The 46,530-nt window shown below is 46.5% G+C and carries 43 protein-coding genes and 2 pseudogenes; 16 read left to right on the forward strand and 29 right to left on the reverse strand.

Annotated features, from left to right (window positions below):
• Nucleotides 1-95: 95 nt before the first annotated feature.
• A complete protein-coding gene (locus QOS03_RS05550) occupies nt 96-527 on the reverse strand; it encodes a VOC family protein (protein ID WP_283575642.1) in 432 nt (143 codons plus the stop codon).
• 261 nt (nt 528-788) lie between these two features.
• Here QOS03_RS05550 and QOS03_RS05555 point away from each other — a divergent pair, with 261 nt between their 5' ends.
• The 3 genes from QOS03_RS05555 to gndA all read left to right on the forward strand — a co-directional run bounded on the left by QOS03_RS05555 (nt 789) and on the right by gndA (nt 5,541).
• Nucleotides 789-1,955 carry a CynX/NimT family MFS transporter gene (locus tag QOS03_RS05555; RefSeq protein WP_283575643.1) on the forward strand — a complete coding sequence of 389 codons (1,167 nt, stop codon included), beginning with the start codon at nt 789-791 and terminating at the stop codon, nt 1,953-1,955.
• A gap of 443 nt (nt 1,956-2,398) precedes the next feature.
• Nucleotides 2,399-3,877, forward strand: a complete 1,479-nt coding sequence (zwf, locus tag QOS03_RS05560; protein ID WP_283575644.1) for a glucose-6-phosphate dehydrogenase — start codon at nt 2,399-2,401, stop codon at nt 3,875-3,877.
• 224 nt (nt 3,878-4,101) lie between these two features.
• Complete coding sequence (gene gndA / locus QOS03_RS05565) at nt 4,102-5,541, forward strand: NADP-dependent phosphogluconate dehydrogenase (protein ID WP_283575645.1); 1,440 nt, start codon at nt 4,102-4,104, stop codon at nt 5,539-5,541.
• A 101-nt stretch (nt 5,542-5,642) separates the two neighbouring features.
• Here the strand turns inward: gndA and QOS03_RS05570 are convergent, their stop codons facing one another.
• Nucleotides 5,643-6,179 (reverse strand): GNAT family N-acetyltransferase, encoded by a 537-nt coding sequence (locus QOS03_RS05570; protein WP_283575646.1) that lies wholly within the window; start codon nt 6,177-6,179, stop codon nt 5,643-5,645.
• Nucleotides 6,180-6,416: 237 nt separating this feature from the next.
• Nucleotides 6,417-6,911 (reverse strand): universal stress protein, encoded by a 495-nt coding sequence (locus QOS03_RS05575; RefSeq protein WP_272215842.1) that lies wholly within the window; start codon nt 6,909-6,911, stop codon nt 6,417-6,419.
• Between the two features lie 189 nt (nt 6,912-7,100).
• On the opposite strand from QOS03_RS05575, the gene QOS03_RS05580 reads away from it, so the two are divergent.
• Nucleotides 7,101-7,562 (forward strand): Lrp/AsnC family transcriptional regulator, encoded by a 462-nt coding sequence (locus QOS03_RS05580; RefSeq protein ID WP_283575647.1) that lies wholly within the window; start codon nt 7,101-7,103, stop codon nt 7,560-7,562.
• A gap of 56 nt (nt 7,563-7,618) precedes the next feature.
• Here the strand turns inward: QOS03_RS05580 and pepF are convergent, their stop codons facing one another.
• Both pepF and QOS03_RS05590 read right to left on the reverse strand, forming a co-directional pair.
• Nucleotides 7,619-9,415 (reverse strand): oligoendopeptidase F, encoded by a 1,797-nt coding sequence (gene pepF, locus QOS03_RS05585; RefSeq protein ID WP_283575648.1) that lies wholly within the window; start codon nt 9,413-9,415, stop codon nt 7,619-7,621.
• Between the two features lie 76 nt (nt 9,416-9,491).
• Nucleotides 9,492-10,769 carry a dicarboxylate/amino acid:cation symporter gene (locus QOS03_RS05590; protein WP_283575649.1) on the reverse strand — a complete coding sequence of 426 codons (1,278 nt, stop codon included), beginning with the start codon at nt 10,767-10,769 and terminating at the stop codon, nt 9,492-9,494.
• A gap of 605 nt (nt 10,770-11,374) precedes the next feature.
• Between QOS03_RS05590 and QOS03_RS05595 the strand changes: the two genes are divergently transcribed.
• Complete coding sequence (locus QOS03_RS05595) at nt 11,375-13,333, forward strand: glycoside-pentoside-hexuronide (GPH):cation symporter (RefSeq protein ID WP_283575650.1); 1,959 nt, start codon at nt 11,375-11,377, stop codon at nt 13,331-13,333.
• A 99-nt stretch (nt 13,334-13,432) separates the two neighbouring features.
• The gene (locus tag QOS03_RS05600; protein ID WP_283575651.1) at nt 13,433-15,646 is read left to right on the forward strand and encodes an alpha-galactosidase; all 2,214 of its coding nucleotides are present in this window, start codon (nt 13,433-13,435) and stop codon (nt 15,644-15,646) included.
• Between the two features lie 60 nt (nt 15,647-15,706).
• On the opposite strand, the gene msrB is transcribed toward QOS03_RS05600, so the two are convergent.
• The 5 genes and pseudogenes from msrB to QOS03_RS05630 all read right to left on the reverse strand — a co-directional run bounded on the left by msrB (nt 15,707) and on the right by QOS03_RS05630 (nt 20,749).
• On the reverse strand, nt 15,707-16,132 hold the full coding sequence (gene msrB, locus QOS03_RS05605) for a peptide-methionine (R)-S-oxide reductase MsrB (RefSeq protein ID WP_283575652.1): 426 nt from the start codon (nt 16,130-16,132) through the stop codon (nt 15,707-15,709).
• A 157-nt stretch (nt 16,133-16,289) separates the two neighbouring features.
• A complete protein-coding gene (locus QOS03_RS05610) occupies nt 16,290-16,892 on the reverse strand; it encodes a nitroreductase family protein (RefSeq protein WP_283575653.1) in 603 nt (200 codons plus the stop codon).
• A 179-nt stretch (nt 16,893-17,071) separates the two neighbouring features.
• Nucleotides 17,072-18,057: pseudogene (locus QOS03_RS05620) on the reverse strand (LacI family DNA-binding transcriptional regulator).
• 31 nt (nt 18,058-18,088) lie between these two features.
• Nucleotides 18,089-19,543, reverse strand: coding sequence for a UDP-glucose--hexose-1-phosphate uridylyltransferase (locus tag QOS03_RS05625; protein WP_283575656.1), 1,455 nt, complete (start codon nt 19,541-19,543; stop codon nt 18,089-18,091).
• A 36-nt stretch (nt 19,544-19,579) separates the two neighbouring features.
• Nucleotides 19,580-20,749: a galactokinase gene (locus QOS03_RS05630; RefSeq protein WP_283575657.1), complete on the reverse strand. Its 1,170-nt coding sequence runs from the start codon at nt 20,747-20,749 to the stop codon at nt 19,580-19,582.
• A gap of 207 nt (nt 20,750-20,956) precedes the next feature.
• Between QOS03_RS05630 and QOS03_RS05635 the strand changes: the two genes are divergently transcribed.
• Genes QOS03_RS05635 through QOS03_RS05645 form a run of 3 tightly spaced genes read left to right on the forward strand, consistent with a single transcriptional unit; the run spans nt 20,957 to nt 23,006 of the window.
• Nucleotides 20,957-21,925, forward strand: a complete 969-nt coding sequence (locus tag QOS03_RS05635; protein ID WP_283575658.1) for an SGNH/GDSL hydrolase family protein — start codon at nt 20,957-20,959, stop codon at nt 21,923-21,925.
• Nucleotides 21,926-21,930: 5 nt separating this feature from the next.
• Nucleotides 21,931-22,722: a tyrosine-protein phosphatase gene (locus QOS03_RS05640; protein ID WP_283575659.1), complete on the forward strand. Its 792-nt coding sequence runs from the start codon at nt 21,931-21,933 to the stop codon at nt 22,720-22,722.
• 59 nt (nt 22,723-22,781) lie between these two features.
• Entirely contained in the window at nt 22,782-23,006 is a 225-nt protein-coding gene (locus QOS03_RS05645) for a hypothetical protein (RefSeq protein WP_006500827.1), read from the forward strand.
• 144 nt (nt 23,007-23,150) lie between these two features.
• Here the strand turns inward: QOS03_RS05645 and QOS03_RS05650 are convergent, their stop codons facing one another.
• A complete protein-coding gene (locus tag QOS03_RS05650) occupies nt 23,151-23,477 on the reverse strand; it encodes a hypothetical protein (protein ID WP_272208814.1) in 327 nt (108 codons plus the stop codon).
• A 17-nt stretch (nt 23,478-23,494) separates the two neighbouring features.
• Nucleotides 23,495-24,574 carry a hypothetical protein gene (locus QOS03_RS05655; RefSeq protein WP_283575660.1) on the reverse strand — a complete coding sequence of 360 codons (1,080 nt, stop codon included), beginning with the start codon at nt 24,572-24,574 and terminating at the stop codon, nt 23,495-23,497.
• A gap of 105 nt (nt 24,575-24,679) precedes the next feature.
• On the opposite strand from QOS03_RS05655, the gene greA reads away from it, so the two are divergent.
• Nucleotides 24,680-25,189, forward strand: coding sequence for a transcription elongation factor GreA (gene greA, locus QOS03_RS05660; RefSeq protein WP_283575661.1), 510 nt, complete (start codon nt 24,680-24,682; stop codon nt 25,187-25,189).
• A gap of 331 nt (nt 25,190-25,520) precedes the next feature.
• On the opposite strand, the gene QOS03_RS05665 is transcribed toward greA, so the two are convergent.
• The 6 genes from QOS03_RS05665 to QOS03_RS05690 all read right to left on the reverse strand — a co-directional run bounded on the left by QOS03_RS05665 (nt 25,521) and on the right by QOS03_RS05690 (nt 31,380).
• Nucleotides 25,521-26,030, reverse strand: a complete 510-nt coding sequence (locus QOS03_RS05665) for an O-acetyl-ADP-ribose deacetylase (protein ID WP_283575662.1) — start codon at nt 26,028-26,030, stop codon at nt 25,521-25,523.
• A 9-nt stretch (nt 26,031-26,039) separates the two neighbouring features.
• Nucleotides 26,040-27,941 carry a M13 family metallopeptidase gene (locus tag QOS03_RS05670; protein ID WP_283575663.1) on the reverse strand — a complete coding sequence of 634 codons (1,902 nt, stop codon included), beginning with the start codon at nt 27,939-27,941 and terminating at the stop codon, nt 26,040-26,042.
• Between the two features lie 80 nt (nt 27,942-28,021).
• Nucleotides 28,022-28,318, reverse strand: coding sequence for a hypothetical protein (locus QOS03_RS05675; RefSeq protein WP_283575664.1), 297 nt, complete (start codon nt 28,316-28,318; stop codon nt 28,022-28,024).
• Between the two features lies 1 nt (nt 28,319).
• Complete coding sequence (locus tag QOS03_RS05680) at nt 28,320-29,582, reverse strand: vWA domain-containing protein (protein WP_283575665.1); 1,263 nt, start codon at nt 29,580-29,582, stop codon at nt 28,320-28,322.
• Nucleotides 29,583-30,743 (reverse strand): ATP-binding protein, encoded by a 1,161-nt coding sequence (locus QOS03_RS05685; RefSeq protein ID WP_283575666.1) that lies wholly within the window; start codon nt 30,741-30,743, stop codon nt 29,583-29,585.
• Nucleotide 30,744: 1 nt separating this feature from the next.
• On the reverse strand, nt 30,745-31,380 hold the full coding sequence (locus QOS03_RS05690; protein WP_283575667.1) for a DNA-3-methyladenine glycosylase: 636 nt from the start codon (nt 31,378-31,380) through the stop codon (nt 30,745-30,747).
• A 64-nt stretch (nt 31,381-31,444) separates the two neighbouring features.
• Here QOS03_RS05690 and QOS03_RS05695 point away from each other — a divergent pair, with 64 nt between their 5' ends.
• Nucleotides 31,445-31,813, forward strand: coding sequence for a DUF488 domain-containing protein (locus tag QOS03_RS05695; protein WP_283575668.1), 369 nt, complete (start codon nt 31,445-31,447; stop codon nt 31,811-31,813).
• Between the two features lie 68 nt (nt 31,814-31,881).
• On the opposite strand, the gene QOS03_RS05700 is transcribed toward QOS03_RS05695, so the two are convergent.
• Complete coding sequence (locus QOS03_RS05700) at nt 31,882-32,208, reverse strand: DUF7671 family protein (protein ID WP_283575669.1); 327 nt, start codon at nt 32,206-32,208, stop codon at nt 31,882-31,884.
• Between the two features lie 10 nt (nt 32,209-32,218).
• Nucleotides 32,219-32,623, reverse strand: a complete 405-nt coding sequence (locus QOS03_RS05705; protein ID WP_283575670.1) for a DUF6508 domain-containing protein — start codon at nt 32,621-32,623, stop codon at nt 32,219-32,221.
• A 98-nt stretch (nt 32,624-32,721) separates the two neighbouring features.
• On the opposite strand from QOS03_RS05705, the gene QOS03_RS05710 reads away from it, so the two are divergent.
• Nucleotides 32,722-33,387, forward strand: a complete 666-nt coding sequence (locus tag QOS03_RS05710) for an NAD(P)H-hydrate epimerase (protein ID WP_283575671.1) — start codon at nt 32,722-32,724, stop codon at nt 33,385-33,387.
• A 47-nt stretch (nt 33,388-33,434) separates the two neighbouring features.
• On the opposite strand, the gene efp is transcribed toward QOS03_RS05710, so the two are convergent.
• Together efp and QOS03_RS05720 are read right to left on the reverse strand one after the other, a co-directional pair.
• Nucleotides 33,435-33,992 (reverse strand): elongation factor P, encoded by a 558-nt coding sequence (gene efp, locus QOS03_RS05715; RefSeq protein WP_169461592.1) that lies wholly within the window; start codon nt 33,990-33,992, stop codon nt 33,435-33,437.
• Nucleotides 33,993-34,191: 199 nt separating this feature from the next.
• On the reverse strand, nt 34,192-34,815 hold the full coding sequence (locus QOS03_RS05720; protein ID WP_283575672.1) for an LVIS_2131 family protein: 624 nt from the start codon (nt 34,813-34,815) through the stop codon (nt 34,192-34,194).
• 264 nt (nt 34,816-35,079) lie between these two features.
• Between QOS03_RS05720 and QOS03_RS05725 the strand changes: the two genes are divergently transcribed.
• Together QOS03_RS05725 and QOS03_RS05730 are read left to right on the forward strand one after the other, a co-directional pair.
• Complete coding sequence (locus tag QOS03_RS05725) at nt 35,080-35,613, forward strand: HdeD family acid-resistance protein (RefSeq protein WP_283575673.1); 534 nt, start codon at nt 35,080-35,082, stop codon at nt 35,611-35,613.
• A 96-nt stretch (nt 35,614-35,709) separates the two neighbouring features.
• A complete protein-coding gene (locus QOS03_RS05730) occupies nt 35,710-35,901 on the forward strand; it encodes an LBP_cg2779 family protein (RefSeq protein WP_283575674.1) in 192 nt (63 codons plus the stop codon).
• A 91-nt stretch (nt 35,902-35,992) separates the two neighbouring features.
• Here the strand turns inward: QOS03_RS05730 and QOS03_RS05735 are convergent, their stop codons facing one another.
• The 3 genes from QOS03_RS05735 to QOS03_RS05745 all read right to left on the reverse strand — a co-directional run bounded on the left by QOS03_RS05735 (nt 35,993) and on the right by QOS03_RS05745 (nt 39,796).
• On the reverse strand, nt 35,993-36,940 hold the full coding sequence (locus tag QOS03_RS05735; protein WP_272215873.1) for a LacI family DNA-binding transcriptional regulator: 948 nt from the start codon (nt 36,938-36,940) through the stop codon (nt 35,993-35,995).
• A gap of 145 nt (nt 36,941-37,085) precedes the next feature.
• Complete coding sequence (gene gtfA, locus QOS03_RS05740) at nt 37,086-38,543, reverse strand: sucrose phosphorylase (RefSeq protein ID WP_272215874.1); 1,458 nt, start codon at nt 38,541-38,543, stop codon at nt 37,086-37,088.
• Between the two features lie 23 nt (nt 38,544-38,566).
• Nucleotides 38,567-39,796 (reverse strand): MFS transporter, encoded by a 1,230-nt coding sequence (locus tag QOS03_RS05745; protein WP_283575675.1) that lies wholly within the window; start codon nt 39,794-39,796, stop codon nt 38,567-38,569.
• Nucleotides 39,797-40,215: 419 nt separating this feature from the next.
• Between QOS03_RS05745 and QOS03_RS05750 the strand changes: the two genes are divergently transcribed.
• Complete coding sequence (locus QOS03_RS05750; protein WP_283575676.1) at nt 40,216-42,219, forward strand: LysM peptidoglycan-binding domain-containing protein; 2,004 nt, start codon at nt 40,216-40,218, stop codon at nt 42,217-42,219.
• Between the two features lie 189 nt (nt 42,220-42,408).
• A complete protein-coding gene (locus QOS03_RS05755; protein WP_169461672.1) occupies nt 42,409-42,705 on the forward strand; it encodes an ArsR/SmtB family transcription factor in 297 nt (98 codons plus the stop codon).
• 36 nt (nt 42,706-42,741) lie between these two features.
• On the opposite strand, the gene QOS03_RS05760 is transcribed toward QOS03_RS05755, so the two are convergent.
• From QOS03_RS05760 to QOS03_RS05775, 4 genes and pseudogenes are all read right to left on the reverse strand, one after another.
• Nucleotides 42,742-43,203, reverse strand: coding sequence for an arginine repressor (locus QOS03_RS05760; protein ID WP_006500851.1), 462 nt, complete (start codon nt 43,201-43,203; stop codon nt 42,742-42,744).
• Nucleotides 43,204-43,322: 119 nt separating this feature from the next.
• On the reverse strand, nt 43,323-45,305 hold the full coding sequence (locus QOS03_RS05765) for an ABC transporter ATP-binding protein/permease (RefSeq protein ID WP_283575677.1): 1,983 nt from the start codon (nt 45,303-45,305) through the stop codon (nt 43,323-43,325).
• A gap of 158 nt (nt 45,306-45,463) precedes the next feature.
• Nucleotides 45,464-46,133: pseudogene (locus QOS03_RS05770) on the reverse strand (ABC transporter ATP-binding protein).
• Between the two features lie 11 nt (nt 46,134-46,144).
• Nucleotides 46,145-46,441: an FtsX-like permease family protein gene (locus QOS03_RS05775; RefSeq protein ID WP_326520888.1), complete on the reverse strand. Its 297-nt coding sequence runs from the start codon at nt 46,439-46,441 to the stop codon at nt 46,145-46,147.
• Nucleotides 46,442-46,530 lie beyond the last annotated feature (89 nt).

The following is a 46,530-nucleotide window of genomic DNA, read 5'->3' on the forward strand; positions in this document are numbered from 1 at the left end:
ATTTTTGATTAAATCAAAAATCATAGTTCGCATTTTCTTAGTTAGAAGCTAGAAAATAATAGTTAATTCCCAGCCTCTTATTTATTTCAGAAAATCTATTCTTGCGGAATACCCGCGCTGATCAGCCAGGTAATCCCATACTGGTCAACAATCTGACCTAAATTGCCGCCTAGTTCATGAAGGCCAAAAGGTAAGGTCACGCGCTGAGCGTCACTTGCAGCCAGGCGCTCAAACAATGCCTTGGCACCAGCCTCATCACCACCAAAATCCAAAAGCAGCGAAATTAAAGAAGAGGTCTGGGGATTGCCCATCGTTGCATCGGCACAGACGATTTTCTGTCCGACAATTGAAAACTCGCCATGTGCCGTTGTAGCATCCAAATCATCCAGTGCCAGTCCCAAACTCTCGGCTTGTGCTGCTGAAAGCGGCTGACGGTAAATGATTTCGGCGCCAAACTGTTCCACGTAATAGTGCATGGCTTCACGCGCATTTTCAAAAGTCAAATACGGATAGATTTTTGCCGTCATAGTTTTCCTCCGATAAAGTGTTCTTTTAAATTATAGGGAGCCATAGGTCATTCGTCAAATCACGACTTCGATTCAAAAAAGAGCTAGATAAGCGTGAATGGTCGTTTATTGCGACGAATACTGCATTTTGACGTTCATCTTAATTTTGTTGCATGTAAATCGTTAAACTTTGTGCAAATTCATGTTACAATGACGTGGTCTTAGGAAAGCGGAAATAAATAACTAATTTAAATTGATTCACCATACGAAAGGAATGATATTTTGAACAATACGCGCAAACATAGCGCCTTTTTGATTTTAGGCATTTTCCTGCTAGGCGCCTGCATGCGGACGCCGATAACCTCGATTCCCTCAATCGTTGGCAGTATTGCTGCTTCGTTTCACGTTGCCACTACCAGCCTGGGCATTCTGACTACGATTCCCTTGATCTGCTTTGGTCTGATTGCAGTCGTAGTGCCAATGATCGGTCAACGTTTGGGCAATGAGTTAACGATCGCAATCGCTTTGCTGATTCTTTTTGCTGGTTCCTGGCTGCGCATTCTCAGCTATTCTTCGCTAATGATTGGTACCCTGCTCGTTGGGGTTGGCATTACCTTTTTAAACGTGCTTTTACCAGCCATCATTACTGAGAACCTGCCTGATCGAATCGGGTCAATGACCAGTCTTTACAACGTTTCTTTGGCCCTGTTCTCGGCCATCGGCGCCTACGCCATCACGCCAATTGCTCAAAGCAGCAGCTGGCAGTTCTCGGTAATACTCCTCAGCATGATGGTTTTGGCAACATTGGTATTATGGCTGCCAAATCTGCGCTTCAACCGGCGCGGAACCAGCGAATCTGCAAGCGCTGGCATTAACATGTGGAAAAACAAGACAGCCTGGCTGATCTTGGTCTACTTTGGTCTGTCCTCATTTGTCTTCTACACGACAGTCGCTTGGCTGCCATCAATTGCCATCAGCGCCGGATTGAGCAATAATCAATCCAGCCTGATTGCCGGACTGTTCCAGCTGTTCTCCATGCCAGGAGCCTTTCTGGCACCGTTATGGGCAACCAAGCTGAGTAACCGGACACCGCTGATTCTCGGTGCCGGTATCTTCACGATTTTGGGCTATCTTGGCTTGATGCTGCCATTCCATAGCTTTGGCTGGTTTGTCTTTGTCAGCCTGTTCTTGGCAATTGGAACCTCATCAACGTTTGCCTTGATCATGACCTTGTTCAGCTTAAAGACCAAAACTCCGGTTGATACGGGTAAACTGTCCGGCATGGCTCAATCATTAGGCTATCTGCTGGCCGCAGTTGGTCCGATGGTCGTTGGTAATCTAAAGGCTGCCAGCGGCTCATGGTTTACTGGAGAATTGACTACCATGCTGGTTGCTGCTGTCTTCACTATTTTTGGTGTTTTAAGCGAGCGCAAGCCATACGTTGACTAATTGAAATAAAATTTTCCGCCGGAGCTTAACTCAACCGCTTAACCACGTATAGATAATAATGCCTCAGCGCAATAGCTGATTGGCAGTTCAAACGCTGAAAATCAGTCGTAAGCTGATTTTCGGCGTTTTTTGAGAAAAGGCAAGGAAACACGTTCTTTTAAGGACATGACGAATTGCCTTTCTTTTTTTACTAAAAATTCCAACTTGTGCAAACGATTGCTTTAACGTCAGATCAATGCTGAACTTGAAAATAAAATTTTATTTCGGCCTATACCATTACTTGATAAGCGTTTGACAAAACCCCAGAACGCGCTTTTTGTTGGCGTGGTCCATTTTAAGCTTTGACAAAAAGTGAGGACGCTTTCTAGTGCAGTTTTGAACATAAAAGTATATAATTTAAGCGTTAGAGTGATTTTCTGATATTTTCAGAAGGAGTGAACATTTTGGCTAAGGAAAATAAAGCTTTAATTACGCTGTTCGGGGCAGCCGGCGACCTTGCACAACGCAAGCTGTACCCATCATTATTCAACCTTTACAAGAAAGGCTACCTGGCAGAACATTTTGCTCTGCTTGGTACTTCTCGGCGTCCGCTGAGCGATGAGGACTTCCAACAAATGGTGCTGAAGTCCGTTAACGGTATGGAAAACAAAGAAGGCCAGGCTCAGGCATTTGCTAAGCACTTCTTCTTCCAATCCCATGACGTTACCAAGCCTGAACACTACACTGTGCTTAAGCAACGCCTGGAAGAACTGGACAAGCAATTTGGCGCTGAAGGCAACCGCCTGTTCTACATGTCCATGGCGCCTCAATTCTTTGGCACGATCGCCTTGAACCTGAAGAACCAAGACCTGCTGACCAAGGATGGCTTCAATCGTCTGGTTATCGAAAAGCCATTTGGTCGTGACTACGAATCAGCTAAGAAGCTGAACGACGAACTGTCACAAACGTTCAACGAAAACCAGATCTTCCGGATTGACCACTACCTGGGTAAGGAAATGGTTCAAAACATCCAAGCACTGCGTTTTGGCAACACGATCATCGAATCATTGTGGAACAACCGCTACATCGACAACATTCAAGTTACGCTGAGCGAAAAGCTGGGTGTTGAAGAACGTGCCGGCTACTACGACCAATCCGGTGCTCTGCGTGACATGGTGCAAAACCACATCATGCAAATCGTTGCTCAACTGGCAATGGAACAACCAGTTGCCTTTACCGACTCCGACGTCCGGGTTGAAAAGATCAAGGCACTGCGCTCACTGCGGGTCTACACGCCATCAGAAGCAGCTGCCAACTTTGTTCGTGGCCAATACGGTGCCGGTGACGACACGAATGCCTACCGTAATGAAGATGGTGTTGATCCAAACTCCATTACGGAAACTTTTGTCGCTGCCAAATTAATGTTTGACAACTACCGTTGGTCTGGCGTTCCTTTCTACGTACGGACTGGTAAGAAGCTGGCTGACAAGTTCACCCGCATCGATGTTGTCTTCAAGAAGCCACTGATCGACATCTTTGCCAACCCACGGATGAAGAGCGAACAATCTCTGAACTCCAACGTTTTGACGATCTTTGTTGAACCAAACTCCGGCTTCTCACTGCGCTTGAACGCTAAGCGCGCCGGCCAAGGCTTTACCACTGAACCAGTTGACTTGAAGTACCTGCAAAGCGACGAAGCCAAGAACGAATCACCAGAACCATACGAACGTCTCTTCCACGATGCACTGGAAGGCAACCACACCAACTTTGCATCATGGGCTGAAATTGCCTACGCATGGAAGTTCGTTGACGTTATCCGTAAGCTGTGGGACATTGAAGAACCTCAATTCCCTAACTACACGCCTGGTTCAATGGGCCCAGCTGCTTCTGATGAGCTGCTGGCACGCGATGGCCGTCAATGGGTTTACCATCTGAATCACTAAAATCAAAGATCGATTTAATCGGTTTTGTGAAAAATTTTTACTTAAAGCTCAAACAATTGTTTTTCAGTTGATTGAGCTTTTTACTTAATTTTTCATATTTTATCGATTAGTTTAATGTAAAGATTGTGCAAGGTTTAGCAAATATTTCTTCAACTTTTAGCGCTTTCTGGTATAATAGTTTCTGTAAATGATGTAATTAAGTTTTTAAGGAGTGTGACAACACAATGTCAGATCAAAAAGCGCAAATTGGTGTTGTTGGTTTGGCCGTTATGGGCAAGAACCTGGCACTGAACATTGAAAGCCGCGGCTTTACTGTTGGTGTATACAACCGTAGCCGTTCACGTACCGATGAAATGATGCGTGACCACAGCGACAAGAAGCTGATTCCTAGCTACACGGTTGAAGAATTCGTCAACTCTCTGGAAAAGCCTCGTCGTATCCTGATGATGGTTAAGGCCGGCAAGCCAACTGACGCTGTTATTGAAGAACTCCTGCCATTGCTTGACAAGGGTGACGTGCTGATCGACGGTGGTAACACCAACTTCCACGACACGATGGCACGGAACGCTAAGCTGGATGAATCCGGCATCAACTTCATCGGCATGGGTGTTTCCGGTGGTGAACTGGGTGCCCTGCAAGGTCCTTCCCTGATGCCTGGTGGCCAAAAGGAAGCTTATGACCTGGTTGAACCTATCCTGACGCAAATCGCTGCCAAGGCTGAAGACGGCAAGCCATGTGTTTCCTACATCGGTCCTAACGGTGCCGGCCACTACGTAAAGATGGTTCACAATGGTATCGAATACGGTGACGAAGAACTGATCGACGAAAGCTACAACATTATGCGTAATGTTCTGGGCCTTTCCGTTGACGAAATGGCTGACATCTTCGCTGAATGGAACAAGGGCGAACTGGACAGCTACCTGGTTGAAATCACCGCTGACATCCTGACTCGCAAGGATGACCTGGGTGAAGACAAGTCCAAGCCTATCGTTGACATGATCCTTGACCGTGGTGCCAACAAGGGTACTGGTAAGTGGAGTTCTGAAACTGCCCTTGACGGTGGTGCTCCACAATCCGTTATCACGGAAGCCGTTTACGCACGTTACATCTCCATGCTGAAGGACGAACGTGTGGCTGCAAGCAAGGTTCTGCCAGAAGATGTTGAAAAGCCAACGCTTACTGACGACCAAAAGAAGGAACTGGTTGAAAAGGTTCGTGAAGCCCTCTACTTCGGTAAGGTTATGAGCTACGCACAAGGTTTCGAACAAATGCGGATCGACTCCGAACGCTACGACTGGAACCTGAAGTTTGGTGAACTGGCTCAAATCTGGCGTGAAGGATGCATTATCCGTGCACAATTCCTGCAAAAGATTACGGATGCCTTTGAAAAGGATCCTGAGCTGAAGAACCTGCTGCTGGACGACTACTTCAAAGACATTGCCAAGAAGTACCAAAAGGCTACGCGTGAAGTCGTATCCATGGCCATCAACGCTGGTATTCCTGTACCATCCCTGGCTGCTGCCATCAACTACTACGACTCCTACCGTGCTGAAGTTCTGCCTGCCAACCTGCTGCAAGCACAACGTGACTACTTCGGTGCTCACACGTACGAACGTGTTGACCGCCCAGGCAACTTCCACTACGGCTGGTACGTCGAACAATAAAAATCAATTAGACTTGATTTCAAAGCGTCGATCCCTAGTGTTCGGCGCTTTTTTATTCTGAACTCAAAAAGCGTCCCGCAACTGGCAGGACGCTTTATTTATTATTCAGTTAACAGTGCTTGGGAAGTTGATCGTTGTAGGTGGCGATACCAGTGATCACCAATCATAATTTGACCTGCATCGTCAAATCCCAAGCGACGGTATAGCCGTTCTGCCTTTGGATTGGCGACGTCGACATTTAAACCGATCGTTTCATATTCCAAAGCAGCGGCATGTTTAATAATCGCATCAATCAAAGCCGTTGCGATCCCCATACCACGATAATTGGCATCAACTGCCAGTGAATCCAGATAAAACTCGTTGGCAAATGACTCCGGATCCGCGAAGAAATTAACATCGCGAATTGATGGAATTGGGGCCGCGGCTTCTTGATATACTCGGTTGACCGCAGTTTCGTTGTTGTCTGGATAGCCAAACGCCATCCCCACGACTCGGCCATCGACTTCTGCGACAAACGTGGTTGCCACATAGCCAAGCAGTGCTCGGTCGCGGTAAGCATTATAAATCATCCTCTGGGGGGCTTCATCGGGAACCGACTCAAACTCCTCCAGCTCCATTTCATCATAAATCAAAGACATTAACGGTACTATCTGGCCGGCGTCTTCTGGCTCGGCCTTGCGAATCGTATAAATAAATATCCCTCCAAAATAGTTTGATGCGAGTTAATTATATGGGAGAAGTCAGCACCTTGGCAAGAAAAGATGAGAAATTTATTAAAAACATAATCGTCACATATCAAAATGAGTGTTAAAATATCAAAAAGCCGTAACCCGATAACTCGAATTACGACCTTGGAATGGTTTATTTAATTAAGCTTATTTTTTCTTAGCGTCCTTGTCGTCAGCTGGTACCTCGTTGTTTAAGTCGGTCCGCACAACCAGTACGTCAACTGGGGCATTCCGCTTAACAAAGGACGTAACTGAACCAACCATTGCCCGTTGCAGACGCGTCAGGCCGCTGGCACCCATCATGATCAGATCATTTTGGTGATCGCGTGGGAAATCAAAGGAAATAACCGTCTTCGGGTTTCCCAGACGAATGTGGATGTCGATGTTGTCAAAGCCCTGCTTTTGCTTAGCGTTGTCGTAAAGCTCATCTAAGTAGTCCTTTGACTTGTCGACCAGCTGGTAGGCAATGCTGCTGTCTGACATGCCAGCAAAGTTGTATGCCATTGCCCGCGTATCGATAACGTTTAAAATGTCGATATGTGCATCGTTACGCTTTGCAACCGCAATCGCCTTGTTCAGTGCCCGTTCAGCTTGCTTGGATCCGTCAACCGGGACGAGAATGTTTTGATATTCTTGATTCATAGTTATGACCTCCAATTCACACGACTTAATTGTTATCCTTATTGTACCATAATGATAGCGGAATCATTTGATTTTTATATGGTAAAAAGTAATAATTAGCTAAATTATTTTGACAATAAACCATTTACATTGTATTTTTTCACAATTTAAAGACATTAATTTGTGATTAGTTAAAAGGAGTGGATTTCATTGGACAAGATCGATCGTCAAATTATCAACATGCTGCAGGAAAATGCCCGCGTATCGTTAAAAGAACTTTCCGCTGCCTGCTATATTTCCTCACCAGCCATTGCCGCTCGCATCAACAAACTGGAAAAGTCCGGCATCATCACTGGCTTTCACACCAGCGTCAATCTCGAAAAGCTGGACTACCACGTCAAGGCCTTCGTTCAATTGCAGCTGGAACCACGCCAAAAAAAGGAATTCTATCCTTATATTGCTCAGGTTCCCAACGTAATCGAATGCAATTGTGTTACCGGGGATTTTTCTGAGGTTATGGAAGTTGTATTTCCTTCGACCTCAGATCTCGATGACTTTATCAATGAGATTCAGCAGCGCTTTGGCAAGACCAGCACCCAGATCGTCTTTTCAACCAGCGTCAATCACCGTGGCGTTAAATTACCTCAGCCGGAAGCAGTTAAAGAGTCATAAAAGCAATCATAATAAATAAACAGCTGCGACGACATTGGCCACAGCTGTTTTGTGTTTTAGAGCAGCTTTTCGATTTGATCCAGGCGCTTTTCAAACAAGGCAAAGGCCCGTTCTAGGTAGGCACTGTCGGTTACATCAATGCCTGCGCGCTTTAAAAGCGTTACCGGATCATCACTGCCACCCGCACGTAATAGGTCCAAATAACGATCCAAGGCGCCCGGCTCACGCTGCCAGACCGCTTCAGAAAGCGCCGTTGAAATTGCCCATGACGTTGCATACTGGTAAACATAATAGTTCATGTAAAAATGCGGTACATAGGCCCAGCTCTGCGTTCGTGTCCCAGTTTCTTCAATCGTAGGTCCATAGTACTTATTAACCAGCTTACCGCTCAGCTCATCTAAGAAATCGGCCGTCAGCGTTTGGCCACTTTGTTCAGCCTTGTAGGCGGCATCCTCAAATTCAGCAAATTGCGTCTGCCGATAGATCGTACCGATAAAACCGGTAATGTATTGTTCCAAAATAAAGATCAGCTTTTTAGGATCATCTTGATATTTTTCCAGCAGATAGTCAGTCAAAATGTTTTCATTAAACGTTGAGGCGACCTCAGCCAAAAAGATGGGAGCATCGGCATACTCGGAAGGCTGCACCTGCTGAGCCAGCCAACTATGCATGGCATGACCGGACTCATGCGCCAAAACGAACGTACTGTAAAGTTTATCGGTCCAGTTTAGTAAAATAAACGGATTAGCCGTGTAGACACCGACTTGATAGCCACCGGAACGCTTGCCAATATTTTCGGCCGCATCGATCCAGCGATGATCAAATTCATCTTTTAGCCCCTTAAGATATTCTGGTCCCATCACTTGCAGCGCATCCCAGGTCAGCTGCTTACCCTGCTCAAAAGTCGTCTTGAGCATATCTTCACCAGCTAATGGTACATTAACATCATATTTGTACATTTTGTCCAAGCCTAAAACACGTTTCTTGAGCGCATACCAGCGATAGACCAGATCCAGATGCTGATTGACGGTTTTTACCAAGGTATCATAGACGCTTTCAGGAATATTATTGGCTCCTAAAGCCGCTGCCCGTGCACTTGGATAATGACGAACCTGAGCTAGCGCATTTTCGGTGCCGATAAAGCTGTTCAAAGTCTGGGCAAATGTATTGCGCAGTTCATGGTACGGCTTTTCGTAGGCCAAAACGGCTTCCTTGCGCACGGCACGGTTTTGCGACTCATTGAATTGACTACGGTTGCCATGTGTCAGCTCAACCAGCTGGCCGTTTTCATCATGCACCTTGCCAAACTTCAAGTCGGCATCATTGAGCGTGTTATAAATTTCTTCAGCACTATCCAACGACTTGTTCAAGCGGCTTAGCAGCGTTTCTTCGGCTTTGGAAAGGACGTGCTTTTTTTGCCGCCGCAGTTTGGTCATTTCATACTGATACTCAGTCAGTCCCGGCTCACTTTGCATCAATTTTTCAAAGTCGTTATCACTGATTGCCGTAATCTCTGGTTGAACGAATGCCAGCTCGGCCTCAATCTTAGTAGCAGCATTAACGACCATCCCGTACAGCGTTACGGCCATCGAGTCCGTTGTATCACTGTCGCGGCGTAGCATCCCATAAACGAATTCGCGCTCTAATTCTTCGCTGATGGCTTTATTTTCGTTCAGGTTCTTTAAAAACGTCTTGCCGTCACTGGCAAAGCTGCCGGCAGTTTTGGCCAAGGCTGCCGCTTTTTGTTCGGTTTCTTGCAGTGCTGTTTCCATTGCGTCATCAGATTTGTAAAGCAGCGTCAGGTCCCACTTGAGCTCTTGGGGCACTTCACTGCGCTTAAGCTGTTTTTCCATTATTTTCCTCCTATAAACTCATGTATAACTAATTATACAAAAAAGCATCGCTGAGATTTACAGCGATGCTTTATTTTTAACCTTGGTAGTTATCCAGATATTGATTGTATTTTTCGTGATCCAATGATTTTTCGGATTGACCGATAACCAGCGTAGCAATCGTGTTGCCGACCACGTTGACAGCCGTCCGTCCCATATCAACGAATCGATCGATACCGGCAATAAACGTCAATCCGGCAACTGGCACGCCAATTGTTGATACCGAAGCCAACAAGACAACAAATGATGCCCCTGGCACCCCGGCCATCCCCTTAGAGGTAATCATCAAGACAACCAGCAGCGTAATCTGGTGGGCAATCGTCAAATGAATGCCATAAGCCTGAGCCAAAAACAGTGCGGCCAGTGCTTGATAGATTGCCGAACCATCCAGGTTGAACGTGTAGCCGGTTGGAATAACGAATGAGGCAATCCCTTTGTCGACCCCCATCTTTTGGGTCTTAGCCATCAGCCGTGGCAGCGTAGCCTCTGAGCTGGCCGTTGAAAAGGCAATTGCGATTTCTTCCATAACAACGTGCATTGTCTTCCAGTAGCGCAGATGGAAAATCTTGGCCACGATACCCAAAACGACAACCACGAAGATAACCATCGTTGCATAGGCAATTACAACAAACAATCCTAATGGCAGCAACGCCTTGAGACCCATTTCGGCAATTGTCATCCCGATCAGCCCAAAGACCCCAATTGGCGAGAACTTCATTACCCAGTTGGTAACTTTGAACATCGTTTCGGAAATGGCATTCATAAAGTCGATGATGATCTTGCCGCTTTCGCCCAGTGAGGCCACGCCCAAACCAAAGAAGACCGAGAAAAAGATTACTGGCAGCATGTCACCGTCTGCAATCGACTTAAAGATGTTGGTTGGTACGATTGAGATCAAAAGGTCCCAGATGCCACTATGCTTGGATGCCGATTTGGCAGTCGTCAGATACTGTGAAATATCCGAGGCATGCAGATCGTGAATGTTGATGTAGGTACCAGGATGCAAGACGTTGCCGACGATCATCCCCAGCAAAAGCGCGATTGTCGTTAAAACTTCAAAGTAGATCAGCGTTTTAACCCCAATCCGGCCTAGTTTCTTAATGTCACCAATATTGGCAATCCCGATCGTTAAACATGAGATCACAATCGGCATTACGATCATCTGAATCAGCCGTAGAAAAATCGTACCCAGGCTCTGCATTACCTTGATGGCACCAGTATTTTGGTAGGTCATAGCCCCAACGATAATCCCCAAGACGAGTCCGATCATAATCTGCCAGCCCAGTGACAGTCGAGCAAAGCGATAACGTTTCATGCGATATTCCATCCTTCCGTTAATTTGGATTGCAATAACGATGCATTAATAAGTTCATGTTCAAATAACCGACCGCCAAAAATTATTTCCAATTAAAGGGTCTCACCGGTCTCACCGGGATCATTTCCGATCAGACCCGCTCATCTTGAATTTATTGTTCAAACTATTGCGGTTGCAAGATGCCAAAAGCCCTTGTTTTCGTATCGTTATTTCACTCACAAATTAAGTTCATCTATATCCGAAAGCTTATTTTACACTGTTATTTATAAAAAGTGAACAATTATTTTTAGATTTAGTTTGTTCGTTCGGTAACAACGTATATAGAGTCCGTATTTTACGTTTATTGTAAACGATTTCGCAAGGGCGTTTTTGATTGATTCCCGAAAATTAGTACCACTAACAATTGATAAGGTTCGCCAATTTTTTATCATTTTTTATCTGTACTACAAAGACCGTTATGTCGCATTGGAAACGTTTTGATCATTTTTTAACAAGTATTTTTAACTAAATTTTTTACTATTTTTTATTGATTTAATTTTTGAAAGCGCTTAATATAATTCCAGAGAGTTTTAAGTAAATGTCTTTTCAAGGAGGAAGGCTAGATTATGAATGAGGCGAGTTCCAAATCACAATCGATGGCTTCTCGAGTAGCATATTCGTTTGGTGCTTTCGGGCACGATATGTTCTACGGGATGCTGTCAACGTACTTTATGATGTTTGTTACCGGTCACCTGTTCAACAGCAACAGTGGTGGCCAAGCAGCCCACATGGTTTCTTTCATTACGATTACCATTATGGTGCTGCGGATCGTTGAATTGTTCATTGACCCATTTATCGGTAACGTTATCGACAAGACCGATACTAAATGGGGACACTTTAAGCCATGGGTTGTTGCCGGTGGTATCGTTTCTGCCGTTACAATTTCCCTGCTGTTCACTAATCTGTGGGGTCTGACTTACAAGAATCCAGTTTTGTACCTCGTCGTATTTGCAATTTTATATATTACGATGGATATCTTCTATTCCTTTAACGACGTGGCTTTCTGGTCAATGATTCCTGCCATCTCATTTGACTCGGCAGAACGTGAAAAGACGGCTACCTTTGCCCGGGTTGGCTCCACGCTTGGTGGTCAGCTGGTCGGCGTGGTCGTTATGCCAATCGTTTTGGCATTCTCGCTCTCCTCAAATGGTGGCTCCGGTGATAGCCGCGGTTGGTTTGCCTTTGCCGCAATCGTTGCCGCGATTTCCGCAATCACGGCCTGCGGAGTTGGTGTTTTCACGCACGAAAAGAAGAACGAACTGCGTGAAAACAAGGAAAACACGACTTTCAAGAAGGTCTTTGGGGTTCTGCTCCACAACGACCAATTAATGGCAATTGCTGTTACCTACCTGGTTTACACGACTGGGGTTCAAATCGTTAATTCCTTCCAACTGTACTACTTCACCTATATTCTGGGTCGGGCAAGCACCTACACGCTGTATGCACTAATCAACGGCGTTATTGGTGCCGTTACGGTTGCTCTGTTCCCTGCTCTGGCTAAGAAGTTCAGTCGGATGAAGGTCTTCTATTACTCAATCCTGGTTCTGCTGATTGGTTTGGCAATCTTTGCCTTTGCCGGTCAATCTCTGCCAATGGTTATTCTTGGTGGTGCCATTTACATGCTACCACAGCCACTGATCTTCATGGTTGTTTTGATGATCATCACTGACTCGGTTGAATATGGTCAATTGAAGCTTGGTCACCGTGACGAAGCCGTTACGCTTTCCGTTCGTCCACTGTTGGACAAGTTCGGTGGTGCCGTTGCCGGCGGTGTCGTTGGGATGACAGCTACAGCTGCTGGCATGATCTCTGGCGCTACGGCATCCGACATTACGGCTCACGGTGCGGGGATCTTCAAGCTTATGATGTTCGCCGTTCCTGCAATTCTGATTCTTTTAGGTGTCCTGTGCTTCAAGAGCAAGGTTAAGCTGGATGAGAAGATGCACGCTCAAATCGTTGACGAACTGGAACAATCTTGGCACCAACACCTGGAAGGCAATGACAGCGTTCGGGAAGAACTGGCTGAAGATGCCAACCTGGCTGAAGATCTGGTCATCGACTTCAAGGCACCAGTCAGCGGTACTTTGATGCCACTGTCTCAGGTAGGCTCTAAGCCATTTGCTGATGGCACGATGGGGCTTGGTATTGCCATCAAGCCATCTGATGGGCAAGTCTTTGCACCATTCTCAGGAACTGTGGTTGCAGACTTCCCGACTACTCGTCATGCAATCGGTCTGGAAACCAACAATGGCGTTCCGGTTCTGATTCACGTCGGTGTTGATACGGTGCAGATGCGTGGGACTGGATTTATCAACTATGTCGTCAAAGGCCAGCACGTTGCGGCCGGCGAAAAGCTGATGGAATTCTGGGCACCAGCAATCAAGAAGGCTGGTCATGACGATACGGTTATGATTGCCTTTACCAAGTCTGAAAAGGCACCTAAGTATACTTTGACCTACGTCAAGAAAGATGGCGAAGTCAAGGTTGGCGACACCATTATGCAAATTGAAGTCAAAAAAGACTAATTAGACTAATTGAATGATCAAAAAGTCGGTTGGCCTTAAAAAAGCTCGACTGCAGCAGTCGGGCTTTTTGTTTGTCATTTATTCATGGAGGAATTTAATATGAGTATCCAAGTTAATGCCAACAATCAACTGTTTCACCTGCAGACCAAGCACACCAGCTATGTCTTCCACGTTATCGAGGATGGGTCACTGGGACAGCTCTACTATGGTCCAAAGATCCCCTTCAAAGACGACTATGCCAATCTCAACACGCGTGAAGAACACGACTGTACCAACACGCGTACCGATGAAGACGTTGAGTTTCAAGCTGAGCTGCTAAAGCAGGAATACGCTGGATTGGGCAAGGGCGACTACCGCTATCCTGCTTTTCAGATCACATATCCAAACGGCTCACGGACCTCGGAATTCCAATACCGCGACTATGAAATCAAAAACGGCAAGGAACGCCTTGAAAAGCTGCCTTCAACGTTTGCCGATGATAGCAATGATTCACAAACGCTGACCGTTAAATTAATGGATGGCGACCTGGAATTGCAGCTGCACTATACCGTTTTTGCCGATGAAGACGTGATCGTGCGCAGTGCAACGTTTGTCAACCACGGTAAGACCGTCTTTTTGAACCGTACCTTGAGTGCGCAATTGGATCTGCCAGATGCAGACTACGACTTTATCCAATTTGCCGGCTCCTGGTCGCGTGAACGGCATCTGCATCGCAGCCATCTGCGACCGGGTACGCAAAGCATTTCGAGTCTGCGGACGGCTTCCAGTCATCAGGAAAATCCATTCTTTATGCTGGCCCGGCCACACACTGACAATAATCAAGGCGCTGTTTTCGGCTTTAACTTTGTCTACTCAGGCAACTTCTTGGATTCAATCGAGGTTGATCAATTCGATACTACTCGCGTCTTAATTGGTATCAATCCTGATGAATTCGGCTGGAAGCTTAATGAAGGCGACTCTTTCCAAACTCCAGAAGCCATCTTCAGCTATACCGACAATGGCTTTAATGCACTTTCCCAGCAATTGGGCGTCTTTTATGCCCAGCACTTGATTAACCCGCACTTTGCCCACCAGGAACGGCCAATTCTGATCAACAACTGGGAAGCCACATTCATGGACTTTACCGAAGACAAATTAATGCCAATCGTTGAACGTGCCAAGGAATTAGGCATCGAAATGTTCGTGCTTGACGATGGTTGGTTTGGACATCGCGATGACGACCGCTCCAGCTTGGGTGATTGGTTTGTTGACGAAAAGAAGTTCAATCATGGCATTGCCGAATTTGCCAAGCGTGTTCACGATCTGGACATGAAGTTTGGGCTGTGGTTTGAACCAGAAATGATCTCAATTGACAGCAAGCTTTATGAAACGCACCCTGAATGGATGATCAAGACGCCAGGTCGTGGTCAAACACCGGGTCGCCATCAATTCGTCTTGGACATGAGCCGCAAGGAAGTCGTTGACTATCTGTTTAAATTGATGAGCCACATTATTCAAGATGCCAAGCTGGACTACATTAAATGGGACATGAATCGTAACATCACCGAAATGTACGGCGCCAACCTTCCTTTCGATCAGCAATTGGAATTCTCGCACCGCTATATTCTAGGTGTCTATGACCTCTATGACCGCCTGACCAAAGCCTTTCCGAACGTCTTGTTTGAATCGTGTGCATCTGGTGGTGGCCGCTTTGACCTCGGGATGATGTACTACGCGCCACAAGCCTGGTGCAGCGATGACACTGACGCCGTTGAGCGCATCAAGATTCAAGACGGTACCTCCTATGGCTACACGCCTTCAATGTGGGGTGCCCACGTTTCAGCTGTACCAAATGATCAGGTTGGCCGGTTGACCTCAATTGATATGCGCGCTAAAGTCGCCTACTTCGGTGCCTTTGGCTATGAGCTGGACGTCACTAAGCTTAGTGATGAGGAACAGGCCGAAATCAAGCAGCAGGTCGCCTTTTACAAGAAGTATCGCAAGCTCTTCCAGTTTGGAACGTTCTATCGTCTAGAAACGCCAGACACCAACGAAAACGTCTATGGCTGGGAAACCGTCAGTCCGGATAAAAAGACGGCTATCGGCATGCGCTATCAAATCCTTAACGGTGCCAACCCAGCCTACATCCGCTACTACTTCAAAGGGCTGGATCCAGAACGTCGCTACACGGTCAATGATGGCTCAGAAGTCTTCTCCGGTGCCGAATTGATGAATGCCGGCTATTTCGTACCACGTGTCATGAGCCGTCTGCAATCGCCAAAAGCACCATCTGATTTCCACGCTGATATGTTTATCGTCAAAGCCGTTGACTAATAGCATCAACAATAAATAAACCGTACTGACAGCTGCCGGTACGGTTTTTATTTATGTATGTTACTTATCATCTGCTTCAAATAGGCTGCGATACTCACCATAGCCGGCTTCTTTTAGCTGGTCATACGGAATAAAGCGCAAAGCCGCCGAATTAATGCAGTAGCGCAGCCCACCTTGATCCAGTGGTCCATCACAAAAAACGTGCCCCAGATGCGAATCAGCCTGCAGACTGCGCACTTCGGTTCTTTCCATGCCAAACGACTGATCACGCTTTTCTTTGAGTTTGGCAATCGGTTTGGTAAACGCCGGCCAGCCACAACCTGAATCGAACTTATCCAACGAAGAAAACAGCGGCTCGCCACTAACAACGTCAACATAGATGCCTTTTTCAAAAAATTGATCATATTTACCAGTAAACGGTGGTTCAGTAGCGGCCTCTTGCGTGACGCGATACTGCATTTCAGTCAGCTTGTTTTTGTCAGTCATCTCAATTCCTCATTTCGTACTTGCCAAACGATTGATTGCTTGTCATTCAGCATTTTGATTTTGGTCATTGTATCATTTGGCATTGGATTATCGTAAAAATATGCCTACTACTAAAAAAGCGACCTGAATTTTTCAGATCGCTCTATTATTAAGCTTATCAAGCGCCAAATACCTTAAACCGCTTTTCAGCAGGCATGACGTCTTTTTCGCCGGCTGGTGCGTCAATCGATCCAAATGGCATCTCTGCCCGCAACTGCCAAGTCTCTGGAATATCAAACGCCTTGGCAATCGCTTCATCAATCAGCGGGTTATAGTGCTGCAGCGATGCGCCTAGGCCTTGAACAGACAGGGCTTCCCAAACTGCCTGTTGAGCGCCGCCAAGTGCCTGCTCAGCCCAGCCGGCAAAGTTAGCCGCATATGAAGGAAAATCATTTTCCAGCTGCTTGACGGTTGCCGTTTCGGTAAAGTAAAGGATGGTCCCGAACGCTTTAAAACTGTTGACCTTAGCTTCCGTCTTGGCAAACGCAGCATCGTCTTTGACTACCTTGCGCAATTCAGCCAAAACAATGTCCCAGACCTTATCGGAATCTTCGCCAAACGTGATTACAGCCCGGACCGTCTGACTGTTAAAAGCAGATGGCGACTGTTCGATGGCTTCTTCAATCAGATTAACCAGCATCTGTTTGTCTTCCTTGACGTTTTTGCCCAGGTTGTAGATAGAACGGCGCTTAGCCTGCAGTTTAGTAAATTCGTTGGTCATATTATCACCTCATGATTGATTGTCTGTTGTGTATGTTTTCTATACTTTAACCAATTACTTACTTTTTGTAAATGGGTTTATTGCAAAATTTAAAATCTTTTAAAAAATAAAAACTCTCACCGGCTTAATGCCAAGCGAGAGTCTGCAATTATTTTTGTGTGTAACTTAGGATTTTTGGATCAATTTTCAGTACTCTGCCGTAAAATCAGCTTGGTACCGACTACTACCCGCTGCGGAGCCAGATCCGGATTCTGCAAGCGGCGTCCCAACAGCTCGATTCCCATTGCCGCCATTTGATCGGTTGGCACGTGAATCGAAGTCAGGGTTGGATAGGTATAATGAGTAATTGACGTATCATCAAAACTGATCAGCGCCATTTCTTTTGGTACGTCGATCTGCTTTTGTGTAAGGCACGCAAAGCACCAACGGCCATTGCATCATTGGCAATCAAAACGGCTTGGGGACGATCCTTGAGCTGCAAAAGGCGCTGCATCTGATCAAAACCGCTCTTTTCTGAGTAGTCGCCCATCATAAACCATTCTGAATGATAAAGGTCACGTATTTTTAAAGCCTTGGCAAACGTTTCACGCCGCGAATCACTGACCGGCTTTTGGTCGGTCGTTTTTTCCTGACCTGCAATCATGCCAATCTTAACATACTTTTCGACGAGAAAATCAGCTGCCTGCTTGATGCCGCCATCAAAATCCGGCAAGACCGAATCACAGCCATTAGCCAGCACATCATAGTCAATCACCACGATCGGCTTGTTGAAGCGCTGCAGCTGATCAATCTGTTTTTGACTGTACTTGCCGATTGCAACGATCCCGCTGACGTCATTTGGAATCTGCTCCAAGTGCGTATCAAAAACGGTAGCCGTTGTGTAGCCGACCTGCTGGGCCTCTTTTTCAACACCCAGTCGGATATTCATGTAGTAAAGGTCATCCAGCTCCCGAGCCGGTGAATACCACTGAATCACAGCAATTTTATGACCGGTGGCGGCACTACGGCGATGTTTTTTAGTATAGGACAGCTCTTCGGCAATCGTCAGAATCTTGCGCCGTGTTTCTTCACCAACCGACAGCTGTGGGTCATTGTTCAAAACCCGCGATACCGTCGCCAGTGAAACCCCCGCACGATCTGCAATGTCCTTTAGCGTTACTGCCATTCAAAACCATCCTTTCCTTGGTCAAAATTGGTTACAGTTGTTCAACGAACCGCTGCCAGCCAGCTTGACCCTGGGCATCGCGTTTGAAGACGCCGGCATCTGCCAAAACATCGCCAAAGACTTGAGCAACTTCTTGTTCCAAAATCTCTTCAACGTTGTCAGCATTAATGTCATCATGCCGTGCCTGAACTTCTTTAGCCCATGGCAGATGGCTGTCGGCAATCTTGTTTGGTTCATTGAGCCAGTACTTCTTGACTTCTTCCAATTCACTCTTCAAACGAGCTGGCAGGATGGCTCGGCCCATGACTTCGATCAGACCGATATTTTCCTTTTTGATGTGCCAGAGCTTTTCATGTGGGTGGAAGATGCCCAGTGGGTACTCTTTACTAGTATTATTGTCTCGCAAAACCAAGTCAAGAACAAATTCTTCACCATTGCGGTGCATGATCGGCGTTACGGTGTGGTGCCGCGTTTCGCCATCAAAGGCCTTCAATGAAAGTTCTGGATCGTCATAGTGATCCCAGACATCAATGATATACGTCCCCAGTTGAATCAAAGCTTGGTCGTTGGTACTGGTCAAACGCAGATCACTCATTGGCCAGTCAACGATGCCGGCTTTAACGTCCGGGTAGTCTTTAAAATTCAGTTCTTGTTTGATTGGGGCCTTCATCATTGGGAAGGTGTGTCGGCCACCTTGATAGTGCTCATGGGCCAGCATGGAACCGCCAACGATTGGCAGATCGGCGTTGCTACCGACAAAGTAGTGTGGCAGCTGTTTTTCGATTTCAATCAAATTGATCAAGGTCTGCTGGTTGATCTCCATTGGTTCATGCTTGGCATCCAAGAAAATGCAGTGTTCATGGAAGTAGGCATATGGCGAGTACTGGAAGCCCCATTGCTTGCCACCAATCGTCATCCGAATAATCCGGTGGTTGCTGCGGGCTGCATGTCCCAGACGTCCCAAGTATCCTTCATTTTCCATGCAGAGTGCACATTGCGGATACTTCTTTTGCGTATCATGAGCAGCGGCAGCGATCGCCTTAGGGTCTTTTTCTGGCTTGGAAAGGTTGATTGTAATCTCTAGTTCGTTACCATCATTGACCTTTTTGGTAAACTCAATATTTTTCTTGATTGCGGATACCTTTACGTAGTCATTGCTGGTACACAGATCGTAAAACCAGTCCGTCGCTTTTTCTGGTGTTTGTTCATGCTTTTGCCAGAACGTATCATTGACCCGCGATGGCGTTGGCGTCAGCAGATCATATAATTGATCGTTTAAGATCTCACGTGCTGTTTGACCGTCTTCAATCTTGCCACGCTTAACCGCCAATTCAACCAGTTGACTGGCCAGTGGCGTATCTGATTGGGCCTCGACATCTTCATCGCCAACCAGTGCCCGAATCTTGTTCATCACATAGATCTTGTCCATTGGCTGAAAAGCACCGTTGGCAATTACCTTTTCTGCAAATCCTTCAATGAGTTCCATGTTGCAAACCTCTTTCTCAAAAACTGAACCGCGATGCTAAATCTTGTGAGGACCATCAACGATCTCGGCGTCATAGAAGCTGGCGTCGTAGCCGATCGTTTCGCGGTAAACCTTGCCGACGTTTTCTTTGAAGGCAACGGATTGGTCCTTCTTTACGATGGCAATGGCACTGCCGGCAAAACCACCGCCGACCATCCGCGCACCCAGGCAGCCAGGCTGTTCCCAAGCCGTTTCAGCCAACGTGTCCAGTTCCTTGCCAGTTACTTCGTAATCAAAGTGCAGTGAAACGTGCGAAGCGTTGATCAAACGACCCAGCTTTTCAAGATCGCCCGCCTTCATAGCTTCGATTGCCCGCAGCGTCCGCTGGTTTTCAGCAACCGCATGACGTGCCCGACGGATCAAGACGTCATCGTTGATCAGGTAGGAGTACTCATCAAACGTATTTTCGTCCAGTTCACCGAGCTTCTTGATGTTCAGTTTCTTGTTCAAACGCTTAACGGCTTCTTCACATTGTTCAACGCGTTCGTTGTACTTGGAGCCAGCCAGAGAGTGCTTCTTGTTGGTACTCATGATGACGATTTCGTAGTCGCCCAGCTTCAATGGCAGGTACTGGTATTCCAAAGTGCTGCAGTCCAGGAAGATGGCATTGTCTTTTTTACCCATCCCAACAGCAAATTGGTCCATGATCCCTGAGTTTAAGCCAACAAAATCGTTTTCCGTCTTTTGACCCAACTTAACCAGTGAGATTTCGTCAATGTCCAGATCAAATTCATCTTTTAACAGATTACCCATCAAAAGCTCAATGGAAGCTGATGAAGAAAGACCGGCACCATATGGCAGGTTACCGTGGACCAGCAGGTTAAAACCGTGGTCGATCTTGTAGCCGGCTTGCTTTAAGTAGACCAGCATCCCCTTAAAGTAGTTCGTCCAGGTCTTACCGTCTTCGGTTTCCGGCTTTTCATCGTTGATGCTGAACTCTACGACTGAGCTGCCTTCCATGTTGGCTGAGTAGAGCTGAACCTTGTCGTCATCACGTGGACCGTAGACGCCAAACGTTCCCAGGCTGATAGCACATGGGAAGACGTGACCACCATTGTAGTCCGTGTGTTCACCGATCACGTTGATTCGACCTGGTGAGAAGAAAACGTCCTTAGCTTCACCCTTAAAAACATCTTGGTATTCTTTCAGTAATTCTTGCTTATCCATCTCTAGCTACCTCCATAAACGGTTAGTAAACTTTTACTAAATATTAGCTTACGCTTAACCCGTCGTTTTGTCAATAAGCGCTTACATTATTATTTTTAAGGCGTTTGTGGACTTTTTAACAATCCTTATTTAACAACCGTTTGTGCCGTTTTTCATGTTAAAATAAATTTTACTTAACAACCTTGCAAGCCATGGAAAGGACTCATCATGACAAAACTTCTCCCCGATCAGTTAAAAAAACAAACTCACCTGCTGGGACGCTGGACCATTCGTCAATTGAACGACAGATCTGTTCTCTATACCACCAACCTCGGCAGTTTGATTAAGTTCCACGTTCAAAACAGTCCTGAATTAAAAATCAACGTCTTGAACAACGGCAACCCGCAGCTGCCGTCACAATCCTGGGCCGTACGCGTTAATCGTGGTCCTTGGCAGCGCTGGTCAGTACAGGAGTCGTCATTTGAACTAAAACTGCCTAATCAGGCTGATATTGAGATCATGACCGCCGGCAACACCGATCTTGATGACGTTTGGCTTGGCAATCAAGGTCTGGCATTGGCTGAAATTGAGCTTGCCGATCACGCCACAATTACGCCAGCCAAGCCGCTAAAACGCATCGCAATTATTGGCGACTCAATTACAGCCGGCTGCTGGGTCAATGGACGCCGCCCTAGTACCGACTATCGTCCCGAAAGCTGCTACGTTGGTCTAATCAGCGATGAGTTGAATCTCGACGTTGATCGAATTGCTTATTCGGCAGGCGGCGTCTTAAGATCTGCCGTTGGCAACGTACCACCTGCCGCACAGTTTTTTGCTCACATCGATGCCAAGACGACCTGGCAGCCCGATGTTATGCCCGAGCTGGTCTTGATCAATCTAGGCGTTAATGATCGACGCTTTTCTAATGTGCGGTTTCAGGCCGCCTATCGTGATTTTGTCAAACAGGTTCAACATGCCTATCCTGGCGTGCCGATCGCGCTGATGGTCCCATTTGCCCAGACCTATGCCGATATTATTGAAGAAACCGCACTTGAATGTCATACTATGTTCATTCCTACCAAAAATTGGTGCCAGTCGTTTACTGATGGCCTGCATCCCGATCAAAAAGGATCCATGCAGATTGCCCAGCATCTGGTACCCGTTTTGGCTGAGCTTTTAAATCAAATCAAGGGGTGATTTTTATGTCAACGCCAACCCGTCAGCTGCCAATCAATGGCGGCTACAACTATCGCGATCTCGGCGGTTATCAGACTATCGACGGTCATACCGTCAAATGGCGTCGTCTACTGCGTTCTGGCAGTCTGCGTCACTTAACCAGCCAAGACCTGCAGTATTTATCTGATCTGAAAGTAGCCAAAGACATTGACCTGCGCTCACCACGAGAAACCAAAAAAGAGCCTGACCAAGTTCCAGACGTTGCCGAATATATCGCTAACCCTATTTTTTCAACTGACGAAACCAGAGCTTCACAGCCAATCTCATCTTTTAGCGATGAATTGAATGCTGATCCGACACGTGGCCGCCAGCACATGCGCACTGTCTATCATGAAATGGTCGCTGAACCTGGTCCACAACAGGCCTACCGCGAATTTTTCCAACAGCTGCTAAGCGCACCGGCTGATCGCCCCGTCCTGTTTCACTGTACTGCCGGCAAGGATCGGACCGGTATTGGCGCCTATCTGCTGTTAAATGCCTTAGAAGTGCAGCCTGATGTCATCATCAAAGACTACCTGCTGACCAATGAGCTCGTTAAAGACGTTCAGCAAGACATCAAGCAGAAACTGACTGCTGCTCATTTTTCGTCAAACTATATTCAAAATTCGCTTGATATGGCCAGCGTTAAGCAGGAATACTTGCAGACGGCCCAGGATGCCATTCAAAAAATCAGTGGCAGCGTTGAACTGTATCTTAAAGAAGTCATGCAGCTTTCTGACTCTGATCTGCAGGTATTGCGTCATAAGTACCGCGACTAATGGTATAATAAACCAAAAGCAAGCGTTTTCTGGAATCTAACGCTGATGGAGGTGTCAATATGGAGACAAGAATCTTCTTTAATCCCGGCGACTCGATTGCCAATATTCATGACTACAATGAAGCCGTACGCAAGGGACAGATTTTTAAAAAAGAGCGCAAAATCGATGACCTGGTAATCGCCAAAGGTCCTGATGATGAAGAATATGCCATCTTTTATGCCAAGGACGCCTTACCAGCTGACCACGCCAAAGCTCAGCCCTATGACGTCAAAGAACATCTCTAGACAAATAAAAACGCCGAGTCAGCAAGCTGATTCGACGTTTTTTATTGCATAAGCAATCAAGATTAATAATGAGCGATCCAACTGCTTAGCAAGATTCCTCGTCATTAGTTAAGGTCATGTCAAGATATTGTTGACTGCTGCAGCTTAGCGGCCACCAACGATCTGAGCTGCCTGCTGTTCCAAACGCAGTACCAATTCATCAGCATCGGTCTTGAAGTCTTCAATAAAGCTGTCACGAATTGGCGCAGCCATCCCAATCTTTTCACCCATGATGTCGGTTACCACTAGATTTTCGCCTGCCCAGGCAACATCGTCATAATGACCCTCTAAGGCCTCATCCATAAACTCCTGCAAGGTATCGCGCACGGCATCCTTAATGACGTCATCCATTTCCAGATGCTGACCATGAACCTGGTACTGCGCAATCTTCATTGCAACTTCTTCCATGTTTTCTGGAATCTGAATACTCATAAAAAATCCCCCTTGGCTTAATGCTTGCGACGACTCTTTTGACGCCGATTTCGAAATGAAATGCCGACTGGTGGGTGTTTTTTGCTTTTTGCGTTCTTAACGGTTGAGGCTTGCGGTGCCATTTTCTTTTCAGCCACCCGCTTGGCCATCTCATTGTTTTGTTCACGCGCATCGTAATCACGCCATGGATGCATGATCGTCCCTACAAAGCTGGTCAAAAGCGTTCGGTGCGTAGCCATCCACCTCTGGGCATTTTCATAATTGCTGGTGTCAACGCCTTCTGCCTGGGCTAAAGACATTACCAGCTGCGTCAAACGATCCTTACGATTCAGCGAGGCCAGGGCTTCTTGGGCCGGCTGCATATGCAAAAGCGTTCGCTTAGCCAATTGATACTGATTATCGTCAAGATCGTTTTGCTGATGCAGATAGGCAAAAAAGGCATCAAACAAGGCTACGATTCTAACGATTTGATATGGTTTGATATGTGGATCAAGCGGCATCGTCATTCCCAAGACCTGCTGCAAAGCATCAAAGGTCCATGTATCAGGCCATTGATGTGCTTCTTGATTCATCAAGGTCAAAAACTCATCAATCAGATACTGCTTATCGGTCTCATCCAATCCCTCAACATTTTTAAGCAGATTCGACTCAGGCGCCACAGCAACCATTGTTTTTTGCCAGGCAAGATAGCTTTCTGGCGTCCATTTCCGTGGCGTCTTTGCTGCTGGTTTGGTATCCGACTTATCAGCAGCTGCTTTCCAATTGGCCTGCATAGTCTTGCGATGCTCGTCCATGGTCTGCACTAGTTCTTTTTCTTGATCAGTTTTTAAAAACTTCTGGTAGGCTTTTAAAACCGGGATTGTCGAAATCACCTGACGATATGATGCCTGACCATCCTGGTACAGTTCATGATCCAAAACAGCTGCCAGCGCTGCACTCGTCCAATGGCAGTCGTCGAGCTGGTGACGATCTGCCATCAGTTGATTAACCTGCTGCAAAATACTTTGTGCATGCTCCTGTTGATTTTTTGACAACCGATCAAACGCCGCGTCGACTAAGAATGCTTGTACGTGGGCCTGATTCTGTTGATAATCCATCAAAAATTTCACTCCTGTTGCTTCAACTTGAATTTCATTAACTATCATAACATAATTACTTAGTACACACGTTCGCTTACAGCTTATAAAATTGGAGGAAATCAAATGCCATCCAAAAAAATCAAGGTACCAGACTTCTACTATCAAGAAATGACAGCTGCTGGCTACCGCCAAATTGAAGATCAAATTGAAACCCTTAAAAAGCAGCGCCCCGAAAAAATTACTCGTCTCAAGGCCGCTCGGGCACTGGGCGATCTTTCTGAAAATACTGAGTACAGTACTGCTAAACGGGAGCTGCGGCACCTAGAAAGCCGACTGCGCTATCTAAACAAGCAGCTGACTTATGCTAAGGTCATCACTCCTAAAGATACGGGCAAAGTCGGCATGGGATCCACGGTTGAGCTGCAGTATGACGATGATGATGAGACCGAGACCTATACGCTGGTTGGCCGCCAGGAAGCCGATATCTTAAAAGGTAAGCTGGCTTTTGACTCACCACTTGGCAAGGCAATTACTGGTCTGGGTGTCGATGATTTTGCAATGGTTGCGGCACCTCAAGGAGAATACCGGGTTAAGATTGTTTCCGTTAAAGTTAACCCCGATGAAGTCAATTAAGTCAAATCCGTATCAGTAGGAATGCCATAAAATTTCTTTGGCTGGCTTAAGGCTTGATTGAGCGGTTTAATCTGAAATAGTCAGTTGATCAATCGGAGACTTGCAGCTTGCGAACTGATTTTGATCTCGTTATACTAAATGACGTTGCAGGTTAGTGGCACAAGATATTGTGGGTTATCCACAGACATCCCCACTTATCCACAATATCTTGTGGATAAGTGGGAAACTGAATCTGAATCGTCCGCTCAGGTTCAGTCACTTTAACCTACACCATACTGATTTCTACTCTGTTTCAAAAAGACCCCTGGCTTGTCCAACCAGGGGTCTTCTTTCATATTGACAGAGCTTTTTGGTAAGCTGCTTTGGTTGCAGGATCAAAAGCCACCATGATGACTTGCTGAACCCAGTGACTGTTGGCCAAAAACTCACGAATCGTTTTAATCGCGATGGCTGCCGCCTGCTCAACGGGAAACGCATAGACACCCGTACTGATCGATGGAAAAGCAACCGTTCGACAGTGATAGTGCTCCGCCAGCTGCAGACTATTACGGTATGAGCTGCTTAATAGCTCTGCCTCACCATGCCCGCCACCATGCCAAATCGGACCAGGCGTATGGATGATGTATTTAGCCGGCAGCTGAAAGCCTGGCGTGATCCGCGCCTCACCAGTCGGACAGCCATGAAACTGGTCACAGGCTGCATAAAGTGCCGGACCAGCAGCACGATGAATGGCTCCATCAACACCACCACCGCCCATCAGCGTTGTATTGGCGGCATTGACGATGGCATCAACTTGATACGTGGTAATATCGCCTTGCTCAACTTGAATTGATTTGGCCATGCATCTCACCTACCAGATGTTGACGCGTTTTTCGGGTGCCAGATACATACCATCGCCCGCCTGGACGTTAAATGCCTGGTAGAACTCGTCTTGATTTTGCGCCTGCACGTTGGCCCGCAGCTTGTTTGGTGAATGCACGTCAATTGAAAGCAGCAGCTGCATGTACTGATCGGTTGCCTTCATCCGCCAGATCCGAGCCCAGTTGATGAAAAACTGCCGTGCATCAAAGTCAGCTTCTTCTTTAGCAGCGGCTAAAGCACAGCTCAAGCCGCCCGCGTCAGCAATATTTTCTGAAACGGTTAGCTTGCCGTTTACCTTTTGCCCAGCAAATGGCAAGCCATCAAACTCAGCAATCATCTTTTGAGCCAATTGCTTAAAATGATCCAGATCTGCCTTGGTCCACCAATTATTAAGATTGCCGTACTCATCAAACAGCGCCCCGTTGTTGTCAAAGGCATGCGAGATTTCATGAGCAATTACCGCACCGATCCCACCATAATTTTCACTGCTGGTCTGTTTAAGGCTGTAGAATGGTGCCTGCAAAATTGCCGCAGGAAACACGATGATGTTTTTAAATGGGTGATAGTAGGCATTGACCGTAGCCGCGCTCATTTCCCAGCGCAGACGATCAACCGGCTGATTCCAGCGACCAAACATCTCTTTGGTTGCTGTCTTGCCCAATTGAATCATGTTTTCCAACAGCGTAGCGTGAGCATCAACTTTTAATTGATCATAAAGCGCTGGAATCTGGTCGGGATAACCAACTTGAATTCCCAGCTTGTCTAATTTAAGGACTGCTTTGGTCCGGGTTTTTTCACTCAGCCAGTCGTTCTTGGCCAACCGCTGCTGATAGATCTTGACCATCTGCTCAACCATATGGTGTACGTCAGCCTTGGCTTGCGGCCCAAAATAAGTTTTACCGTAATAGTCGCCAACGACCTGATCAAACGTGCCACGTGCCAGACGATAGGCAAACTTGCGCTGATCAGCTGGCTGCTTGGCGCCAGAAAGCGCCCGACTATAGCGGCCATTGATTTCACGCAGCTCATCAGTCAAAAAGCCAGCCATTGAACTGATTGCATTAATCAACAGCCAGCTCTTGAACCATTCAAAATGGCCAGCCAAAATCTGATCCAGTGCTTCCAGATACTTAGGCTCCGTTACGATAACCTTGTCTGGTTCGGCCCCCACCAATTCCTCAACCACGGCGGCCAGATCCAACTGACTGGTATGACCTGCAAATTCTGCCAGCGACTGTGGATTATACATCTTACTGTAGTCAGCCGATTCTTCTGCACTCTTGACATGTGGAACCAGTAAGGCATCAAATCGCTTGGTTTCTTCAATCAGTTTTTGAGCTGCTTTTTCTTCATAGCCCAGCTTATCCAAAAGCGTCGTCATCATTGATGTCCAAAGCTGCATCAATTGTGGGCCCTGAGGATTTTTCGGATCATAATAATTCTTTTCCGGCAGGATCAAACTTGGTGCTCCGGCAAACAAGGCATAGACGCGTGCATTCTTCATGTCGGCATCAATATCAAATACCACTGGTGAAGCTATTCCATTAAGCAGCAGCTCGGCCCAGTGTTCTTGATAGTCGGCATAGCTTTGCAGACTTTCAAGCGGCTGCAGGGCCTTTTTTAATGGGGCCGTGCCTTCTTGCTCACGACGCTTAAAATCCTTAGTTAATCCATACAGCTTGATCATCTCATTAAAGCGGGGATCCTGACTGCTCTTTTGTTTGGATAAAAAAGCATCAAAATCATCCATCAGCGTTTTATCAATATCATCAACCAGACTGTTAAAGCCACCGGTTGCTGGTCGATCAGCCGGTATCTGGGCTGTTTGTAGCCATTCGCCGTTGACGGCCTCATAAAGGTCTTCTTTGGCCTTTGCCATATCAATCGTCATCTAATCACTCCATCCATATTCTTAATGCAGACATCATAACAATTTTTTGGTTCCACGTGAAACAAAATTATCAGCTGATTTTATTCAAATGGTGCCAGCAGCGTATTGCGGGCCGCTGGTGAGAACCATTCTGCATGCAGGGCCAAAAGATCCTTAACCTGGCCATAGTCATCCAGCTGCCAGCTTCCCTTGATCATCCCTGCTTTTTGCAGAGCACGCGCCATTTCGATATCAGCTACCTGCAGCATTTCGCGAAACAGGCCGCCCTCATTTGGATCCCAGTCATCATGGAGCAATGCCGCGGCATGCTGAAACGTCTGATCATGTTTCATAGCTGCCAGCATATAGCTTGGCGGCAGCAATGAATATTCGTTCATTTTAATTTCCCCCAATCTTAACGGAACGCATCTGTGGACTCTTGACCGACAACTCGCTTTCCGTACTCAACAGCCATAAAACATTACGATAGCCATGAACATTGAGCTCGCTTTCACCCCAGCCATCGGTCAAAATTACGATCGTTGCCTGTTGACGATCGATATGATTTTGCTGCAGCCAGTCAAAGATTGCTTGAAAGCAAGTTCCACCGCCACCGGTTCGGCAATAAGATACGCTTTTGCCGGGTAAAAGACGCGTAACGCCCTCATCATGCACCTTGGCATCAAAAGGTACGATTTCTACCTGTAAGTTCAATTGAGCTGCCAAATACTGCAGCTGCGTCAAAACGTTGGCTACCTCTTGATCGCTCATTGATCCGGAATTATCAACAAATGCATAGATATCAACATTTAAACGATCAATCTGACCTGGCAGTTCCATTCTGAGCGGTTGCCGTCGATTAAAACGGGCTCTGGTATCCTGCTTACCGCTTGGAATTTTGCCCAACAGCCGAATCAAAAGCTGCCGCCAGTTCAATGGCTCCGGATGCGTCAAGCGCTCCAATTCGGCCTGAATCTCGCCTGGCAGCAGGCCACGGTTCTTTTGGCTGAGACTTTCCCAGGCCTTAGTAAGCAATGACTTCAAGCGTGCTTTTTGCAGATCGGGATTATCAACCGACTGATCCGTCTGCCATCCTTGATGACTGGCCGCGGCTTTTTGAGCCTTGCCAGCCTTTTTTTCATTACGCTGATGCTCATTTTCATCATCATCTTCAAGCTTGCCCCAGGCTTTTTCAATTCGCCCTTTTTCAGCTGGTGTCAAATGCGTCAAGACGCGTAAATAATACCTGGAGTCTCGATGTGCTGCCAGAGGTCGCTGCAGCAGCTTTTCCAAATCGGCCAAAGTCATGGTTCCTTGTGGCGGCGTCTTCAGATACTGATTAACGGCAATATCTGTTGCCAGCGCTACTTTTCTTGGATGCGTACTGCTAACGTAGCGCAATGGATGCTGCCAGATGGCATGGAGCACCTCATGCTGCAATCTGACATTTAATTGATCCGTAGACAGTTCACTGAGCTGTTGATCGTTATATTCCAAGACCAACTGATTGTCCTGCCAAGCCAGACCAACTGGCGCATCCAGATCCTGATTCTTAGTGCGGGGCATCTCCAACAGCACCTCACCACTCAAGCGCTGCGTTGTCAGCAGATGAACAACGGCCTTGGTCAGTCGTTGCTTAGCGGCTTCATTTAAATCAGTCATTTAATCACCAGCTTCAACGGTAATTTTCTCCAACAGACGATACAGCTGTTCAGCATCGCCGCCTGGGTTTTCATTAGCTGCCTGATAAAGTTCCTTAATCTGATCAACTGCTGCCTCTTGCTCACCGAGTTCTTGAACCACGGCAAAGCGACCGTCCGGACTGAGCGCGTACAGACAGTTCTTAAATTGAGCCGGATATTGAGTGATTGGATACTTGGTCAGTTCTTTGGTCCACTGTCTGACCGCCGTCAAACGATCGACTTCAGCAACAAACTGCAGCTGCGTTGAATGATCGATCAAATCGGCGACTGAAAGTTGCTGACCTTTTTGAGCAACAAATTTAGCAAAAGCTGCACCAACCTCGGACCCCAGATCACCACTAAACAGATCCGCCGCCAACGTCTCCTGAACGTTCTCAGCCAACTGCTCCAGTTGTTTTAGGTTGCCAGAAACCCGTGCCCAGGATCGCGGTGTTGGATAAAGGTCTTTTTCATGATCAGCTGGTGCCAAAAGATTTGGGTGCAGGCGAATATACTTAGCCACCAGTTCATGAATCCGAGGCTGACCATCTGGTTGAATCTGCCGGGCCCATTTAAGCCAGTCATCAACAGCCGCCTTCATGACTAATCGCACGGTTCGGTCACGAATGGCGGCATCTCCAGTCGTAACGCCATAATCGCTGTCAGCAAAGTTTTCCATCGTACTGTCGGGATTTTCGGCAATGACGATATGAACCTGATCTGGCAGCTTCAGCGAGTTGACCTGCCGCTGCAATACTAAATTCATTAGTTCGCTTTGAACTGCTTGCGTACCACGATTGAACTCATCTAAAAACCAGATGATTGGCTGATCTGGATGAGCCTCGGTCTGCTTGACGATTGCTACCAGCGTCTCTGAATAACCAAACTGAACATTGGCCAGCGTACCGTAATGCTGCGTAGCTACAAACGATCGATTGGTCAACGGTGGCACTGGAATCGCCAAATCTCCTTTTTCTGATAGGCTGACGACCGTAGTATAAAGCTTGGCATTCATTTCATCAGCAATCTCTTCAACCAGTGCTGACTTGCCAATCCCCGCTTCACCGACAATGCTGGGAACATTGCCAGCCTTGATTACCAATGGAACGGCAATTTTCATTTGTTGATAGCTAAGTGACATTTCAATTCCTCCAACCATGCGTTAAATCATCTGCATCACGTCGCTTCATCTTGGAAACGTATGGATTACCGGCCACGATAAAGCGATAGGGCTTTAGGGCATCCTTACCCTTGGCATTGACGCCGATCCGTGGGCCAGCTTCGATTTTTTGAGGTACATGACGCTCTGCTTTTAAGTCAACCTTTAGCTTAGCTCTTTCCATTGGCTGACCATCCATTGAGCGCGACTGGATACCCAGTGCCTGCATTAGTTTACCTGGTCCATTGGTCAGATTAAAACCATCCTGGCCACGATTCTTGATCATCTGCTCCACGCCAACTGCCGGCTCGATTGCCCGAATCAAAACTCCTTGTGGTTCTTCTTGATTCTGTACCACGATATCGATGCAGTAATGAGAGCGAATCTGATAAATATAAAGATCCCCTGGCATGCCATACAGCGATTCGGAATAATCAGTTCGACGACCGCCAAAAGCATGCGAGGCTGAGTCCTGTTCACCTACATAAGCTTCGGTTTCAACGATCCAGCCGCCAACATCGCCTTGGAGGCCATGAAAGATCAGCAGTCGTCCTAAGAGATCTTTAGCTATTTGTGGCGTTGGGCGTCCCGTAAAAAACTTTTGATATTCTGAAAGCATGCGACACCATCCCTAAAAAGTGTTTTAATTGACGTAGAATCCATCTTACTTGAGGTGAACGATATTGAATGAACTAAAGCTTGAACGCATTTATGATAAGCCAGCTGATCTGGACGGCTGGCGCATCCTGATCGATCGGCGCTGGCCCCGCGGCATCTCCAAAGCAAACGCTCATTTAAACAACTGGGCCAAAGATTCAGCCCCCAGTGAAGGGCTGCGTAAATGGTTTGGCCATGATCCCGAAAAGTTCGGTGAGTTTAAAGAACGCTATTTAAAAGAGCTGGCTGACAACCCCGCCTTTTTGAAGCTGATGGAAGACGTCAAAGCTCATCTACAGTCTGACAATGTGATTCTGCTTTACGGCGCCAAAGACCGCGAGCATAATCAAGGCGTTGTTTTAACCGAACTGATCAAGCAGATGCTAAATCTATAACCATTTTAACGCGGTTGATTCAATTTGTTCAAAAAGGCGCAATCGTTGTCCTAACGACTGCGCCTTTTTTATGACTGCTGATCCAAAATCTGCAGTCCTTTATTAATGGTTGTCTCATCAGCATCGACAGAAAGAAATCTCCCCAACGGTACTTCACTGTGACGATCCTTGAATGCCATCGGCTCGCTTTTGACAATCATAACCATTAACCCATTTTCCGTCATCATCAGTTGACCGACATGCCGAAATTTTCCCTTGGTATGTTTTCCCGTTCGCCAGGTATGCAGTCTGATCTGACCACTAGCATCATAGTGCAGCTGATAGCCGCCATTGCCATTATCTTTAACGGGCAGCCCAGTGTAGCGGCTGACGGGATACTGATCCTTTTTGCTCATTGCAGTTCCCCTATTCTTTGTTAACCGGCTGGGACTTGGTCAACTCAGCCAAGCGCTTGGTCAGATTATACATCTCACCAGACTGCAGCGCCTGGGCCCAGGTTCCTTCCTCAACCTCTTCCCAGTCAACAATCAAAGAGACCATTGCGCCAATTAGTCTGACATCATTTGACTCTAAGACTTGGGCAACGGTTTTTTCATTGACGTGCGGCTTGATACGAGCAGCGCGCAGCGTCTTGCGATAATGCGGATCATATTCAGCACTGGCGCGGAATCGACGCATAAATTCCAGCATCGGTTTATCATACAGCGGGTAGCCCACACGTACGATGCCATCTTCTGGATCGCTGATGGTCCAGCCGATTTTACGATCAATCATGCTCTTGAAATATGGCAGGTATGCATTTAAATCCATTAGGCTCACCTCATTTATCTAAGTATGTTTAGTGTACGCTTTTAGGTTGAGCCAATAAAGTGGTACGCTAAAAGAAACCGGATTTTGGAGATGATTTTATGGAAAAACCAATCGTCACTGCAGCCCAGATGAAACGCTGCGATACCTACACCATCAAACAAATTGGTATTCCTTCGCTGGTCTTGATGGAACGCGCTGCCTTAGCCGTTCGTGATGAGATTCTCAATGCCTTGCCGATCTATCTGAAACATGTCGTCGTCGTGGCCGGCAGCGGCAACAATGGCGGCGATGGCTTGGCAGTTGCACGCATGCTAAAAATTGCCGGGGCCAACGTAACGATTCTAAATGTGGGCAATCCTGACCATGCCTCAAAAGAACATCAGGTGCAAGACCACATCTGCCAATACTATCGCATTCCAGAGACTAACGATCCAAGCGTCTTAAACGATGCAACCTTGATCGTTGACGCGATTTTTGGGATTGGTATTGATCGGCCGGTTGCAGGACATTATGTCGATGTCATCAACACCATCAACGATTCAAAAGCTGCCAAAGTCGCCGTGGACATGCCATCAGGGATCAATACCGATACCGGTGAGATCATGGGCACTGCTGTCAAGGCCGATCTAACCGTTACGTTTGCCTTTAACAAGCTGGGGCTGACTAAAAATGAGGGTCAACAATATGCCGGTCGCGTAATCATTGCCGATGATATGGGAACCTATTGGATTGACGAGCATGAATCCCACTCTGATCAAAAATAGCTAAAAAAAAACGATTCGCACTTTGACGAATCGTTTTTTAATCTTAGTTAGGCCCGTGACTTGTAGCTGCCGTCCATCGTGTTGACAACGATTTGGTCGCCGTTCTTGATGAAGGCTGGTACGTTGACAACCAGACCAGTGCTCATCGTAGCAGGCTTGCCACCACCATCGATCGTGGCACCCTTGATCATTGGTTCCGTGTGTTCAACCGTCAGAACGACCGTCGTTGGCAGTTCGATACCAACCAGTTCGCTGCCAACGAAGTCCATTTGCACTTGCATGTTTTCAACCAAGTACTTCTTTTCTTCAGTCAGCTGTTCATCACTGATTTCGTATTGTTCGTAGGTTTCCATGTCCATGAAGACCGCCGTGTTGCCTTCATCGTACAGGTATTGAGCATTCTTTTTGTCGACGTTGACTTGTTCAACCTTTTCGGAAGGACGCATCGTCGTGTGCACAATGGAGCCAGTCCGAACGTCTTGGATGTCCATTTGCATCAACGTGTTACCCTTGCCTGGCTTGTGGTGGTTGATTTGCAAAACTTTCAACAGCTTACCGCCACGTTCAAAAACCATGCCCTTTTTCAAATCAATCGTTTGAATCATTGTACTAAGTACTCCTTTTATTAATTACTGAACTTAACCCACGCTTACCGTGAGCTTTTGATCGTTCAAATCTTCGCGATCGAGGCGTCGTTCATCGCCTTTTATCGTGTGCTCGCCATTGCACTGTCGCAATTTTAGCATCCACCTTTTACTATATCATGTAATCAGTTGATTTGCCTTGACAAACCCACTTATTTATTTACTTTTTTTGATCAACCATATTAGCAGCCGGAATTCTGATCAGAGTATGCGTATCAGCCAGCTTGCCACAGCGAACGCCCATCCCGTTTAAGATCGTATCGCGATATTTGATCGTCATTACGGCAACAAAAGCATGACCCGTCTTTGAGTCATAGGCCTTTAGCTTTTTCATATTCCAAGGATAGCCGACTGCCTGTCCGGTAACCAGTCGATCACTGTCAACGATCGTGGTTCCCCGCGCATCAGTCGTCATCTTGGCATTATCCGTCCAGTAGGTGTAGGAAACGATCGGCCGCGTACCGCCCTGGGCATGCTTGGCAATCACGTAGTAGTAATCGTTGTCTTGACTGTTCAGCTGTAGCGCCTCATATTCAGTCGTTATCTTAACGGCTTGAGTATCGTCATATGAAACGCGCCGGAAAAACGATAAATATGCCATACCGCCTAACCAGCCAATCGCCAAGACGACCAGCACTACGTAACGTACAAACAATTTTTTGTCAAAACGATGCTTCGTCTTGGCAATCAGCATCAGTTGCTTGACGCGGATGTAGTGAGTAACCCAGATCATAAAAACAATGGCCGCGATCCAAAGCAGCCATCCCAACCAGTTCCAATTCATAATTTTTTGCTCCTAAATCAATGACCGTATTCGTGCGTCAGACAACAAAAAAATCTATACATAAATTGTAACACATTGCGGCAATTGTTCCTTATTTCTCATGCCGTTATTAATAAAATAAGTTACAATAGAAGTATAAATAAAAACGTTTTCACCCATAAAAGTGGTGATGTGGCTAGTGTAGTTAACATTTGATTAGTTATTGTCTCTTTATAATTTTGCAATTATCCATGATATGTTTGCATTCCGATTTCTAAGGGGGTAATGATTATGGAAATGGACGGATACAAAAAGCGTTTTGACTGGGCCAGTCTGCTTTTGGGAATCGTACTGGTGGTATTGGGCTGCGTTTCAATCATGCACCCAGACAAATCGCTGCATCTGCTCTGCATCTTAGTTGGCGTGGGCTTGCTGCTATTGGGAATCTACGAGCTCTGGGCCCGCAGTAAGATGCAGGAGTGGCTCGGCTATCGTTCCGGTTGGCTGCTCGGTACCGGTATTTTAGACATTATCTTGGGGATCGTCTTTTTGGTATATCAAAACTTCGGCACTACCGTCATCGCCGTAGTCTTCGCACTCTGGTTCATCATCGGATCTGCCAATGAGCTGACGATTGCTGGCTTCTTCCGTCAGCTAAACGTCGGCTACTACTGGCTTTTGTTTATCCTCGACATTCTGGGACTGATTATCGGCGTAGTTTTGCTCTTCTCACCAATGCTTTCGGCAATTACCATGGTTGGGCTGATTTCTTTTTACTTGATCGTGATTGGAATCGTAAAGATTATTCAAGCCTTCTAGCATCTACGAAAAGAAAAGTTTACAATAAATATTGTAATATCGTACGTATGCAGCCATCGTTATTATGAATGATGACCAGGAAGGGAGAAAGTTTTAATGAGCGAACCAGTCAACAATCTTGCAGCAGAAATCATTGAATTTGAACGGATCCACGAAATGACCGACAACCAGGTCGCATTTGGCAGTCAAATGTCGGTTGAACGCGTTCATGACATCAAATCTCAAAGCGATAACGCTACGGATGAAGAAGCCAGTCTTTTGCGGCGCTTCATGCAGGCTAAGCACTAATAAAAAACGCGTCTTAGACAGGCGCGTTTTTTTATTTATATATAGCCTTAAACGGCCAAAATAAGCCCGTTATGATCAATCCGCAGTCCTGCTAGATCTCTGGATAATGAAAATCAACCATCAATGGCTGGGGATTTAATCTAGCAGCAGGATTCTTAATGCGCTTCATCAGCGTATCAATCAAAAGCTCCGACAATGCGGCGGTTGGCTGCTGAACCGTTGGCAGTTCCGGTGACAACTCACGAATCATTTTTGAGCCGTCATATCCCGTAACATGGAAATTTTTGTTAATTTGCTTGCCGGCTCTGACAGCCAAGTGGATAATCTTTAAGGCATCAACGTCATTGGTTGCCACCACGCCATCATATTTCCCAGGAAAAGTTGCCTGAAGATCCGTCTTTTTGGCATCCAATGGTACATATTCAATTCGATGCGCAGCAAAACAGTCGACAGCTCCCTGAACCCTGTTCAACGTTGGTGAAACCGAAGTATCTTCATCAATCAGAACTGCAGGATGCTTGACGTTTTTGGAAATCAGATATTCTGCTGCCATCTGACCGCCACGATAGCTGTCAGCTGATACGATCGGAATATTGTCGGCCAGGTAACGGTCAAACGATACAATTGGTGCTTTAATGCGCTGATACTCCTCGATTCCCAAATTATGAGAACCTGATATAATGCCATCAACCTGATTGGCCATCAGCATTGCCAGATAGTCATGCTCAATATCCGGATTCTGTGCTGATGAGGCAATGATCGTCTTGTAACCCTTGGCAAACAGGCGATACTCCAGATCATTTACCAGCTCTGCATAAAACGGATTGATAATGTTAGGGAAGATCAAGCCGATAAACTTGGATGGCTTGCCCTGCATCGCACGTGCCAGTGCATTGGGCTGATAGTTCAGCTCACGCATGGCCTCGTGGACCTTATTAATGGTTTTCTCGCTCAATGATCCATAATTATTGATAACGCGAGAAACCGTCGTGACTGAGACGCCAGCCAATTTAGCGACGTCTTTTAGTTTAGCTACCATATCTCTGACCTCGTTGAAATGATTGTCCTACTATTATAGACCAATCTGCAACAATTCGTTAGTTCTTTAAATAAAAAATCGCATCAGCTTAAGGCTGATGCGATTTTTGTGAACTATTCTGCAGGTTGACTAAAACAGACCTTTATTAGTTTTGTTCCATAACCGTTTCGCCGTTAGCCGTAATCTTAAATGTCTTGTTGGCTGCATCGGCTTCCAGAACGGCAACATTTTGGCCATCCTTGTCCTTACGAGTAATCGTGATCGTCGTTTCGGTTGGCGTTTGAATGTCAATCGAGCCATCCAGATCAAAGGCAGCAAATTCGTTACGCCAGCTCAGCATCTTCAGCAGGTTGGCAACGACTGGACGTTGAACTTCCTTGGCCACTTCTTCTTTAGTATAGTAGTGACGGTTGATGTTCCGACCTTCTTTAGTCTTTTCCAACAGTTCCAAGTCATTGGAGCCAGCCAGCAGACCAACGTAGTAAACCATTGGGATACCGGGGGCGAATACTTGGAAGGCACGTGCCAGCAGGTATGCCCGGTCGTCATCGCCCAATGCGGAGTAGTACGTTGAGTTGATCTGGTAGATGTCCAGGTTGTTGTAGGCAGCTGATGAGTACTTACGCTTAACGTTGGCACCAACCTTGTACAATTCGTTAGAAGCGTAGTCGATTTCTTCATCAGTCAGAATATCGCGTGCATCAACGACACCAATCCCATCGTGCGTGTCAAGCGTCGTAAACTGCTTCATTGGACTCATCTTCAGCCACTTAGCCAGACGGTTGGTCTTGCCGGAGTACAGAGTGTACAGCGTCGTCATTGGCAGTGCAAAGTCATATACAAAGTAGCCGTGCTGCGAGATCTTTTCAGGAATCGTGTAGTGTTCGTGGATTTCTGGCAGAATTTCAGCGTTGTATGGTGCCAGAATCTCACGCACTTCATTCAGCAGATCCCAGATTTCTGGTTCAACAAAGAAGTCGTTGGTACCAATCTTCTTAACAGCGTAAGCAAAGGCATCCAGACGAATCAGGTCGGCACCGTGCTTAACCATGTCAGTCAGCGTTTGCTTGAAGAATTCTTGGGCAACCTTGCTCTTAACGTTGATGTCGATTTGTTCTTCACCAAACGTGTTCCACAGATGCTCAACGGAACCATCATCAAACTTGATCTCTTGCATTGGGGCCTTGTCCTTACGCTTGTAGATCAAGTCAACGTCTTCTTTGGTTGGACGGTCAGGACCAGCAGCTGCCCAGAACTTTTCCCAACGAATAAAGAAGTCGTTATACTTGGAGTCGTCATGATTCTTCTTGAAGTCTTGGTACATAACCGACTTCTTGGAAATGTGGTTGATCATGAAGTCAAACATCAAGTAGTATTCTTCACCCAATGCTTCAACATCGGCCCAGTTACCAAAGGCAGGGTCAACAACCGTGTAGTCGTATGGTGCAAAACCACGGTCACCGGTTGATGGGAAGAAAGGCAGCAGGTGAACACCGCCAATTGCATCGCCGATGTATTCGTTTAAGACTTCGTGCGTTTCCTTGATGTTCTTAGCCAGTGAGTCAGAGTAGGTGATCAGCATGGCTTTGTTTTTGATTGGCATGTTTAATCCTCCAAAAATGTAAGTTAGTTTTTCTTAGCTTGACGACGAGTTGCAATAAAGATAACCAAGGCAATTACCAACAGGCCGATTCCGTATGGCACGAATGGTGCTGCCAGGTCCAAGCCGGCTTGTGGCCGGCCCATGATGTGATTGGTCCATTCAGCAATCGTTGGTGAGAAAAAGGCCCCAAAGTTAAAACCGATCAGAACCATTGAAGTAATCAGCGGCTGACGCTCAGCCGGTGCCAGATCAGGCAGCAGGTTAAAGATCAAAGGAGAGACCAGCTGCAATGGGAACCCGATCAACAGCAGACCGATTACCAGCATCATAAAACTGCGGTGACTGGCACCATAGGCAAACAGGAAGTTCGAGATTGCCATCAGAATCAGACCGAAGTAAACCGTCCCGAATCCCATAACCTTCTTAATCGAGCCGTAGAACAAACCACCCAGCGTTGCTCCAATCAGCATCAGCGATAAGAAGTTGGAAGAACCGGTGTAGCTGGCACCCTTAATGGCTACTGCTACCCCAGAGAAACGGTTTTCCATGCCGACATAGTCAACAACCAACAGGAAGGCAAACAAAATGAGCAGATAGACGACGGGACTGATCTTGCCCTTACCTTCGCCTTCAATGGCTTCTTTCAATTCTGCTTCTTGTTTTTCTTCCTTCTCCTCAGCTGCTTCTACCTTGCTGTCGTCCGGAACGCGAGCGGCAAAGAAAAGCAGTACCAAGAAGGCCAGTGCGTAGACCAGAAATGACTGCCGCCAGCCAATCAAGCTCAAAAGCAGACCGGCAATAAACAGGGTCGTGGCTTGACCGATCTGTTCGGCAGCCGCCCGCCAGCCTAGCATTTGAGCTCGATCATTGCCCTCATACCAAACTGAGATCATCGAAATGGCCTGCGAGTTGTAGAGACCATAACCAGCCCCCAAGACTAATCGCGATGCCAAGACGATGCCATAGTTGCTGACAAACATTGGCACCAGCCCAGCCAGACCAACGATGAAGACCCCCAGCATGATGATCTTCTTGTCAGAAATGTGGAACCACGATTGCAGCAGCGGTGAAAGTACCACAAAGATCATAACGGCAAAAGATGGTGTCGTAACCAGGTATTCAGACTGCGTTTGCGTAATGTGCAAAGCCGCCTTCAACTGTGGCAGCGATCCCTGAATCGCGTACGCACTGGTCACCATGAAAGAAACCGACAAGAAAGCCAGTTTCGTCATAATTGACTTTTTGTTGTCCATGTTGTTTTCCCCTACAAATATATTTAACGCTTCATCAAACTGATTGATAAACGTTTATCAATTTCATCGAGAATTATTTTAACTTGTTTTAGTTTCTTTTGTCAATCGTTTATCAAAAAAGATTTGAATCGCTTTCGCGGCACTCAAATCTTATTTTCATACTTTTAATAATCAAAAAGTGATTCTTTGTTTAATATTGCGATCAGTGAAGAAATTTCTCAGGCATAAAAGTCTATTAATTTATAGTAGATTTTAGTCGTTTTCATTTAAAAATTAATTGACGTAACCCGTTGTGAATGCTACTTTTTAATTAGCTGCTATTCTTAACGAATTATTAAAAAATATAAATTCTAACATATATAGCCGATATAGCCGACTTAACCACTGATCAGCTAGTTTTTAAAGGAGTATGCTCACGTATGAAAAATCCAATCATCGACGAAACACATCAGCATTATAAGATGTACAAGAGCGGCCGGCAATGGGTCTTTGCCAGCATCGCCGCTTTAACCATGCTGACGGCGGGCGCCTCGGTTGCCCATGCCGATCAAAAGACCAACCAGACCACGCATCAGATTACCGTTTCTGGCAATGCCAACGGTTCTGATGCCAGCCAGGAAGCTGACGGCAGCGCTACAGCTGCCAGCTCGCAAGCTAGTCAAGCCAGTGCCGCTGCCAGTCAGGTTAATGAAGCAGACGTTCAAAGTACTGCCTCACAAAACACCACTGAAACAAACACTGCATCGACTGCCAGCGCTGTTGCCAGCACCGCAGTTCAGGCCGAATCTGCTGCTGTATCTGCTAACAGTGCCGGCTCAAGTACCGCTGCCAGCCAGTCAAGCACTGCCGAATCTACTGCCAGTCAAGTAGTCGAGTCTGCTGCAACGACGACACTGGCTGCAGCCAGTGCAAGTACTCAAAGCAATCAGGTTGACCTGAGTTCGCTTTACTTCAGCAGCAATGCCAAGTCGCAAAACTTTATCGAAAGCGTTGCGCAAGGCGCGATCAATGGTTGGACCAAGTATGGCGTTTTGCCTTCCGTTACCGTTGCCCAAGCAATTTTGGAAAGCGGCTGGGGGCAGTCTGGTCTTTCTACTTCAGCCCACAACCTGTTTGGGATCAAAGGCAGCTATAATGGTCAATATGTTACGATGCAGACACGTGAGGTCTACAATGGTCAAAGCTACTACATATACGACAACTTCCGCAAGTATGCCAACAACTCCGAATCAGTTAAGGATCACGGCAACTTCTTGTACAGCAACAGTCGTTATGCCAACCTGCTGGGCGACCAGTCCTACACCAGCGTAGCACGCAAGCTGCAGGCAGATGGCTATGCTACCGATCCATCATATGCCTCATCTTTGATCAAGCTGGTGGAAATGTACAATCTGACTCAGCTTGACAACATTGCCTTTTCTGGCAAGCAGCCCGTTATCAACAACAAGAATGACTATAACTACTCTAACAGCGGCAATGCCGACAGCTCCAACGGCTACTATACCGTTCAAAGCGGCGACACGCTGTCTGGAATTGCCTTGAAGTTCTCCACAACTTCCAGCAAGCTAGCCCAACTGAACAGTATTTCCAACCCGAACCTGATTTATGTTGGACAGCGTCTGTTGGTTAACCAAAACAGCGGCTCAAACTCCAGCTCTTCCAGTCAGTCCAGTTCTGCTACAACGAATACGGATGCATCAGCTGCCAGCTACACTGTTAAATCAGGCGACACGCTGTCTACCATTGCCAGCCAACATAATACGACGGTTAACCAGATTGTTTTGCTTAATCAGTTGAGCAATCCAAATCTGATCTACGTTGGTCAAGTCTTGAAGCTTAAAAACAACCAGACAACCAATTCGTCATCGGCAACATCGTCATCAACCGCTGCAACGACTGCTGGTACATATACCGTTAAAGCTGGTGATACGCTGTCTGCCATTGCATCTCGCTACAGTACTTCCAGCAGCACGCTGGCTTCACTGAACTCACTGAGCAATCCAAACCTGATTTATGTCGGTCAAGTACTTAAAGTCAGCTCAAATGCCTCGACCAGCAGTTCAACCAGTTCTTCTGCAAACAACACTGTAACGACTGCCTCTTCCTACACGGTTAAGGCTGGTGATACGCTGTCTGCCATCGCTGCCAAATACGGTACCACCTATCAGGCACTGGCATCAGCCAACAGCATCAGTAACCCAAATGACATTTATGTGGGTCAGGTAATCAAGGTCAGCGCGAATGTAACCGCCGCCAGCTCTCAAACTGTTTCTTCAACCAGCAGCGGCAGCTACACGGTCAAGTCCGGCGACACACTTTACGGCATCGCTTTGGCTAATGGCTTGAACTGGCGGACATTGGCCAAGCAAAACGGCATCAGCGATCCAAACGTCATTTTCGTTGGCCAGAAGCTGAGCCTGTAATTCATCGCATTTACACTTAACAGCCAGTCGGATTCATCTCCGACTGGCTGTTTTATCAAAATTATTTAGCGCTTAACACACCGTTTCGCGCTGCTTGAAATTTAAATGGCAACGACCTATTATTGAAAGCATAACGTTTAAATATTCGTTACCGAGAAAGTAAGTGGTGTCGTGATCAATTACCGTTCAATGGAAATCGAAGATCTGGATGAAATCAGTCGTTTATTTAAGCTTTTGGGACATCCTAAACGACTGCAGCTGCTGTATTTGCTGATTCAGCATTCAATGAGCGTCTCTGAAATCAGTAAAGCACTGAACTGGGAGCAATCAGCCGTTTCCCATCAGCTGCAGCTGCTGCGCAAATATGGACTGGTCAAGCAGGTTCGGCATGGCAAGACCATCATCTATCATTTACAAGATCCCAAGGTTATGACCTTGATTGCCGATGTGGTTAGTCATGCTGAAAAGATCGTTAAATCGTCATAAAAAAGCGCACCGAAAATAATCCGGTGCGCTTTTGCTTTAGTCTTCGGTCATGTGCTCTTTGATCAAGCGATTGATGGCCTGGGCATCCTCATTATTTTTACTGATGGTTAAAAGCGTGTCGTTACCGGCCAGCGTACCGACAACCTCAGGCAGCTGAGCATTGTCGAACAAGCCTGCCAGCACGGTTGCATAATTGGAGTTCAATGTCGTTTGAATGACATTGATGAATTGGACGTTGGTGACTTTTTCCACGTTATGGCTGATCCCATCGAAGAGGCGCTGATATTCATCCGCATGAGTATGCAAAATCGAATAGTAAGTATGCCCATGCTGGTCACTAACCTTGACGATGTTTAGCGCATGAATATCTCGCGAAATCGTAGCCTGGGTAGCATCAATGCCATGCTCAGCCAGCATTGCAAGCAGGTCATGCTGCGTATTGATCCGCTGCTGCGTTACCAGTTCTTGAATCAGTTGGCGTCTTTCTTTTCGATCCATTGTTTACCTCCAGCATGCATAATAATTCATTGCTCTTATCATACTATGAATTGCCAACACTTAAAAGCAGCTCATCGTTTTTTATTGAGCTTTTTTAATCACACCTGCATATTATGCAATCAATCGGCAGCCAATGCCTTGATCGGATTTAATTTGGCAGCTCGTCTGGCCGGCATCAAAGCGGCTAAAAAGGCAATCAGCAGGGCGCTTGCAAAGGCAAACAAGACGTTGCCCAGTGAAATTTGAACGATATCGTATTTGATCAAATGGTACAGCCCATGATTCAGGATCAGTTCAGCACCATAGGCCAGCACCAGCGCCAGAATTGCCGCAAAAAAGCCGATGAACAGCGACTCAGCCGTAAACAGACGTCTGATGTCTACCTTGCGCTCACCAAGCGCCCGCAGCACGCCGATCTCCTTGGTTCGTTCCGAAACCGACATATACATCGTTACAATGATCATCAAGGCCGATACCAACAACGAGATGCCAGCAATTGCAGCTAAAACGATCGTAGCCAGCTGAACATAGGTATTGACGGTCTTGAGCATAGAACCAACCGTAATTGCGCCCAAGATGCGCTTATTGGTCTTGGTATCACGCAGATCATTGATTTTATCAGCTACTTTGTCAACCTGATTCAACGACCTGACGCTGACCGCGACATAGTTTGGCTGCGTAGATGCTCCACTTTCGGTAAGCATGCTCTTGATGGTTTGATAGCTCATCGCTGTAGTCGCCGAAACTCCAGACGTAAAGCCAACTACCTTAACCGTTCGCGTTGACTGCGTCGGCTGACCAGCAGTATTAACCCAGTTAAACGTGATCGTTACGTTTTGATTAAGCAAGCGTTGATAATGCTTGGCTCCTGCTAATTGAATGGCCTGCTGCTTGTTTAAAATGATCTGATTGGCATGTGGTACGTGGCCTTTTTTGATGGAATGGGTAGTGTAGGCCTTGCTCCAGCTGTTTAGACTGGTCCCACTTTGAATCTTGTTTTGATAAGTGATCTTATAAGCAGCGATCGAGTAGCCTGGCTGAACGCCAGATACGCCAGTGAGTTTTTGCAGCCGTTTAAGCTCTGAGGCTTTTATAAACATTGACTGGGGATTGGCTGCCATATTCTGCATGGAAGATTGCAGCTGATCTTGATTCATTTTTTTACCGCTGGTATTGCGCAGAACCGTAATGACCTGCGGATTGGCTAACGAATTGATCTGATTTTCAATATAGCCATTAACGCCATTGCCCAGGCCACTGAACAGCAGCACTGCAAACAAACCGATTGCCGTTCCCAGCATGATCAGTGAATTGCGCCAAAAGTTATATTTAAAATGTTTAAAAGCCGTTTTAAAACTGGCTAATGCCGGCAGCGATCGCGAATTAAGATGCGTAGGACTTTTTGGCAGCACATAGGCCGGTCGCAGCCGCTGATCACCATCGATTTTGCCATCTGCCAGATGCACGATCCGTGTTCCATGATTGGCAACGTCTTGCGAGTGAGTTACCGCAATGACGAGCTTACCATCTTTGGCGATGCCATCCAGCAGCTCCAGAACTTCTTGCGTATTTTGACGATCCAAGGCCCCGGTTGGTTCATCAGCAATAATGACTTGTGGATCACTGGCTAAGGCTCTGGCAATCGCAACTCGCTGTTTTTGCCCACCGGAAAGCTGATGTGGATACTTACGCAGCTGATCTTTTAACCCAACCTGTTCCAATAAAGACACAGCGCGTTTTTTTCGTTCTTCTGCTGATAGATCCGTCATATCTAAAGAAATTAGCACGTTTTCCAAAACCGTCAGATGCGTGATCAAATTATAGGCTTGATAAATATAGCCAATCGTCGCCCGCCGATAGTTATCCATCTGTTTTTCCTGTCGATGATCCAATTTTTGACCATCAACAATGACTTCACCATCAAATTCACGATCCAAGCCGCCAATAATGTTCATCAGCGTCGATTTGCCGCCCCCCGATTCCCCAAGGATTGAGACAAATTCTCCCCGTTCAAATTCAAGATCGATTCCTTTCAGAACCGGAAACTCTTCTTTTCCCAGGAAATATGACTTATGGATATCATGAAGCTCCAAATATGCCATAAAAAACTCCTTATACTTTATTATCTTCAAAAGCTGTCTCTCAAATTGTAAAAGATCCAGTCTATTCGGGCAATTATTCTTATCAGCATTAAAATCAAAAACGCATTACTCCAGTTGTTGACCGGCATAATGCGTTTTAGCATAAAATTAGCAGTTATCTAAGCATTCAGCAGCTGCTCAGTCATCTTGCCATCCATGATCTGATAGATGCGATCGGCAAAATCCTTTAACCGCAAATCGTGCGTGACAACGACCACTGCCTTGTCATACCGCTTTGCCATTTCCTTCATCAAGCGCCCTACGACCTTAACCCGCTTACTGTCTAAAGCAGCTGTTGGTTCATCAGCCAGGATAATTGCTGGATCGGTATACAGCGCCCGAGCAATAGCGACCCGCTGATTCTGTCCTCCCGAAAGCTCATCGGGATATTTATTGACAAGCTGATCGATACCCAGTTCCTGCAACAGTTTTTCCAGCCGATCCGAACTAAGGTTTCCTCTATGAACACGATCAACCAAGGCAAATTGATCCGCAACACTCAGATAGGAAAGCAGATTGTAAGACTGAAGCACAAAACCGATTTGATTTAAGCGAATCTCATCCCGCTGCTTTTCTGAAAATTGACTGATATCTTGGCCATCAATCAATACCTGGCCGCTGCAGACCACCAGCAATCGTCAGAAAAGTACTCTTGCCTGATCCAGAGGGCCCTAAAATCAAGCTTAGTTCGCCGCTGTGTGCTTTGAAGCTGACGTCTGAAAGTACCTGAACCTTACTGATGCCAGTCCCATAGTCTTTGTTAATATTTTTTAATTCAATTGCCGTCATCCTGCTCACCTCTATCTCATTGCATCTAATGGGTCAATTCGACTGATCATGCGGACCGGCAGCAATGAACCGGCAACGCCCAAAACGACCAATGCCAGACTCAGGATCCCAGTCAGTGGCCAGTTGATCAGCATTGGTACCGAGCTTGGCATAACTGCCTTGGAAGCAATCATCAGCAGCAAGGCGCCAAGCGTACCGCTGACCATCAAAACCACAGCCTGATCAATCGTTGCCCCGATCAGATAGGCTGCTGGGATTCCTTGTGCTCTTAGGACTGCATAGTTGGGAATCTTTTGCATCGTCAGAATATATAAAAAAACACGTCAATTGCTAGTTTGTAACATTCCAAATTTTGCTAGATTATTCGTCATGACAAGTGCCTCGATCTGTGCTTGCA

The organism is Limosilactobacillus pulli (assembly GCF_947381555.1).
Classification (GTDB): domain Bacteria; phylum Bacillota; class Bacilli; order Lactobacillales; family Lactobacillaceae; genus Limosilactobacillus; species Limosilactobacillus pulli.

Coding starts and splice junctions, on each gene's coding strand:
- QOS03_RS05725 (WP_283575673.1), top strand. CDS start 35,080: ATGATTATGGAAATGGACGGATACAAAAAGCGTTTTGACTGGGCCAGT.
- QOS03_RS05650 (WP_272208814.1), bottom strand. CDS start 23,477: ATGAGTATTCAGATTCCAGAAAACATGGAAGAAGTTGCAATGAAGATT.
- QOS03_RS05595 (WP_283575650.1), top strand. CDS start 11,375: ATGAATGAGGCGAGTTCCAAATCACAATCGATGGCTTCTCGAGTAGCA.
- QOS03_RS05745 (WP_283575675.1), bottom strand. CDS start 39,796: ATGGACAACAAAAAGTCAATTATGACGAAACTGGCTTTCTTGTCGGTT.
- QOS03_RS05730 (WP_283575674.1), top strand. CDS start 35,710: ATGAGCGAACCAGTCAACAATCTTGCAGCAGAAATCATTGAATTTGAA.
- greA (WP_283575661.1), top strand. CDS start 24,680: ATGCCATCCAAAAAAATCAAGGTACCAGACTTCTACTATCAAGAAATG.
- QOS03_RS05675 (WP_283575664.1), bottom strand. CDS start 28,318: ATGAACGAATATTCATTGCTGCCGCCAAGCTATATGCTGGCAGCTATG.
- QOS03_RS05610 (WP_283575653.1), bottom strand. CDS start 16,892: ATGACCAACGAATTTACTAAACTGCAGGCTAAGCGCCGTTCTATCTAC.
- efp (WP_169461592.1), bottom strand. CDS start 33,992: ATGATTCAAACGATTGATTTGAAAAAGGGCATGGTTTTTGAACGTGGC.
- QOS03_RS05690 (WP_283575667.1), bottom strand. CDS start 31,380: ATGCTTTCAGAATATCAAAAGTTTTTTACGGGACGCCCAACGCCACAA.
- gndA (WP_283575645.1), top strand. CDS start 4,102: ATGTCAGATCAAAAAGCGCAAATTGGTGTTGTTGGTTTGGCCGTTATG.
- QOS03_RS05750 (WP_283575676.1), top strand. CDS start 40,216: ATGAAAAATCCAATCATCGACGAAACACATCAGCATTATAAGATGTAC.
- QOS03_RS05600 (WP_283575651.1), top strand. CDS start 13,433: ATGAGTATCCAAGTTAATGCCAACAATCAACTGTTTCACCTGCAGACC.
- QOS03_RS05590 (WP_283575649.1), bottom strand. CDS start 10,769: ATGAAACGTTATCGCTTTGCTCGACTGTCACTGGGCTGGCAGATTATG.
- QOS03_RS05720 (WP_283575672.1), bottom strand. CDS start 34,815: ATGAATTGGAACTGGTTGGGATGGCTGCTTTGGATCGCGGCCATTGTT.
- QOS03_RS05685 (WP_283575666.1), bottom strand. CDS start 30,743: ATGTCACTTAGCTATCAACAAATGAAAATTGCCGTTCCATTGGTAATC.
- msrB (WP_283575652.1), bottom strand. CDS start 16,132: ATGACTGACAAAAACAAGCTGACTGAAATGCAGTATCGCGTCACGCAA.
- QOS03_RS05700 (WP_283575669.1), bottom strand. CDS start 32,208: ATGAGCAAAAAGGATCAGTATCCCGTCAGCCGCTACACTGGGCTGCCC.
- QOS03_RS05735 (WP_272215873.1), bottom strand. CDS start 36,940: ATGGTAGCTAAACTAAAAGACGTCGCTAAATTGGCTGGCGTCTCAGTC.
- QOS03_RS05705 (WP_283575670.1), bottom strand. CDS start 32,623: ATGGATTTAAATGCATACCTGCCATATTTCAAGAGCATGATTGATCGT.
- QOS03_RS05550 (WP_283575642.1), bottom strand. CDS start 527: ATGACGGCAAAAATCTATCCGTATTTGACTTTTGAAAATGCGCGTGAA.
- QOS03_RS05655 (WP_283575660.1), bottom strand. CDS start 24,574: ATGGATTATCAACAGAATCAGGCCCACGTACAAGCATTCTTAGTCGAC.
- QOS03_RS05625 (WP_283575656.1), bottom strand. CDS start 19,543: ATGGAACTCATTGAAGGATTTGCAGAAAAGGTAATTGCCAACGGTGCT.
- QOS03_RS05710 (WP_283575671.1), top strand. CDS start 32,722: ATGGAAAAACCAATCGTCACTGCAGCCCAGATGAAACGCTGCGATACC.
- QOS03_RS05630 (WP_283575657.1), bottom strand. CDS start 20,749: ATGGATAAGCAAGAATTACTGAAAGAATACCAAGATGTTTTTAAGGGT.
- QOS03_RS05755 (WP_169461672.1), top strand. CDS start 42,409: ATGGAAATCGAAGATCTGGATGAAATCAGTCGTTTATTTAAGCTTTTG.
- QOS03_RS05760 (WP_006500851.1), bottom strand. CDS start 43,203: ATGGATCGAAAAGAAAGACGCCAACTGATTCAAGAACTGGTAACGCAG.
- QOS03_RS05575 (WP_272215842.1), bottom strand. CDS start 6,911: ATGAATCAAGAATATCAAAACATTCTCGTCCCGGTTGACGGATCCAAG.
- QOS03_RS05635 (WP_283575658.1), top strand. CDS start 20,957: ATGACAAAACTTCTCCCCGATCAGTTAAAAAAACAAACTCACCTGCTG.
- QOS03_RS05680 (WP_283575665.1), bottom strand. CDS start 29,582: ATGACTGATTTAAATGAAGCCGCTAAGCAACGACTGACCAAGGCCGTT.
- QOS03_RS05645 (WP_006500827.1), top strand. CDS start 22,782: ATGGAGACAAGAATCTTCTTTAATCCCGGCGACTCGATTGCCAATATT.
- QOS03_RS05640 (WP_283575659.1), top strand. CDS start 21,931: ATGTCAACGCCAACCCGTCAGCTGCCAATCAATGGCGGCTACAACTAT.
- QOS03_RS05670 (WP_283575663.1), bottom strand. CDS start 27,941: ATGACGATTGATATGGCAAAGGCCAAAGAAGACCTTTATGAGGCCGTC.
- pepF (WP_283575648.1), bottom strand. CDS start 9,415: ATGGAAAAACAGCTTAAGCGCAGTGAAGTGCCCCAAGAGCTCAAGTGG.
- QOS03_RS05765 (WP_283575677.1), bottom strand. CDS start 45,305: ATGGCATATTTGGAGCTTCATGATATCCATAAGTCATATTTCCTGGGA.
- QOS03_RS05665 (WP_283575662.1), bottom strand. CDS start 26,030: ATGGCCAAATCAATTCAAGTTGAGCAAGGCGATATTACCACGTATCAA.
- gtfA (WP_272215874.1), bottom strand. CDS start 38,543: ATGCCAATCAAAAACAAAGCCATGCTGATCACCTACTCTGACTCACTG.
- QOS03_RS05570 (WP_283575646.1), bottom strand. CDS start 6,179: ATGTCTTTGATTTATGATGAAATGGAGCTGGAGGAGTTTGAGTCGGTT.